This window comes from Mycobacterium sp. pW045, from assembly GCF_041287085.1.
In the GTDB taxonomy this organism is placed as follows: Bacteria; Actinomycetota; Actinomycetes; order Mycobacteriales; family Mycobacteriaceae; genus Mycobacterium; species Mycobacterium algericum_A.
The window spans coordinates 1-55037 of sequence record NZ_JBGGKU010000016.1; the positions used below are offsets into that span (position 1 = coordinate 1).

At 66.8% G+C, this 55037-nt stretch carries 55 protein-coding genes, 1 tRNA gene and 1 rRNA gene; 29 read left to right on the top strand and 28 right to left on the bottom strand.

The window, feature by feature from the left end; all coding sequences use genetic code 11:
• Positions 1–333 (top strand): hypothetical protein (locus ACAG20_RS20100; protein WP_370493849.1); only part of this gene is annotated, 333 nt, incomplete at its 5' end.
• A gap of 239 nt (positions 334–572) precedes the next feature.
• Here ACAG20_RS20100 and ACAG20_RS20105 read toward each other — a convergent pair.
• A complete protein-coding gene (locus tag ACAG20_RS20105) occupies positions 573–809 on the bottom strand; it encodes a hypothetical protein (RefSeq protein WP_370493850.1) in 237 nt (78 codons plus the stop codon).
• Between the two features lie 358 nt (positions 810–1167).
• On the opposite strand from ACAG20_RS20105, the gene ACAG20_RS20110 reads away from it, so the two are divergent.
• From ACAG20_RS20110 to ACAG20_RS20125, 4 genes are all read left to right on the top strand, one after another.
• The gene (locus ACAG20_RS20110; protein ID WP_370493851.1) at positions 1168–1335 is read left to right on the top strand and encodes a hypothetical protein; all 168 of its coding nucleotides are present in this window, start codon (positions 1168–1170) and stop codon (positions 1333–1335) included.
• Between the two features lie 665 nt (positions 1336–2000).
• A complete protein-coding gene (locus tag ACAG20_RS20115; RefSeq protein WP_370493852.1) occupies positions 2001–2459 on the top strand; it encodes a hypothetical protein in 459 nt (152 codons plus the stop codon).
• On the top strand, positions 2456–3055 hold the full coding sequence (locus ACAG20_RS20120; RefSeq protein WP_370493899.1) for a recombinase family protein: 600 nt from the start codon (positions 2456–2458) through the stop codon (positions 3053–3055). The genes ACAG20_RS20115 and ACAG20_RS20120 overlap by 4 nt, the downstream gene beginning before the upstream one ends.
• Positions 3052–3687: a uracil-DNA glycosylase family protein gene (locus tag ACAG20_RS20125; protein WP_370493853.1), complete on the top strand. Its 636-nt coding sequence runs from the start codon at positions 3052–3054 to the stop codon at positions 3685–3687. Before ACAG20_RS20120 ends, ACAG20_RS20125 begins: the two co-directional genes overlap by 4 nt.
• Here the strand turns inward: ACAG20_RS20125 and ACAG20_RS20130 are convergent.
• Positions 3684–4133, bottom strand: a complete 450-nt coding sequence (locus tag ACAG20_RS20130; protein WP_370493854.1) for a hypothetical protein — start codon at positions 4131–4133, stop codon at positions 3684–3686. The two genes, ACAG20_RS20125 and ACAG20_RS20130, sit on opposite strands and share 4 nt — an antisense overlap.
• 169 nt (positions 4134–4302) lie before the next feature.
• Here ACAG20_RS20130 and ACAG20_RS20135 point away from each other — a divergent pair, with 169 nt between their 5' ends.
• The 8 genes from ACAG20_RS20135 (at position 4303) to ACAG20_RS20170 (ending at position 15139) form a co-directional block, all read left to right on the top strand.
• Entirely contained in the window at positions 4303–6297 is a 1995-nt protein-coding gene (locus tag ACAG20_RS20135; RefSeq protein WP_370493855.1) for an N-6 DNA methylase, read from the top strand.
• Positions 6294–7610: a restriction endonuclease subunit S gene (locus tag ACAG20_RS20140; protein WP_370493856.1), complete on the top strand. Its 1317-nt coding sequence runs from the start codon at positions 6294–6296 to the stop codon at positions 7608–7610. The genes ACAG20_RS20135 and ACAG20_RS20140 overlap by 4 nt, the downstream gene beginning before the upstream one ends.
• Positions 7611–7672: 62 nt before the next feature.
• Entirely contained in the window at positions 7673–8512 is an 840-nt protein-coding gene (locus ACAG20_RS20145; RefSeq protein ID WP_370493857.1) for a GIY-YIG nuclease family protein, read from the top strand.
• Complete coding sequence (locus tag ACAG20_RS20150; RefSeq protein ID WP_370493858.1) at positions 8509–11619, top strand: type I restriction endonuclease subunit R; 3111 nt, start codon at positions 8509–8511, stop codon at positions 11617–11619. The genes ACAG20_RS20145 and ACAG20_RS20150 overlap by 4 nt, the downstream gene beginning before the upstream one ends.
• A 73-nt stretch (positions 11620–11692) precedes the next feature.
• Positions 11693–12214, top strand: coding sequence for a hypothetical protein (locus ACAG20_RS20155; protein ID WP_370493859.1), 522 nt, complete (start codon positions 11693–11695; stop codon positions 12212–12214).
• Between the two features lie 98 nt (positions 12215–12312).
• Positions 12313–13302, top strand: coding sequence for an HNH endonuclease (locus tag ACAG20_RS20160; protein WP_370493860.1), 990 nt, complete (start codon positions 12313–12315; stop codon positions 13300–13302).
• 764 nt (positions 13303–14066) lie between these two features.
• Positions 14067–14300 (top strand): XRE family transcriptional regulator, encoded by a 234-nt coding sequence (locus tag ACAG20_RS20165; protein ID WP_370493861.1) that lies wholly within the window; start codon positions 14067–14069, stop codon positions 14298–14300.
• Positions 14297–15139, top strand: coding sequence for a DUF2637 domain-containing protein (locus ACAG20_RS20170; RefSeq protein WP_370493862.1), 843 nt, complete (start codon positions 14297–14299; stop codon positions 15137–15139). The genes ACAG20_RS20165 and ACAG20_RS20170 overlap by 4 nt, the downstream gene beginning before the upstream one ends.
• On the opposite strand, the gene ACAG20_RS20175 is transcribed toward ACAG20_RS20170, so the two are convergent.
• On the bottom strand, positions 15096–16199 hold the full coding sequence (locus tag ACAG20_RS20175) for a helix-turn-helix domain-containing protein (RefSeq protein ID WP_370493863.1): 1104 nt from the start codon (positions 16197–16199) through the stop codon (positions 15096–15098). The genes ACAG20_RS20170 and ACAG20_RS20175 overlap by 44 nt on opposite strands.
• A 73-nt stretch (positions 16200–16272) precedes the next feature.
• On the opposite strand from ACAG20_RS20175, the gene ACAG20_RS20180 reads away from it, so the two are divergent.
• Entirely contained in the window at positions 16273–16428 is a 156-nt protein-coding gene (locus ACAG20_RS20180; protein WP_370493864.1) for a hypothetical protein, read from the top strand.
• Here the strand turns inward: ACAG20_RS20180 and ACAG20_RS20185 are convergent.
• From ACAG20_RS20185 to ACAG20_RS20210, 6 genes are all read right to left on the bottom strand, one after another.
• On the bottom strand, positions 16425–16700 hold the full coding sequence (locus tag ACAG20_RS20185; protein ID WP_370493865.1) for a hypothetical protein: 276 nt from the start codon (positions 16698–16700) through the stop codon (positions 16425–16427). The two genes, ACAG20_RS20180 and ACAG20_RS20185, sit on opposite strands and share 4 nt — an antisense overlap.
• Positions 16701–17372: 672 nt before the next feature.
• Positions 17373–17906, bottom strand: a complete 534-nt coding sequence (locus ACAG20_RS20190; protein ID WP_370493866.1) for a hypothetical protein — start codon at positions 17904–17906, stop codon at positions 17373–17375.
• Positions 17903–18220, bottom strand: coding sequence for a hypothetical protein (locus ACAG20_RS20195; RefSeq protein WP_370493867.1), 318 nt, complete (start codon positions 18218–18220; stop codon positions 17903–17905). The genes ACAG20_RS20190 and ACAG20_RS20195 overlap by 4 nt, the downstream gene beginning before the upstream one ends.
• Before the next feature lie 79 nt (positions 18221–18299).
• On the bottom strand, positions 18300–18569 hold the full coding sequence (locus ACAG20_RS20200; protein ID WP_370493868.1) for a helix-turn-helix transcriptional regulator: 270 nt from the start codon (positions 18567–18569) through the stop codon (positions 18300–18302).
• A 417-nt stretch (positions 18570–18986) separates the two neighbouring features.
• Positions 18987–20084 carry a tyrosine-type recombinase/integrase gene (locus tag ACAG20_RS20205; RefSeq protein ID WP_370493869.1) on the bottom strand — a complete coding sequence of 366 codons (1098 nt, stop codon included), beginning with the start codon at positions 20082–20084 and terminating at the stop codon, positions 18987–18989.
• A gap of 77 nt (positions 20085–20161) precedes the next feature.
• Positions 20162–20248: transfer RNA gene (locus ACAG20_RS20210), tRNA-Leu, on the bottom strand.
• Between the two features lie 64 nt (positions 20249–20312).
• On the opposite strand from ACAG20_RS20210, the gene ACAG20_RS20215 reads away from it, so the two are divergent.
• Both ACAG20_RS20215 and ACAG20_RS20220 read left to right on the top strand, forming a co-directional pair.
• A complete protein-coding gene (locus ACAG20_RS20215) occupies positions 20313–20687 on the top strand; it encodes a hypothetical protein (protein ID WP_370493870.1) in 375 nt (124 codons plus the stop codon).
• Complete coding sequence (locus tag ACAG20_RS20220) at positions 20684–21025, top strand: DUF3817 domain-containing protein (RefSeq protein WP_013828284.1); 342 nt, start codon at positions 20684–20686, stop codon at positions 21023–21025. Before ACAG20_RS20215 ends, ACAG20_RS20220 begins: the two co-directional genes overlap by 4 nt.
• A 9-nt stretch (positions 21026–21034) precedes the next feature.
• Here ACAG20_RS20220 and ACAG20_RS20225 read toward each other — a convergent pair whose 3' ends face one another.
• From ACAG20_RS20225 to clpS, 9 genes are all read right to left on the bottom strand, one after another.
• Positions 21035–22276, bottom strand: a complete 1242-nt coding sequence (locus tag ACAG20_RS20225) for a protein kinase (RefSeq protein WP_370493871.1) — start codon at positions 22274–22276, stop codon at positions 21035–21037.
• 3 nt (positions 22277–22279) lie between these two features.
• Positions 22280–22891 carry a non-canonical purine NTP pyrophosphatase gene (locus tag ACAG20_RS20230; protein ID WP_370493872.1) on the bottom strand — a complete coding sequence of 204 codons (612 nt, stop codon included), beginning with the start codon at positions 22889–22891 and terminating at the stop codon, positions 22280–22282.
• Between the two features lie 47 nt (positions 22892–22938).
• On the bottom strand, positions 22939–23721 hold the full coding sequence (gene rph / locus ACAG20_RS20235) for a ribonuclease PH (protein WP_370493873.1): 783 nt from the start codon (positions 23719–23721) through the stop codon (positions 22939–22941).
• Between the two features lie 43 nt (positions 23722–23764).
• Positions 23765–24541: a cyclic nucleotide-degrading phosphodiesterase gene (locus ACAG20_RS20240; protein WP_370493874.1), complete on the bottom strand. Its 777-nt coding sequence runs from the start codon at positions 24539–24541 to the stop codon at positions 23765–23767.
• A 79-nt stretch (positions 24542–24620) separates the two neighbouring features.
• Entirely contained in the window at positions 24621–25427 is an 807-nt protein-coding gene (gene murI / locus ACAG20_RS20245; protein ID WP_370493875.1) for a glutamate racemase, read from the bottom strand.
• Positions 25424–26077, bottom strand: a complete 654-nt coding sequence (locus ACAG20_RS20250; protein WP_112687871.1) for a rhomboid family intramembrane serine protease — start codon at positions 26075–26077, stop codon at positions 25424–25426. The genes murI and ACAG20_RS20250 overlap by 4 nt, the downstream gene beginning before the upstream one ends.
• Positions 26078–26084: 7 nt before the next feature.
• Positions 26085–27173, bottom strand: coding sequence for a P1 family peptidase (locus ACAG20_RS20255; RefSeq protein ID WP_370493876.1), 1089 nt, complete (start codon positions 27171–27173; stop codon positions 26085–26087).
• A complete protein-coding gene (locus ACAG20_RS20260; protein WP_370493877.1) occupies positions 27170–27766 on the bottom strand; it encodes a DUF2017 domain-containing protein in 597 nt (198 codons plus the stop codon). The genes ACAG20_RS20255 and ACAG20_RS20260 overlap by 4 nt, the downstream gene beginning before the upstream one ends.
• Positions 27767–27797: 31 nt before the next feature.
• Positions 27798–28112: an ATP-dependent Clp protease adapter ClpS gene (gene clpS / locus ACAG20_RS20265; RefSeq protein ID WP_370493878.1), complete on the bottom strand. Its 315-nt coding sequence runs from the start codon at positions 28110–28112 to the stop codon at positions 27798–27800.
• Positions 28113–28167: 55 nt separating this feature from the next.
• Between clpS and ACAG20_RS20270 the strand changes: the two genes are divergently transcribed.
• A complete protein-coding gene (locus ACAG20_RS20270) occupies positions 28168–29487 on the top strand; it encodes a nicotinate phosphoribosyltransferase (RefSeq protein ID WP_370493879.1) in 1320 nt (439 codons plus the stop codon).
• Between the two features lie 15 nt (positions 29488–29502).
• Here ACAG20_RS20270 and ACAG20_RS20275 read toward each other — a convergent pair whose 3' ends face one another.
• The gene (locus tag ACAG20_RS20275; protein ID WP_112687879.1) at positions 29503–29769 is read right to left on the bottom strand and encodes a YdeI/OmpD-associated family protein; all 267 of its coding nucleotides are present in this window, start codon (positions 29767–29769) and stop codon (positions 29503–29505) included.
• 60 nt (positions 29770–29829) lie between these two features.
• On the opposite strand from ACAG20_RS20275, the gene ACAG20_RS20280 reads away from it, so the two are divergent.
• Positions 29830–31812: an ATP-dependent DNA helicase gene (locus ACAG20_RS20280; protein ID WP_370493880.1), complete on the top strand. Its 1983-nt coding sequence runs from the start codon at positions 29830–29832 to the stop codon at positions 31810–31812.
• Positions 31813–31832: 20 nt separating this feature from the next.
• The gene (locus tag ACAG20_RS20285) at positions 31833–33272 is read left to right on the top strand and encodes a neutral zinc metallopeptidase (RefSeq protein ID WP_370493881.1); all 1440 of its coding nucleotides are present in this window, start codon (positions 31833–31835) and stop codon (positions 33270–33272) included.
• A 96-nt stretch (positions 33273–33368) separates the two neighbouring features.
• On the opposite strand, the gene glgP is transcribed toward ACAG20_RS20285, so the two are convergent.
• Complete coding sequence (gene glgP / locus ACAG20_RS20290) at positions 33369–35945, bottom strand: alpha-glucan family phosphorylase (protein ID WP_370493882.1); 2577 nt, start codon at positions 35943–35945, stop codon at positions 33369–33371.
• A 220-nt stretch (positions 35946–36165) separates the two neighbouring features.
• Here glgP and ACAG20_RS20295 point away from each other — a divergent pair, with 220 nt between their 5' ends.
• Together ACAG20_RS20295 and glgB are read left to right on the top strand one after the other, a co-directional pair.
• Complete coding sequence (locus ACAG20_RS20295; RefSeq protein WP_370493883.1) at positions 36166–38211, top strand: alpha-1,4-glucan--maltose-1-phosphate maltosyltransferase; 2046 nt, start codon at positions 36166–36168, stop codon at positions 38209–38211.
• 5 nt (positions 38212–38216) lie between these two features.
• Positions 38217–40424, top strand: a complete 2208-nt coding sequence (gene glgB / locus ACAG20_RS20300; RefSeq protein WP_370493884.1) for a 1,4-alpha-glucan branching protein GlgB — start codon at positions 38217–38219, stop codon at positions 40422–40424.
• 64 nt (positions 40425–40488) lie between these two features.
• On the opposite strand, the gene ACAG20_RS20305 is transcribed toward glgB, so the two are convergent.
• Complete coding sequence (locus tag ACAG20_RS20305; RefSeq protein ID WP_112686756.1) at positions 40489–41382, bottom strand: co-chaperone YbbN; 894 nt, start codon at positions 41380–41382, stop codon at positions 40489–40491.
• Positions 41383–41527: 145 nt separating this feature from the next.
• Positions 41528–42709 (bottom strand): acetyl-CoA C-acetyltransferase, encoded by a 1182-nt coding sequence (locus ACAG20_RS20310; RefSeq protein ID WP_370493885.1) that lies wholly within the window; start codon positions 42707–42709, stop codon positions 41528–41530.
• Positions 42710–42790: 81 nt separating this feature from the next.
• Between ACAG20_RS20310 and mce the strand changes: the two genes are divergently transcribed.
• Positions 42791–43276 (top strand): methylmalonyl-CoA epimerase, encoded by a 486-nt coding sequence (gene mce / locus ACAG20_RS20315; protein WP_370493886.1) that lies wholly within the window; start codon positions 42791–42793, stop codon positions 43274–43276.
• Between the two features lie 19 nt (positions 43277–43295).
• On the opposite strand, the gene ACAG20_RS20320 is transcribed toward mce, so the two are convergent.
• From ACAG20_RS20320 to nucS, 3 genes are read right to left on the bottom strand one after another with little or no spacing between them, the layout of a single operon-like run.
• Positions 43296–43592 (bottom strand): hypothetical protein, encoded by a 297-nt coding sequence (locus ACAG20_RS20320; protein ID WP_370493887.1) that lies wholly within the window; start codon positions 43590–43592, stop codon positions 43296–43298.
• A 24-nt stretch (positions 43593–43616) separates the two neighbouring features.
• Positions 43617–44711, bottom strand: coding sequence for an NADH:flavin oxidoreductase (locus ACAG20_RS20325; RefSeq protein ID WP_370493888.1), 1095 nt, complete (start codon positions 44709–44711; stop codon positions 43617–43619).
• Between the two features lie 54 nt (positions 44712–44765).
• Positions 44766–45437: an endonuclease NucS gene (gene nucS, locus ACAG20_RS20330; RefSeq protein WP_370493889.1), complete on the bottom strand. Its 672-nt coding sequence runs from the start codon at positions 45435–45437 to the stop codon at positions 44766–44768.
• Positions 45438–45483: 46 nt separating this feature from the next.
• On the opposite strand from nucS, the gene ACAG20_RS20335 reads away from it, so the two are divergent.
• A complete protein-coding gene (locus ACAG20_RS20335) occupies positions 45484–47088 on the top strand; it encodes an adenylate/guanylate cyclase domain-containing protein (protein ID WP_370493890.1) in 1605 nt (534 codons plus the stop codon).
• 6 nt (positions 47089–47094) lie between these two features.
• On the opposite strand, the gene glsA is transcribed toward ACAG20_RS20335, so the two are convergent.
• On the bottom strand, positions 47095–48369 hold the full coding sequence (glsA, locus tag ACAG20_RS20340; protein ID WP_370493891.1) for a glutaminase A: 1275 nt from the start codon (positions 48367–48369) through the stop codon (positions 47095–47097).
• 94 nt (positions 48370–48463) lie between these two features.
• On the opposite strand from glsA, the gene ACAG20_RS20345 reads away from it, so the two are divergent.
• From ACAG20_RS20345 to ACAG20_RS20370, 6 genes are all read left to right on the top strand, one after another.
• Positions 48464–49969 (top strand): AlkA N-terminal domain-containing protein, encoded by a 1506-nt coding sequence (locus ACAG20_RS20345; RefSeq protein WP_370493892.1) that lies wholly within the window; start codon positions 48464–48466, stop codon positions 49967–49969.
• Complete coding sequence (locus ACAG20_RS20350) at positions 49966–50457, top strand: methylated-DNA--[protein]-cysteine S-methyltransferase (RefSeq protein ID WP_370493893.1); 492 nt, start codon at positions 49966–49968, stop codon at positions 50455–50457. The genes ACAG20_RS20345 and ACAG20_RS20350 overlap by 4 nt, the downstream gene beginning before the upstream one ends.
• A 74-nt stretch (positions 50458–50531) precedes the next feature.
• Positions 50532–50876: a hypothetical protein gene (locus ACAG20_RS20355; protein WP_370493894.1), complete on the top strand. Its 345-nt coding sequence runs from the start codon at positions 50532–50534 to the stop codon at positions 50874–50876.
• 6 nt (positions 50877–50882) lie between these two features.
• Entirely contained in the window at positions 50883–52052 is a 1170-nt protein-coding gene (locus ACAG20_RS20360; RefSeq protein WP_370493895.1) for a hypothetical protein, read from the top strand.
• A gap of 9 nt (positions 52053–52061) precedes the next feature.
• Positions 52062–52619 carry a hypothetical protein gene (locus ACAG20_RS20365; RefSeq protein ID WP_370493896.1) on the top strand — a complete coding sequence of 186 codons (558 nt, stop codon included), beginning with the start codon at positions 52062–52064 and terminating at the stop codon, positions 52617–52619.
• 38 nt (positions 52620–52657) lie between these two features.
• Positions 52658–53341: a hypothetical protein gene (locus ACAG20_RS20370; protein WP_370493897.1), complete on the top strand. Its 684-nt coding sequence runs from the start codon at positions 52658–52660 to the stop codon at positions 53339–53341.
• A 53-nt stretch (positions 53342–53394) separates the two neighbouring features.
• Here ACAG20_RS20370 and ACAG20_RS20375 read toward each other — a convergent pair whose 3' ends face one another.
• Positions 53395–54411, bottom strand: a complete 1017-nt coding sequence (locus ACAG20_RS20375) for a PE-PPE domain-containing protein (protein WP_370493898.1) — start codon at positions 54409–54411, stop codon at positions 53395–53397.
• A 406-nt stretch (positions 54412–54817) separates the two neighbouring features.
• Positions 54818–54930, bottom strand: a 5S ribosomal RNA gene (gene rrf / locus ACAG20_RS20380).
• Positions 54931–55037 lie beyond the last annotated feature (107 nt).

Consider the following 55037-nt stretch of genomic DNA (forward strand, 5'->3'; position numbering starts at 1 on the left):
CCGATGGTGTTACCCGTGCTGCCCAAGGTGATGGTGGCAATGGTGGTGCCGGTGGCCAAGGCGGTGCCGGGTATGACGCAACCGCTAATTCCGACGCCGGTATTGGCGGACACGGTGGAGTCGGTGGTATCGGCGGCAACGGAGGCAACAGCGGCAACGGAGGCAACGGCGGTCTCGGCGGCAACGGCGGGGCCGGGTTCATCAGCGGAACTCAACACATCGATGGCGGAAAGGGTGGCAACGGCGGCCAGGCTGGAGCGGCTGGCGCGTCGACCGGAATGGGGCATCTTGGCACGGCTGGTATTGGCGGAAATGGCGGCTCTGGTGGTGTAGCAAGCGCCACTGGCGGTACAGGGGGTACCGGCGGCAACGGCGCAGACGCCATACTCGGTGGCGTCGCAGGCAATGGCGGCGTAGGCGGCGACGCCGCTGGTGGCTACGATTTCGCTGACGGCATCGTGGTATCCACTGCTGGCACCGGTGGCAACGGAGGCGCGGGATATGAAGGCGCAAATGGTGCCGATGGCGGAGCTGGCGGTGACGGAGGTTCTGGCGGCAAAGCCACCGGTTACCTAGGCTTCGGCGGCAACGGCGGCAACGGCGGTACGGGTGGGTCCAGCGACACCGGGAACGGCGGCCGAGGCGGTTCGGGTGGTTCGGGTGGTTCGGGTACGGGGGTTGGCGGCTCCGGCGGCACCGGAGGTAATGGTGGTGCCAGCAACACTGGTTCCGGTGGTTCCGGTGGTTCCGGTGGAACGGCTGGCGAATCCGCTGGCTACGTCGACTACGACGGCTACCGTGGCGGACACGGCGGTAACGGCGGTAATGGCGGCATCGGTGGTGCCAGCATCAGCGGCGACGGTGGCGCTGGTGGTAATGGCGGTAACGGAGCCAACGGTGCTACCGGCGCTAACTTCGCCAGCTATGGGACAATCGGCGGCAACGGCGGTAACGGGGGCGATGGCGGCGCCAGTGTGAATGGTAATGGCGGTGCCGCTGGCGCCGCTGGCAACGGTGGTACCGGCATTCGCGTGGGTGGCAACGGTGGTCGCGGCGGAGATGGCGGCTCCAGCGACACCGGAATCGCCGCCAATGGTGCAGGCGGTGGCAAAGCAGGCACCGCATCTGGGTGGACGAGCTCCTTTTTAGAACCCCCTTACAGCCCCAATGACTTTGCCCGAGGTGGCGATGGAGGCAGTGGCGGGCATGGTGGATCAACAATCAGCGGGACCGCAGGGACTGGCGGCGCTGGCGCTCACGGTGCCAGCGGCACAGCTGGCGGTACCGTCAACGGCGGCAACGGCGGCGACGGCGGCGACGGCGGCAACGGCGTAAACAGCAATGGAGGTGCGGCTGGCGCCGCTGGTAACGGAGGCAACGGCGGATTCCAGAGCGGTAACGGTGGTCGTGGCGGAGATGGCGGCTCCAGCGACACCGGAATCGCCGCCGATGGTGCAGTCGGCGGACAAGCAGGCACCGTATATGGGATGACCGCTGGCAGCACCATTAACAGCATGGCCGGTAGTGGAGGTTCTGGCGGCGACGGCGGTTCTACCATCAGTGGACACGCTGGTGACGGCGGTAGGGGTGCCAACGGTGGGAGCATTCCGAGCGGTAACAATTCCTACGGCGCCGGTGGCAGGGGCGGCAACGGCGGCAACGGCGGTTCGTCCGGGACCGGGCCCGGTAGCCCGGGTACACCGGGGACTTCTCAGTCTCAAGGGTATGGCGGAATTGGCGGCCCCGGAGGAGCTGGCGCCCCGTAGCCGGCCGCTTAAATTGCTCGCGCAAGTACTGTTGTTCTGCGTAAGTGACCCTCCCACCCTCGATGGGGAGGCCGGGCCGTTACCACCACCTTGGGTTCCATCGAGTCTCGATTCTTTAGTTTCGAGAGACCGTCCGGTGATGCCGTCTACCGCAGCGTTGTTCGAGGCTAGCAATCTCGAAAGTCATCTCGTATCTAAACGACGAATGTCAGCGTTTTGAGATAGTATGAACGCATGACAACACTGCCGCCGCTGATGGCAGAGATCGAGGCGATTCTGCTGGCCAATGTTGGGCGCACACGCTTCTCGCTGGTGCTCGAGGGGATGCGTCGCGGCCTCAGCAACGAGGAAATGTCCGCCGAGGCCGATCGCGACGGCATTCCGTGCTCGGCTGAAAGCATCGGCATGGTCCGGCGCACGCTTACGCTTACACTCGCCGACCAGCTTCACCCGGCACCCTCCGATGCCGAGAACCAGTCGTATCTGTACCGCGAGGTCCTCAACTACGACCACTCACCTGAGCTGCACCAGCTTGTGATGACCCGGCTGCACGAGCTTCAAGCCATCGATCCGAACGTCAAGCTCACTCCGCTGGGCAACGTTCACCTTGGAGCAGGAAACTGCCGATCAGCAGGCAAGCTGCCCGAGCTATGCACCAAATGCTGGACGCACCATGCGGGTGAGTGCCTATGATCACCGCCGCCCCGGTCACCGGCCAGCTGTTGGGCTACGCCCGGGTATCGACCGGCCACCAGTCCCTGGACGCCCAGTCCGACGCCCTCACCGCCGCCGGAGTCGACGGAGACCGGATCTACACCGACAAGCTGACCGGCACGTCCACCAAGGAGCAGCGGCCCGGGCTGGCCGGGCTGCTGGACTACGCCCGCCCGGGGGACGCCATCGTGGTCGTCGGCATCGACCGGCTGGGGCGTAGCGCCGCCGAGGTCATGCTGACCATCAAGGACCTCCTAGATCGCGAGGTCGTCATCCGATCACTTCGCGAGGGAGTGGACAGCTCCACCCCTACCGGCAGGGCTGTCCTGGGCATCATGGCGAGCCTGGCCGAGCTGGAGCTGGAGCTGGGCCGCGAGCGTCGGGACGCGGCCAAGGCGGCCCGCAAGGCCCGGAACCTGCCGATCGGGCGGCCCAGGGCGCTGTCCCCCGACCAGATCGCGTTGGCCGAGCGGATGCGGGCCGCCGGTGAGCCGGTGCCCGAGATCGCCAAGACCCTCGGCGTCAGCCGCCCGACGATGTATCGGTTGCTAGCGTCTCAAGGGGCGTCGGTATGACCACCCGCGCCCTGACCTCGCAGCAGGCCAAACGGATCAAAAAGCAGCTTGACGCGGACATCAAGGCGTGCCGCAAATGCCCAAAGCTGAACATCCCCGGAGTAACCGAGTCCGCCCCGGGCTACGGCAGCCTGACCTCCCCGGTGGTGCTTGTCGGCCAAAGCCTCTGCGAGCAGTGCATGGCCGTCCAGGAACCATTTTTCGAGAAGTCCGGGGACGTGCTGCAGGCCGCCATAGATCGGGCCGATGTCGACAAGTCCGATCTGTTCATCACCAATGCCGTGCACTGCCACCCACCCAAGAACCGTCCGTCGCGCACCTACGAGATCGAGAACTGCCGACCGTTTCTGCGGCGTGAGTTGGAGCTGGTGCAGCCCCGGCTCGTAATCGCGCTGGGCAACGACGCCCGCGATTCGGCCGAGGTCATCTACCCAAGAGCCCGGACGTTGTGGTGGAAGGATGAGGGCCTGCCCGCCCGGCGGCCACGCCGAGGCGTGCCGATCGTGTGGTGCACGCACCATCCGGGTTCCTTGTGGCGCAACCGCACTGCCGAGCAGCGGCGGGAAGTCACCGAGGCGTGGACCGAGGCGCTGGCGCGGGCGATTGCGTGGGGGTACGGCGCTCGACGTTAGGCCTGTCCGCTGAGCAGGTTGCCGCCTGCAGAACCCAGCGCACCGATCGCCACCTGGGAAGCGAACGACCCGAGGCTGCCCGCGAGCTGCTTGAACTTGCCCCTCTCTTCGACGCCATGGCCATCGTCGTCACCGGCCGTGTCCAGTGCGGTGATGAGCCGTTCGAGGAGTCGTTCCGCCGATGGCCAAGCACCGGCGACTTGAAGCGCATGCCTGGTCGGCGGCCCGACCGTAATGATCGTGCCGCCGAACGCCGCAGTCACTTTCTCGAAAAACGACGGCTCGGTGTTGAGTCGTCGCAGTGCACGTTGGATGGCACCGGCATCTAGTCCAGTCGCTGCCTCGATCGCCGTTGCCGGGATCAGGTGCTGTCCGGTCTTTTCGTAGATATCGACGACAGCCTTCAGCACCGGCAAGTCGCGATCGGTCCAGCTGTCCTGGGTCATGGCCATCAGTATTCCCGAGCAGACCGACAAACCGAGGCCGCCGCAACGTGGATGCTCCGGAAAGGAGGGCCACAGCAGGGGGCGCTGGCTAGAACATACGACATCGCCCCAGGCGTTCGGGGTAGCTTCGCTCTGACTGGAACTCGACTGTAGGGAGCGGATCGAAGACATGGTGCAGACCGCCGAGTCGGCCAAGAACCACGCCAACTTGATCTGGAAGATCGCCGACTTACTACGGGGGCCGTACCAGCCCAACCAGTACGGCGACGTGATCTTGCCGTTCACGATCCTGCGCCGTCTGGACTGCATCCTGGAACCCACCAAGGATCAGGTCCTCGCCGAGTACAAGAAGATCCGCTCGACCAAGGTTGACCCCGATGTGCTGCTGAAGGCGAAGTTCAAGCTGCCGTTCTACAACACCTCCCGGTGGAGCTTCGCCTCGCTGATCAGCGACCCCGAGGGGGTGGCCGACAACCTCATCGACTACATCGAGCACTTCTCGCCCAACGTACGCGACGTCTTCGAGGGCTTCGGCATGCTCGACGAGATCGCCAACCTGGCCAAGACCGACCGGCTCTACCTGATCGTCAAGGAGTTCGCCGCCGTCGACCTGCACCCCGATGTCGTCACCCAGCACGACATGGGCTACGTCTTTGAAGAGCTGATCCGAAAGTTCGCCGACTCCAACGCCACCCAGGCCGGTGATCACTTCACCCCCCGCGAAGTCATCGCCCTCATGGTCGACCTCTTGTTCCTGACCGAGGACGACGCCCTGACTAAGCCGGGCACGGTGCGCACCATCTACGACCCCGCAGCCGGAACCGGCGGCATGCTCTCGGTCGCCTACGACCACCTGGTCGCCATGAACCCCAAGGCCCGCCCGGTGCTCTACGGCCAGGACGTCAACCCACGCTCGTACGCGCTGTGTAAGTCCGACATGATCGTCAAAGGCCAAGACGTCGGCAACATCTACCTCGGCGACACCCTCACCGACGACGGCTTCCGCACCCGACACTTCGACTTCCTACTGTCCAACCCGCCGTTCGGGGTTTCCTGGAACACCCAGCAGAAGAAGGTCACCGACGAAAACGAGCAACGCGGCTTCGCCGGGCGCTTCGGCCCCGGCCTGCCCCGGGTGTCGGACGGGTCGATGCTGTTTCTGTTGCACCTGATCTCCAAGATGCAGCCCGTCAAGGGCGGCGAGGGCGGTAGTCGCCTGGCGATCGTGCTCAACGGCTCACCGCTATTCACCGGGGGCGCGGGGTCGGGTGAGTCCAACATTCGGCAGTGGATCATCGAAAACGATCTACTCGACGCGATTATCGCGCTGCCGACCGACATGTTCTATAACACTGGCATCGCCACCTACATCTGGGTCCTGGACAACAACAAGCCCACCAAGCGGCGGGGCAAAGTCCAGCTCATCAACGCCGTGGAGATGTACGGCAAGATGCGCAAGTCCCTCGGTTCCAAGCGCAAGGAGCTGCGGCCCAAGGACATCGAGCGGATCTGTCACCTCTACGAGGGGTTCCGCAACGAACACGGCACCGATGAGCGCCCACCCCACTCGAAGGTGTTCAAGGGCGAGGAGTTCGGCTACTCCACCATCACCGTGGAACGGCCCCTGCAGCTGCGGTTCACCCCGACTGCCGACAACGTCGAAGAGGTCCTGGCCCAGAAGAACATCGCGAGGCTCAAGACCGGTGAGCAGTCCGCCATCCGCAACGCCCTGACCGGCCTGATCGGGTGGGAGTGGAAGGACCGCGACGAGTTCGTCCGAGAACTGAAGGACGCCCTCCACAAAGCTGGGCTGACCAAACCCCCAGCGGCCCTGGTCAAGTCGATCTGGTCGACTGTCCGCGAGCACGACGAGACCGCCAGCATTGTCACCGACGCCAAGGGCAACCCCGAGCCCGACAGCGCCCTGCGCGACACCGAGAACGTGCCGCTGACCGAGGACATTGAGGAGTACTTCGCTCGTGAGGTCCTACCCCACGTCCCCGACGCCTGGATCGACCCCGACAAGACCAAGGTCGGCTACGAAATCCCGTTCACCCGCCACTTTTACCGCTACACCCCACCCCGGCCCCTCGAAGAGATCCAGAAAGACCTTCGAGTCCTCGTCGAGGAGATCCAGGTGATGCTCGCCGAGGTCGGAGCATGACCTGGCCGACGCATCGCGTCTGTCGCGATTCGGAGGTCAGCTGGCTGGGTAACGTGCCCAATGGCTGGCAGATTGATCGGCTGAAGTACGCCTTCAAGCGGATACAACGGTCGTACTCTGCAGACGCAGAAACCGTCACCGCGTTCAGGGACGGGGTGGTCACAGCCCGGTCCAATCGGCGGACAGACGGGTTCACTGAAGCGGACAAGTACATCGGCTACCAGGGAATCGAGCCGGGCGACTTAGCTATTCACGCGATGGATGGCTTCGCGGGTGCCATCGGCGTTTCTGACTCATCTGGGAAATGCTCACCAGTCGTCTCGGTCTGTCAACCGGAAGCCGGGATCGACCCGCACTACTACGCTCACATTCTCCGGCATGTCGCCAGATCCGGATACCTCACATCGATAGCGAAGGGAATTCGGGAACGCTCAACCGATTTTCGGTGGGCAGATGCGCGAGAACTCATGGTTCCCTTTCCATCCGAAGTTGAACAGCAGGCCATCGTTTCCTTCCTCGACCGTGAGACAGCGAAGATTGATGTGTTGGTCGCCAAGCAGGAGCAGCTCATCGCCACCCTGCGCGAGGACCGCACCGCCACCATCACCCACGCCGTCACCAAAGGCCTCGACCCCGACGTCGAGATGGCACCATCTGGTGATACGACACTGCCCGCGTCACCTTTGCACTGGAAACGTCGGGTACCGCTTAAGCATGTTGCATCCGTCCAGACCGGAATTACCCTGGGCAAGTCCGTAGATCCCTCCGAAGCCGTCAGCCTTCCTTACCTACGGGTGGCAAATGTCCAGGCTGGAGCCGTCAACCTCGACGAGGTCAAGGCCGTCGAGGTGCGACAGGCGGAAGTCGGTAACTATCTCCTCCGGGCTGGCGACGTTCTGATGACCGAGGGTGGCGACATCGACAAGCTCGGACGGGGATGTCTGTGGACCGGGGAGATTGCACCGTGCATCCATCAAAACCATGTGTTCGCCGTGCGCTGCACCGACGACCTTGACGGCAGTTTCCTGGTCTACCTGCTGGATACCGCCGTAGCCCGCAACTACTTCTTCATGACCGCCAAGAAGACGACCAACTTGGCGTCGACAAACAGCACGACTCTGGGCCGCTTCTACTTCTCCCTTCCACCACGCGGCGAGCAGCGCGAGATCGTGAACTTCCTCGACGAGCGGTGCGGGCGAATCGACGCCTTGATCGCGAAGGCCAACGAGATGATCAACACCCTGCGGGAATATCGGTCTGCGCTGATCACCGATGCGGTGACGGGGAAGATTGATGTGCGGGGGGCGGCGTAGATATGGCGCGGGCGCAGACAATCCAGATCTACTTGCCGTCTGGTGATCCTGCGGGGTTACGGGTGGCGAACTTGACGACGCGGACGGTACGGGTCTTTGAGGTGCCTCGCTCTCTTCTGGCGCAGTTCCTGCAGCGTCCCGAGGCGGGACAGGTTGGTGTGTATTACCTGTTCGGGTCGAGTGATGATGAGACCCCGCAGTGCTACATCGGGCAGTCCGGGAACGTCGGCGTGCGTCTGCAGCAGCACGCCGCCTCGAAGGACTTCTGGACCCGCGCCCTGGTCGCGGTGTCGTTGACCAACGAGTGGACCTCGACGCACGTGGCATACCTGGAGTGGCTGTCAATCGGCCGTGCGACGGCGGCGGGGCGCTATGTGCTGGTGAACGGCAATCAGGCATCGAATCCGTACACGCCGGAACCGCTGGAGGCCGACTGTCAGGAGTTCATCGACACGATTGCGGTGCTGATGGCCACCCTGGGTTCCCCAGTCCTGGAGGCAGTCCGGCCAGGCGCTACGGCAGCATCACCGGCCGATGGGGTTGCCGGGGCTGAACCGGAGTTGTTGTTCTTCCGGGAAGCCGGGTGCGATGCGAGTGGGTATCAGACTCCGGAGGGCTTGTTGGTGCTCGCCGGGGCGAAGGGGCGAGCGACATTGCGTCCGTCAGCCCTGCCGAGTCTGTCCCGGCAGCGCGACAGCCTAGAGGCGGAAGGGGTGATCAAGTTCGAGGGTGAGGAGTTGGTTTTCCTTCGAGATCACCTGTTCTCCAGTCCTTCTGCTGCGGGGTGTGTCCTCGTCGGCGGCAGCAACAACGGACGGACCAGCTGGCAAAACGAGCGGGGCCAGTCCATCAACGCCCTCGAGCAACTCGCACTGGGCAGCAGCGAGGGGCATGGCGAATGACCCAGCATCACGAGTCGGTATTCGAGGCCGAGATCTGCGAGCACCTGGCCGCCCACGGTTGGCTGTACTCGCCTACCGACGACGGGTACGACCGGGGGCTGGCGCTGTTCCCCGAGGATGTGTTCGGGTGGCTAGCCGACACCCAGCCGGATCAGTTGGCCAAGCGGGTCAAGCCGGATCTGACCGGTGAGGCGCTGGCGAAGGCGCGGGCGGGTGTGTTGGCGACCCTGGTGAAGGCGTTGGGGGCTGACCCGAAGGCCAACGGCGGCACGCTGTCGGTGTTGCGGCGGGGCTTTAAGGACCTCAACGCCCAGTTCCAGATGTGTCAGTTCCGACCCAACACCACCCTTAACGAGACCACCGCCAAGAAGTACGCGGCGGTTCGCCTGCGGGTGATGCGCCAGGTGCACTACTCGACGCAGAACCACAACAGCATCGATCTGGTGTTCTTCGTCAACGGCATCCCGGTGGCCACCGCCGAGTTGAAGACCGACCTGAGCGTGCAGAACATCACCGACGCTGTCCTCCAGTACAAAAATCACCGGCCCCCCAAGGGTGAGCCCCTGTTGGCGTTCGGGTCTCGGGCGTTGGTGCACTTCGCGGTCTCCAACAGCGAGGTGCAGATGACGACCAAGCTGGGGGGCAAGGACACCGTGTTCTTGCCGTTCAACCGGGGCGATCACGGCCACGCCGGTAACCCGCCGAACCCGCACGGATCTCGTACCGCCTATTGGTGGCAGCAGATCCTGGAACGCGACACCTGGCTGGACATCTTGGGCCGGTTCATGCACCTGCAGATCGACGAGACCATCGACCCGGTGACCAACAAGAAGGTCCGCAAGCAGACCATGCTGTTCCCGCGCTTCCATCAGTGGGAGGCCGTCACCCGGCTCGTGCAGGCCGCCCACGAGCAAGGGCCGGGACATCGCTACCTGATCCAGCACTCTGCCGGTAGCGGGAAGACAAACTCAATTTCCTGGCTGGCGCACCGCCTGTCGGTGCTGCACGACGAAGCGAACTCGGCGGTGTTCGACTCGGTCATCGTGATCACCGACCGCACCGTGCTCGATACCCAGTTGCAGGAAGCGATCCGCCAGATCGACCGCACCCCAGGGGTGGTCGCCCACATCGCCGGTCTGGGGGGCGCGAAGTCCCAGGAGCTGGCCGACGCGCTGAGGGGCGGGACGAAGATCATCATCGTCACCATCCAGACCTTCCCCTACGCCCTGAAGCTGATCCAGGAACAGGCCGACTTGGCGGGCAAGAGCTTCGCGATCATCGCCGACGAAGCCCACTCCTCGCAGGCCGGGGAAGCCTCCAAACGGCTGAAAGCGGCGCTGAGTGCCACCGAGCTCGATGAACTCGAAGACGGCGGCACCGTGGATGCCCAGGACGTGCTGGCGGCGGAGATGGCCGCCCGGGCCGAGTCGAAGAACCTGTCGTTCTTCGCGTTCACCGCCACCCCGAAAGCCAAGACCCTAGAGCTGTTCGGGCACAAGGGCATCGACGGCACACCGCACCCGTTTCACCTGTACTCGATGCAGCAGGCCATCGATGAGGGGTTCATCCTCGACGTGCTGCGCAACTACACCCCGTACAAGACGGCGTTTCGGCTGACCCACAACGGCCAGACCTACGAAAGCGAAGACACCGCCAACGCCGGAACCATCGCCGTCACCGACAGCACGGATGGGGAGTTGGTCGACAAGAGCGCGGCGATCAAGTCGCTGATGAACTGGGTGCGCCTACACCCGACCAACATCGCCCAGAAGGTCGCGATCATCGTCGAGCACTTCCGCGCCAACGTCCAACCTCGACTCGACGGTAGAGCGAAGGCGATGGTGGTGACCTCATCACGTAAAGCGGCGGTGCGCTACAAGATCGCCATCGACAAGTACGTGACCGAACAGGGCTACACCGATGTCCAGGCGCTGGTGGCGTTCTCCGGTGAAGTCTCCGACCCTGAGTCCGGGATTGAGAAAGTCAGCGAGACTTCGACACTGATGAACCCGGGGCTTAAAGGCCGTGACTTGCGGGATGCGTTTGCCACCGATGAGTACAACGTGATGTTGGTGGCCAACAAATTCCAGACCGGGTTCGACCAACCCTTGCTGGTGGCCATGTATGTCGACAAGCGCCTGTCCGGGGTCGCAGCCGTGCAGACCCTGTCACGGCTGAATCGAACCGCGCCGGGCAAGGACCAGACGTTCGTGCTGGACTTCGCCAACACCGCCGAGGACATCGTCGAGGCGTTCGAGCCCTACTACGAGGCCACCACGCTGGCCGATGTCACCGACCCGAACATCGTGCACCAGACGATGAACAAGCTGGACTCGGCGGGGATCTACCAAGAGTCGGAGATCGAGGGCCTGGTCGGTGACTACCTCAAGGGCAAGGGACACGAGGCGCTGAACAAGTGGGTTGGCCCGGCGCGGGATCGGTTTCGGGATCGGGAACGCACCGCCCGCGACCACAACGACCAGCACGGCCTCGATGAGCTGGAGCTGTTCCGCAAGGACGTCGGCACCTTCTTGCGGCAGTACGACTTCCTGTCGCAGATCATCAACTACGAGGACGTCTCGCTGGAGAAGTTGTCGATCTATCTGCGCCATCTGGCCCCGGTGATCAGCAGTGAGCAGCTGCACCACGAGATTGACCTGTCCGGGGTGGATTTCGACTACATCGCCCAGCATCAGCAGGCCACCACTTCGGCAAAGCTCACCGGTGATGTGCCGCTGGAACCTCCCAAGGAGGCGGGCACCGGTGTTGTTCGTGATCCCGAGATGGTGGCTCTGGATGAGGTGATCGCCCAGATCAACGACCTGTTCTCCGGTGACCACCCGGACTCGAGTGTTCGCAATGTGGTCACCCATATCCGGGATCGGCTGGAGGAGAGCGAGACGCTGCAGCAGCAGGCGCAGAACAACACCTTGGCGCAGTTCTCGGCCAGCCCCGACCTGCAGAACGAGTTTGTCGGCGCAGTGATCGGGGCCATGGCCTCCTCAGAAGACCTGTCCGCCCAGATCCTCAACAACCCCGAGCTGTCCCAGAAACTACTCGGCGAGTTGGTGCCGTTGATCTACCAGGGACTGAAGGTGACGGCATGACCCCCATTTTCGGCGGGGAGCCCGGAACACTGCAGCAGCTCATCGATACGGCGATCGACAGGAAGGTGGAGCCGTGACGATAGCGGACCTCACGGCGTGGCAGCCGATCATTGGGGTGGCTGCCACGTGCACAGCTGCTCTGGTGGCTCTCGGCGGAGTGATCTGGGCCAACCGCCGCGCGGATGCCCGCGAACGAGAGAGGCACCGGCGGGAGCAGCTAGTGGCGGCGATTGGAGAGCTGTTAGGTGTCGCCGAGGAAGCGATGCGGACGGCGGTCCTGCTCCACGACGCAGCGTTGGACTACCAGCATGCGACCGGCAAATCCGCGCTGCACACAGGACGGATCGCCGCCGAGGTGGAGCCAGTGTTCAATGACTTCACCGCGCTGACGATCAAGGCCAGCGCCGCACGGTTTCGAATCGAGCTGTTTGAGCCCCGGCTGCAAGTTCCAGCCAACAAGGTGGTCGCTCGGTGTGTGCAGATGGGTGAGGCGGCGTCTCACAACCGCAGCCAGGGCGTTCTTACGCTGCGGGACACGCAGCTGGCCGAAGTCCGCGAACTGATCGAGGCATACCGGCATCTTCAAAGGGACTGAGGCAAGCGGCCGTAGCCAAGGCTCACCACCAGCAGGGAGCGAGTGCCCGACCTGCAGAACCAGGATGCCTGTCGGCGCGAAACATTATCGTCTGCGGCATGGGGCTCATGGACCTGACTGCAGACGCTGTTAACGCGGCACTCGATGAGTACGACCAGCTCGGCGGTGATGCGTTTCGGGCCAAGTACGGGTACGGCTCGGCCAAGGACTACTTCGTGGTGCGCGACGGCAAATCCTACGACTCGAAGGCGATCGCAGGTGCTGCGCACGGTTACCTGCCCGGCCGCACCCCGCTGCTCGCCGACACCTTCACTGGCGGGAAGGCCACGGTCGTTCGTCGACTGCGACTGCTGGGCTTTCATGTGCCTCCCAAGCGGTCCCCGCCGTGGGTTCGCGACGAGGTCATCCTGGCCTGCGATCTGGTCGCACAGAACGGCTGGCAGTACCTGACTGCCGAAGACCCGCGCGTCGTCGAACTGTCGGCCCTGCTGCAGCAGTTGCCGTTCCATCCGATGGAGCTGCGCAGCGATACGTTCCGCAACCCCAACGGGGTGGCCCGCAAGACGGTGGACATCGCGACCCACCACCCCGACTACACCGGTGCAGGCACGAAAGGCGGCGCGGTCGACAAGGAAGTGCTCCTGGAGTTCCTCGAAGACCCCGCTGGCATGCACGAGATCGCCGAGATACTACGACGCGCCATCGCCGACGACACCCTCACGGAGCAGCTGACCGTGCCCGTCGACGAGGAAGATGACCACGCTAAAGAGGGACGACTGCTACAGCGGCACCACTTCGTTCGGGAGCGCGACAAGAAGCTGCGCGCCAAGAAGATCGCCGCCTTCCTCACGGCGCACCCTAGGGTGCACTGCGAGATCTGCGGGTTCGACTTCGAGGCCACCTACGGTGAACGGGGCCGTGAGTACACCGAGGTCCACCACGTGGTGCCGCTGCACGCCTCCGGCGAGACGAAGACCAAGCTCGGCGACTTGATACTGCTGTGCGCAAACTGCCACCGCATGATCCACCGGAGTACACCCTGGCTGACCCCCGACGAACTGCGGGAGCTGCTGACAGATCAGCTCTGATGCCATCAACGAGACGTTCGGGAGAAATCTGGAGCCGAGCACGAAACCCGTCATCTACCCAGCGAAGGAAGGGCGTGCGCTACTCCGACCGAGCAAAACCGTGCAGGTTGGTGAAGCATTCGTTGCATAGGCCGGGCCGGGGATGCGGGGCCGGTTGGGCGCATTCGACACAGCGGGCTGGTGCGGGGACGTATTGCTGGGTGCCAGTGCTGAACAGTTGCGCTATGGCGGCGCGCTGCTGGTGCGATAGCGGCGGCGCCTCGGCTGCAAACTCCTCGACGGATAGGCCGCGGTGCTTCCCACAGTCGCGGCAGTGGGTGCTGCCGCGCGCGTACGCCCCGCAGTACGGGCAGGAGCGTTCACACTTGGGGCAGTAGTCGCGCGGGCGACCCTGCCAGGTGAACCTGATGCCGCAGACAACACAGTCGCCGGGTCCGTCGCGGTTTGGCCAAGCGGCCCGGTACCCGGCGCAGTCGCAGTCCCGGCCCTGCCAGTTCGGTTTCTTGCCCTTCGGCATCTGCTCAAGGCTGTAGCAACCCTCCGGGCCATCAGATGACGCGAACCTGGTCGCATGAACGGAACGCACATGTCCGCAACGACATACCGGCGGCAGGTTGGCTGACAATCGACACCTCCAGCTTATTGGCCAGTTAACCCGTTCGGCGCGAAGACCGCGAGACCTGGCGGCCGACCAAGTTGAAGTGGATGCGACCTTCATGCGCAATAGCTTGACCTATTTAATAGCTGGAGCTATTATCAATAGCATGGTTGACCTGGCGGCGATCCGCAAGGACGCCGGTGTCACGCAGGCCGAGATGGCGCAGCGCATGCAGGCCACGCAGGGGGCGGTCTCACAGACCGAGCGGCGCGACTCCTTGAGCTTGAGGCTGGGAACGTTGGCCGAGTACGTCGCGGCCCTTGGTGGCCGCGTGCAGCTGACCATCACCGTCGGCGAGAACACCCACGACTACGACCTGAGCAAGAGGGAGCGTCGTTGAGCAGACTGACCGCGATCGAACTCGAAGCCGAGACCGACCGGGCCAAGGCGCGTCGGTTCTTCATGGGCTGGCTGATTGCCGCCACCGTGGTGTCAGTCAGCGGTAACGCCGCCCATGCCGTGCTGGAGTGGCTGCCTGTCGTCGGGGTCAAGATTGCCGTCGCCTGCCTGCCGCCGGTCGTCGCCTTGGTGGGCATCCACGGCGTGGCCGTGCTGGCCCGCAGCGGCCACACTCCCCGCGCCCGCGCCTCGGCCACCGGCGGGTGGGTTTACGGGCTGTCAGTAGCCGTCACCGGCCTGCTGGCGCTCGGTGCCGCGGTGCTCAGCTTCGCCGGGCTGCATGGACTGGCTGTCGCCGGGGGCATCGACCCGCACCTGGCCGCGCTGTGGCCGATCACAGTCGACGCGGGGATCGCGGTTTCGACCGTCGCGCTGGTGGTGCTGCGCCCGACATCCGCTGCCGACCTGCGTGCCGCACGTGCAGTTGCTGCGCCCGCAGCGGTGCAGGCCAGTGCCTCCGCAGAGTGCGCTGCACCCACAGTCGCTGCTGCACCTACGCCCCGCACTGCACCTGCGGCACGCACCGAGGCCGCACACCCGCGTGCACTGCAGGCCGTACCTACCGCCGGTGCGGGTCTGGACACGAGTGCGGTGGCGCGCGCACTGGTCGATGGCGGTGCGACCACAAAGAGTCTGGAGCAGGTCCAGCGGGTGCTGGCTGCACATGCAGCCGGTGCCGCGATCACTCGCATCGCCACCGACACCGGGGTGCACCACGCCACCGTGCGCAAGATCATCAACGCGGCCGCCGAGCACCGGCAGCTGGCCACGGTCGGGTGAGCGCCTCGGTCTCTGACGATCGCTCCGCACCGCTGCCTCCATGGATGACGGTCGTGCAGGTAGCTGAGTACTGCGGCGTCGACCTCGCGGTGGTGTCCTCCGGCTTGGTCTCGGGCTCCGGCTCGGGCACGACCTGGAGGTGAGATCCGGAGCGCTCGTTCGGCTTTGCTCCCTTGAAGATGGCCCCCTGGCCCGCGAACCTGTATTTATCCTCTAGTGGGTCTGCAGTGATTTTTTCGGCGCGGGGAAAACTGTTGGGGCCGTCCAGGAGCGTCGGGGCCCCGTTTGGAGCGGCCAGGGAGTCAGGGGAGGCCTCGGCGCTCTCCTGCTTCCCTGGCTCCTTGTCCAGCACCTTCCTGGGTGCGGGTTCGCTCTGCGCCCGCCAGGGCGCAGCACTGTTCATCTTCTTCGACTTCATCTGATTCTGACCTCGTCTGGTTCCGGCTTGGTCTCCTTCTAATTGGTCTTCTTCGTCACCGGCTCGCGGACCCCCGATGTCCGTCAGGCGGACCCCCTTAGTCCGTTTCCCGGACCCCGTATGTCCGTCTGGCGGATCCCCTGTGTCCGTCTCGCGAAAATAGGCAGGTAGAGACGTTGAGCTTTCGCTCTGACCTGCGGTTTCGCCCCGCTGGACCGACGCCTTGGCCAGCTTCCGGACCTCCGCCTTGGGCAACGAAACGATCCGGTCGTGAAGCTCCTGGTCCACCTCGATGAAGTGGTACTTGTTCGAGATCCGCAGGCCGCCTTCGAGGTACCGCCGCTCGGTCCTGATCAGACCAAGCCCCTCCAAGATGTTCAGGGACTCCTGGACCGCCGTCCGGCCCGCCATGGACTTCTCCATCAGCGTCTCGATACTGGGCCAAGCCGAGCCGTTCTTATCGCTGAAGTCGAACGACTTCAGCGCGGCATAGACCATCACGTTGGTCATGCTGAGGTTGGTCCCGGTGAGCCAGTCCGGCACCTTAATGAAGGTATTCAACTTGGAGGAAACGCCCAAAGACTTTGGGTTCTGATTGTGCCTTGCTACCATAGTGATGCCTTCTACGTTGTCCAGTTCCATGGGTGCCTTGCCCCGGATGTTCCGACTGCTGATCGAGCACCTTCTGCGGTGGGAGGTTCGAGGACCTCGGGTTATGGCCTGGGGTCCTCATCCGTTCGGGGGTAACTCCCGGCGCACATCGGCCCCCTCCTCGGCTCCCGGCGGGTCGTTGGCGGTGGCCATCCAGACCTCCCGGGCCGGTGTTCCGGAGGCCATCGCGGGCCGCCAGTTCTGCGAGACATTCAGCTAGATCTCGCTTTGGCCGAGCATCTCTCCGAGGATCTGAACACCGCGCGTGGTGATCCGCACCTGATCTTCGGCCCTGCGATCGGGGTCGAAGTCGGCGACCGACTTCAGTACAGCGACGCCCAGCAGTTTCAGGTCGGCTATATCGACCGAGGCGATGATGGCCTGGCCGTCGAGCCCTCCCTTGAAGGTGACGTACGCACCTTCTGCGCAGGGCTCCCAAGCGACTATGGTGCCGTCGATCAGGTTGGGTTGTTCGAAATCATTGCGGATCACGGAATACCTCCAGGATTCTGTTGGTCGAAGCGCGCTGCGGCACTTCGCGGTTCGTCGGTCGACTGTCATTCGTTGCGGGACTACTCAGGTGCTCGCAGCTGGCGGCTGCCCAACCGCTCTGGCGCGCCGGGGCTTTCCGTGCCTCAGGATCTCCGGGGCCCATCCCCTACTGCGGGCGCAGTTCGCCGCCCAGCGTGCCGCTGAGCGCCTACGGCCACGATCTCGTGGGCCTTGAACCATGTCGGGCTACCCGAAAATGCGAGGCCCGAGTGACGGTGCTCGGTCTGCCGAACACTGCCGAAGATCACGCCGTACTCGGTCGGCCCCGACCGCATCCCCCGGTTGATCTCGACGACAGTCCCGCTCTTGCCCCGGAATTGCGGCCATGTACCCCTGCTCGGGTACCGGCCCTCATCACGTTCAATGCGGATCCGATCGCCGACTTTGATACCACTGCCGTTACTCACTGCGACCGGCCCCGGGCCTCGATCCGAACCGCCGCGTCAGCAGGCCGTGGTGACGCCCCGCCCATCCGCCGGAAGCGCGGCGCGCGCCGTGAGCGCCTCACGGCTCGGCGTCCTCCTACTACAAGCGCAATCGTGTCGGTGACGTTTCGAGCACATAGCGCCAGCACACCACCGGTCAACACACCCGTCAGCACATCCGGCAGGCTCATGGCTCCACCCCGGCGCGCTCGTCCATCCTCGTTGCCCAGGCGTTAAGCGCCGCGTCGGCCAGGCGCACACGGGATTCGTAGTCACCACCGTGACATTCGAGGCTGTCCAGCATGACCGGCACGGCGTAGCTCGCTATGACCTTCAGGGCCGTGAAGGCGACCAGGAAGGCGTGTTCAGGTTCCCGGATCATCGCGAAGTACTCGACCAGCATTCTGCGGACCTGGTCCTCACCATCGCAGCAGCCGAGCAAGTCGTAGGCGAGCCGCCCTCCGAACAACTCCTTCGCGTCGACGACCGGCATGGACAAAATCCCGGTCAGCTCGCCGCCGGTACCTACAGTCGGGACGGCGGTCACCACCGCAGACCAGGGTTCAGCAGCGAGGGTCTTCCGCTTCTCCGCCTCGGCCCGCGCTCGGGCCTCGGCGAGCCGCTCAGACTGAAGCTGCTGGGCACGCCGAAGATCGGCTGACATGCGCTCCAACGCGGTAATCCGATCCAGATCACCGACCGCCTTGCAGTTCTGGCTCACGAGGCAGCACCTCCATCCAGGCCGACATAGACAAGCTCCAGTCGCGCATCGTGTTCCTTTAATGCCCAGTACTCCAAGGCAGATACCATGTCGTCGCTGCCGGTGTGCGCCATCGCCTCCTTGGCCCGACGCCTCCCCCGCAGGATCCAGTCCTCCGGGATGTTCGACTTGCCGGTCAACGGGTTGACCTCGAGATCGGCAACTGGGACACCCAGTAGCAGGCTCACGCCCTCCATCGAGATACCAAAGTCGTCGACTTCTGGCAGATCCGTGAAGACCTTGACCCGGTAGACGTTCCCCTTCCCCGGACTCATCGCGCCACCGCCCAGTCAGCCCACTCCGCCAGCGCGGACGTATGAGTACCGGGGACCTCCGCCAGCTCCGCCGTCACGCTCATCGGGCACCACCGGGGACGACCAGGCTGCCGTCCAGCCACTTGAGGACGTCGGAGCCCAGATACACCACTCGACGAGGGCCGACCCGGCGATAGGGCGGCCCGATGTTCTGGTGGCGCCAGCCGTCCAGCGTCTGACGGTCCGCCAGCTTGATCAGCGGTGCCAGCTCCGCCGAGGTGTAAAGCCTGTCCCGATCGATATTCAGGTTCTCCACCGCGATCCGAACCGAGTTGAAAAACTCGTCAGGACCAGTATGTTTGCCCTCCATTGCCGCATACCTCCCTAGTTATCACACGCCTCGTACGTGTTTGCCATTGATTCCAAGATGAACCAGTAGCACCAGGCAGGTCAAACCGTGAAAGTCGCCCTATAGTAGGTATTTACAAGATCTACTCCGAGCGGATTGAAGGCACTGTAGGACGACTATATGTAATTTGCTGTTGACTATAGGATGACGTCATTATGTTGACGACGAGGTCAGCGGCAGAATCGCCAAATAATCGCCATAAACGGCGATACCATTTCACACATAAGCCGACGGACCGGCGGTCAATTCACTCGTGACCAGAATCACAGTTATGTGGCCCATTCCACCCGCCCTGTTCGATCCAAGGGGCCCGCTTGGAGATGGGCCTGGGAGCTACGAATCCGCGACCCGTCATGTGCCCCAGGGGAACAGCGGCGCTTACTGATCCGGCCCCAGGCCTCGGCCGAGGGTGTCCATCGCCGCACCGACGGCGTCGAGGTCCGAGTCGAACAGGTCGCTGTACTGGTCCAGCGTCATGGCAGCACTCTTGTGCCCCATAGACCGGCTCACCGCCAGGACACTGGCCCGGCTCGAGTGCGCCAACGAGGCGAAAGTGTGCCGCAGGCCGTACAACGTCACCCGCTCTACCTCGGCGCGTTTCACGGCGGCTTCCAGCCACCCGCTGCCGGTCTTCGGCTGGCGGAGGTATCCACCGTCCGGCCCGGGGAACACCAAGTCCTCGCGCCCCTTGTCGGAGGACTCGGCCTTGATCCGGTCCAGGACAAACTCCGGCACCGGCACAGAGCGGCGTTGGTAGGTCTTGGTCGGCCCGACGTCGAAGGCGCTGCCCACTTCCACCGCGTTGGAGTGGATCTGCATCCGCCTGCGCTCGAAGTCGACGTCACCCACCGTCAGAGCCACCGCTTCGCCGGGTCGGATGCCGGTGTAGGCCAGGGTCAGGATCAGTGTCTCGTGCTCGCCGCACTCAGCGGCGAGCCGCGCCACGTCCTCGGCAGTTAGGTACACCCGTCGGCGGCCAGTCTTGCGCGGCAGCGTCCCCCGGTCCAGGCCCCGAGCCGGATTGACCGAGATCCGCCCGGCCTTCACCGCATCGTCGAGGATGCCGCACAGAACGCCGTGAGCGCGTTTGACGACCGTCGCGCTCAGCTCGGCACTACGCATACCGGCGACCCATTCCTCGACGCCGAGCCGGTCCACCTTGGCCACCGCCACCCGCTCCCAGGTCGGGGCGACATGGTTCTTCCAGGCCGACGGCAGCGTTCGGTAGTAGCTGGTGCGGGTGGTGGCCTCCTTGCGCTCAAGCCAGGTCGTAACCAGCTCCCCGACGGTGACCTTGCCCAGCGACGGGGCAACGTATTCACCCTTGAGCTTCGATACCTCGACGGTGGCCGCGAACGCCTGAGCCTCACGCTTGGTCCGGAATCCCCACTTGTCGGTCTGACGTCCGTCCGGCTTGCGGTAGCGGACTCGGTACCGCTTGCCGCCCTTGGTTTCGTACGGCGAGATTGAAGCCACGGGCACCAGACTAGCCCCCACATCCCCCACAATGTGGGGGAAATGTGGGGGAATCGCCCCGAAAACACGCTCTGAACTGGTGCGGGCGGAGGGACTCGAACCCTCACGCTCTTTCGAGCAATGGCACCTAAAACCATCGTGTATGCCAATTCCACCACGCCCGCGCGGCGTAGCGATGGTACCGCCGGCCTCGGGATGCGCGGCAAAGTGGCGCGGTACCGTCAAGGGGTGTCCACTACACGGCGTCGGAGACCGGCACTGATCGTGCTGGTGATCGTCGCCGCCTGCGCGTGTCTGGCGCTGGGGTGGTGGCAGTGGACCCGATTCCAGGAACTCAACGGCAACTTCCAGAACCTCGGCTACGCCCTGCAGTGGCCGCTGTTCGCCTGGTTCTGCGTATACGCCTACCGCAAATTCGTCCGCTACGAAGAGGCGCCGCCCGAGCCGCACCGACCCGATACGGTGACCGAGATACCGGCCGGGCTGCTGCCGGAACGGCCCGAGCCCGCCGCCACCCCGACCGACGACGCCGCACTGCGCGACTACAACGCCTACTTGGCCGAACTCACCGAGACCGACCGGAAGAACAGGAACTCCGCATGACCGAGACACCCGCCCAGGCCGCTCCCGCCGAGAAGATCCGCAGCGCGCTGCTGCCCTACCGGGTGCTGGCGTGGGCAACAGGTGTCTGGCTGATCGCGCTGTGCTACGAGATCGTGGTGCGCTACGTGGTCAAGGTGGACAACCCGCCCACCTGGATCGGCGTGGTTCACGGCTGGGTGTACTTCGCCTACCTGTTGGCCACGTTCAACCTGGCGGTCAAGGTGCGCTGGCCGCTCGGCAAGACCATCGGGGTATTGCTGGCGGGCACCATTCCACTGCTCGGCATCATCGTCGAGCATTTCCAGTCGCGAAACATCAAGGCCCAGTTCAACCTCTGACACACCGGCTCAGTTTGCGGGCGGATTCACCCAACGCTCCACCCCACCGTGGCGCGAGCAGGAACCGCTGCGTCGCTTACTGAACGAATAGGTGCCGTCGCGGCAGACGGCGCTGGCCCCGGCCGGCGGGGCCACGACCTCGATCGACGTCGCCGGTGGCGGCACAGTCGTCTGGGAAGGCACCGGCGCGGGCGGGGACATCAGCGGGGCCGGCGGCGAGGGCGACTCCGTCACGGTGACGGTCTGTGTCGGATGCACGGTGCTGGTCGGCGGGGGTGAGACCACCCCGGTGTGCTCATCGCCGCTGCCGCCGACCCCGAGCACCCCGGCCATCCCCGCCAGCACCGCGGCCCCGCCCGCCACCCACGGCCAGCGGCGCCGGGCGGTACCGGCCGTGGCCATCGCCGACTCACCGGCGCCGGCCTCGGCCAGCGCCCGGGCAAACGCGCGGCAGCCACTGAACCGCGCGACCGGGTCCTTGGCCAGCCCGGTCGCCAGCACCGCGTCGAGCTGAGCCAAGTCCGGCCGCCGCTCGCTCAGCCGTGGCGGCGCGGCCGTCAGGTGCCGGCTGATGACCGTCACGGGGTTGCCGTCACCGAACGGCGGTACCCCGGTTAGCAGATGGAATGCGGTGGCCGCCAGCGCATACTGATCGGCTCGACCGTCCAGATCGTCGCCCCGCAACTGCTCGGGTGCCGCGTAGGACACCGTGCCGACGGTGAAGTTGGTGGCGGTCAGCCCGCCGACGGTCCCCAATTGCCGAACGATTCCGAAGTCCGCCAACAAGATCCGCTGCGAGCCGCCTTCGGGATCGGCGATCAGGATATTCGCCGGTTTGACGTCGCGATGCAGCAGCCCACGCTGGTGCGCATGATCCAGTGCCTCGGCGATCGCGCTGACGATCGGCAGGGCCTCGTCGGCCGGCATCCCGTTGGGATACCGGTCGGCGACGAACCGTGCCGCGTCGGTCCCGGCCACGTAGTCCATCGCGATCCAAAGCTGGCCATCGTATTCGCCGCGGTCATGGACGCCGACGATGTTGGGGTGAAACAGCGTCGCCGCGAGGTCGGCCTCCAGTTGGAACCGCTGGCGGAATTCGGCGTCGGTGGTCAGGCCGACGGGCAGGACCTTGAGCGCGTCGCGACGCGGCAGCCTCGGATGCCGGGCCAGGTATACCTCGCCCATCGCCCCGGAGCCGAGCAGGCGTTCGATGCGGTAACCGGCGAACTCGGCGCCGAGCGCTAACGGCACGGTTCACCCCGCGAGTTGTCGCAGCGCCGGTAGCAGCAGCGCCAGCGCACGACCGCGGTGCGACTCGGCGTCTTTTTCTGCCGGGCTCAGTTGGGCCGCGGTGCGTACCGCACCGGCGGGTACGAAGACCGGGTCGTAGCCGAATCCGCCGTCGCCACGCGGTTCCCTGGTGATGCTGCCCGGCCATTCGCCGCGCACCACCACCTCGTGGTCGGCTCCGGTACCCCAGACCAGCGCGCAGGCGGACACGAACGCCGCGCCGCGTCGTTCGTCGGGAACGTCGCGAAGTTGGTCCAGCAACAGGGCGGTGTTGGCGCCGTCGTCGCCGTGATTGCCCGACCAGCGCGCCGACAGCACCCCCGGCATACCGTTGAGCGCATCCACGGTCAGACCGGAATCGTCGGCGACACAAGGCAACCCGGTCGCCATATAGCCGCTGCGCGCCTTAGCCAGGGCGTTGTCCTCGAAGGTCGCCCCGGTTTCGGGCGCCTCGTCGTACGACGGCACCTCATCCAGCGAGACGGGACGCAGGCCGGAGACACCGGCGTGCTCGAGCACCCGATTGAGTTCAGCCAGTTTCTTGCGGTTACGACTGGCCACCAGCAGCTGCGTCAATGGCGCCGCTCCTCCTCGTTCCTGACGCTCCGCATCGTCGCCGACGCTTAGTCAGAGCCGAACGCCTTCTTCGGTGCCGGGCCTTCCGGCAGCACCCCCGGGTAGGGCAACGCCAACGCTTCGCGCTGCACCACGAACAGCTTCTCGCACGCGCCCAGCGCCGCGTCGAGCATCTTGTCCAGGGTCGAGCGCGGGAAGGTCGCCCCCTCCCCGGTGCCCTGGATCTCCACCAGGGTTCCGGTATCGGTGGCCACGACGTTCATGTCGACCTCCGCACGGGAGTCCTCTTCGTAGGGCAGGTCGACGCGGACCCGGCCGTCGACCACACCGACACTGACGGCCGAGATCGCGCATGACAGCGGGCGGGGGTCGGACAGCTTGCCTGCGGCGGACAGGTAGGTGACCGCGTCGGCCAGCGCCACATAGGCACCGGTGATCGCCGCGGTGCGGGTACCGCCGTCGGCCTGCAACACGTCACAGTCGATCGCGATGGTGTTCTCCCCCAACGCGGCGAGGTCGATACAGGCGCGCAGCGAGCGCCCGACCAGCCGGCTGATCTCCTGGGTGCGTCCACCCACCCGGCCCTTGACCGACTCGCGGTCGGAGCGGGTGTGCGTGGCAGCCGGCAACATGGCGTATTCGGCGGTCAGCCAGCCGCGGCCGGAGCCCTTCCGCCAGCGCGGCACACCCTCAGTGACGCTGGCCGTGCACATGACTCGGGTGTCACCGAACTCCACCAGCACCGACCCAGCCGGGTTCGAGGTGAATCCGCGGGTGATGGCGACCGGGCGCAGCTCGTCGTCGAGGCGACCGTCTTCTCGTTTGGACACACCGCTAACCCTAATGGAGGGGTGTGTCAAGGCCGGTGGTGCGTCATGACCGCCGGATATCGAAACGCTCGTCGCAGACCACCGCGTGCACCGGTCCACCGAACTCGGCTTTGGCCTCGCCGATCACGTCCTCGCGCGACGTCCACGGCGGGATATGGGTGAGCAGCAGTTGCCCCACCCCGGCCGCGGCGGCGATACGCCCGGCCTCGGTGCCCGACAGATGCAGGTTCGGGGGGCGATTGGCCTCGTGGGTCCACGACGCCTCGCACAAGAACACGTCGGCGCCGCGTGCCAGTTCGATCACCTGGTCGCAGTAGCCGGTGTCGCCGCTGTAAACCAGGGTCGCGCCGGCGGCATCGGTGATCCGCATGCCGAACGACTCGGTCGGGTGAGACACCAGGTTGGGGCGCACGCTGACGCTTCCGAACTCGACGGCTTCACCGTCGACCCAGGTGTGGACGTCGAAGATGTCGGTGATGTCGTCGATCTCGCCGCCGTACGGGGAGGATGCGGCGCCCATTCGCGACCAGGTGTCACTGGGCCCGTATATAAGGCCCTTGGGGAACGGCGAGGTCGCCACCGCCGGGTGGTAGCGGCGCCAGACGAACAATCCCGGAAGATCCAGGCAGTGATCGGCGTGCAGGTGCGACAACAACACGTGCACCGAGCCGGGATCGACATAGCGCTGCAGCGCCCCCAGCACGCCGCCCCCGAAGTCGATGACCAGCGGTGGGGTACCCGGAGCCTGCAACAGGTAGCCCGATGCCGGCGAGTCCGGACCCACCACGCTGCCGGAGCAGCCGAGCACGGTCAGTCGCACGTTCCCTACTGTGCCATGTTCGCTGCGGCCATGACCAAGACACCATCGCTTTGCCCGCTATTCGTCGTCGAAATCACGGTCACGACGGGCTCAACGGAGCGTGCCGCCGGACGGCGCCGACACCGGTGATCGCCGGCCCCAGGAAGCGGGTGGCCAATGCGGCGAACGCCTCCGGGTCGCCGGTGGCCTCGAAGAGTCGGGTGGCCGGCGGGGCCCGGTGGGGACGCAGCAGATCCAGTTCGGTCAGCACCCGCAGCAACTCCTTGGCGGTCTCCTCGGCGCTGGACACCAGCGTCACCTGCTCGCCCATCGCCAGCTGGATCAACCCCGACAGCAGTGGGTAGTGGGTGCAGCCCAGCACCAAGGTGTCGACCCCGGCGCGCTGCAGCGGCTCCAGGTATCCCTCGGCCAGCCCCAACACCTGCCGGCCGCTGGTGATACCGCGCTCGACGAAGTCCACGAAGCGCGGGCACGCCACCGCGGTGATCTCGGTGTCGCGGGCGGCGGCGAACGCGTCCTGGTAGGCGTGGCTGGTGATGGTCGCCTGCGTTCCGATGACCCCGATGCGGCCGTTGCGGGTGGTGGCCACCGCTCGGCGCACCGCCGGCAGGATCACCTCGACGACCGGCACGTCGTAGCGCTCCCGGGCATCGCGCAGGCATGCCGCCGACGCGGTGTTGCAGGCGATAACCAGTGCCTTGACGCCGCGCTCAACCAGATCATCGCCGATGGCCAACGCGTGTGCGCGGACCTCGGGGATGGTCAGCGGCCCGTACGGGCCGTTGGCGGTGTCGCCGACGTAGACGATGTCCTCGTCGGGCAGCTGGTCGATGATCGAGCGTGCGACGGTCAGCCCACCGACGCCGGAGTCGAAGATCCCGATCACGCCGATACCGCCCGCCGCCGTTCGCGGGCGTTGCGCTCGGGGCCCGAGAGCAGGTAGGCGGCCAGTATCCCGGCGATGGCGCCGCACAGGTGCCCCTGCCAGGAGACGCCGCCGCACACGTTCAGCACCGGCACCGCCCCCCAGAGGATCCCGCCGTAGAGCACCAGCACCACCAGCCCGACCACGATCTGCCAGAGTCTGCGGGTGAACCACCCGAACACCACCAGGAAGGCCAACCAGCCGAAGATCAGCCCCGAGGCGCCGATGTGGTCGGTGGGCCCGCACGCCGACCCGACGTTGCCGATCAGCCAGGTGCCCAGCCCACCGACCAGCCACACGATCGCGGTGGCGAGCAGGAACCGGGTCTGTCCGGCCAACGTCATCAAGAAACCCAGCACCAGCGCGGGACCGGTGTTGGCCAGCAGATGTGCCCAGTTCGCGTGCAGCAACGGCGCGAACAACACCCCCCACAGCCCGTCGCTCTGCAACGGCCGGATGCCATTGCGGTCCAGCCCGTGGCCGCCGAGCTGATCGACCGCCTCGATGAGGTAGAGCAGGGCGACGAAGCCCACGACGGTGGCCCCACCGGTGCGCCAGAGCGGCTTCTTGTCGGAACGCGGCGCGGGCGACGCGCCTGATCGGGAGCTCATGCCCGCATCACGACCTTCCCGTCAATCCGGCCGCCTTGCTGCCGAACGCACCCGGCAACGTGCCGCCGTAGGTCGGTATTCCGGCCACCGGATCGGCTGCCAGCAACCCCACCAGCACCGCGCGGGCCAAACAGTCCGCCGCGGCGGCACCCACCTCCGCGACCAAACCGGTCTCCGGAGACATCGCCGCGGGGGTGTCGGCCAGCGCCGGAACCTCGACGGCTCCGGTCGCCAGTGCGAAGACGGTATCGCCGTCCACGGGGGTGTGGGAGGGCCGGATGGTGCGCGACAGCCCGTCCTGAGCGGCGATCGCCATCCGGCGGCAGCCGGCCGGGCTGAGCGCGGCGTCGGTGGCCACCACCGCGATGGTGGTGTTGAGCGAGCGGGATTTGGGTTCCAGTCCGGCGAGCACCGCCAGTTCCTCCGACGGCGGCGCCGTCAATCCGAATTCTTCGACGAGGGAGGCCGACCACGGCAGGCCGGTGGTGGCGTCGATGACCTCACCGCTCGGGTTCACCACCACCAGTGCCCCCACCGTGACCGAGTGCTCGCCGTGCTCCCCGAGTTCCAGCGTGACCGAGGCGGTGCCCACCCCGCCTTTGAACACCCCGGCCCGTGCGCCCACCCCGGCGCCGACGCAGCCGGTCGCCGGCCTTGCTCCGGCGGGCCCGGCGGCAGCCGCCGCGGCGGCATAGCCGAACTCCGCGGTGGGCCGTTTGTCCCAGCCTCCCACCGGCAGGTCGAAGATGACCGCCGCCGGAACGATCGGGACCACGCCGCCATCCAGCGCCACCCCGCGACCCTGCTCCTCGAGCCAGGTCATCACGCCGTCAGCGGTCGCCAGCCCGTAGGCGCTCCCGCCGGAGAGCACCACCGCGTCCACCCAGCGCACACTGTTGGCCGGATCCAGCAGATCGGTCTCCCGACTGCCGGGCGCACCCCCCCGGCTGTCGACGGCACCGACCGTGCCGGGCGGCGCCAGCACGACGGTGACCCCACTGGCCCAGCCGGATCCCAGCGTCGCGTCCTGGTCCAGCCGGTGGTGATGGCCCACCCGGATCCCGGCGACATCGGTGATCGAACCCGTATCGGTCATCGGCCGGGCCGCCCCATCAGCGCGACCACCAGGTATTCCTGCAGCATGGTGAGCCACTGGTAGACGTTGAGCTGACCGGCCCTCGGATCGCCGGGCGGTAGCCGATCCGGGCCGTTGGGACCGATCTGCAGCATGGTGCCCAGCGCCAGTCGGATGTCGTTGACGGCCGCGATCCAGGCATTGGCCTGTTCCTCGGTCAGTTCAAATCGACCGCCCCGTTCCGGCAGTGTGTCCAAGACCTGTTGTGCCGCACCGCGTTTCGCATCGATGATCTCCGGCTCGTGCAGGCTGCGCAGCGCCGCGTTGAGGCCTTCCGCGTCGAGCACGCAGTCGCCGGCCGCGGCGCGGTCGCCGTCGGCGCGGTAGAAATCCGGCAGCAGCCGGCGCGTGGTGGCGTCCTCCGGCGGCCGGGTGTTACCCGTCTTCATCCCGGTAATCTGTTCGAGTTCGTCGGGCGGGGAGGCGGATTCACGGGCCTCGAGCATCCCGACGATCGAGCCGACGAGGTTGCGGAGCAGTGCGGCCTCGTGCAGTGCCAACGCGGAGCGGAAGCGGGGGCCGCCGTCGGTTTCAACCCGCTTCCACTTGTGCACGGTGAGGTTCGGTTCCCTTCGAGTCGACGTCTCAGCGGTCCTGCTGCATGGTCGCCCACAACCCGGCGGCATGCAGTTTGGACACGTCCACCTCCATCGACTCCCGACTTCCGGCAGATACCACCGCCTTGCCCTCATGGTGCACCTGCAGCATCAGTTTGGTCGCGTGCGGCTCGCTGTAACCGAACAACTTCTGAAAGACGTAGGTCACATAGGTCATCAGGTTGACCGGATCGTCCCAGACGATGGTCACCCAGGGGGAAGCGGTGTCCTCGACCGGGTCAGCGTGCCGCTGGCCGGTGCCCTGCGGTTTCACCGGGGTGGGCGTCGCTGCTGACGTGGCCATGACGCTCAGGATACCGAGCCGGGGTGGGGCCAAGTCCAGCCGATACGGTTGGCTGGTGACCACCTCGGCCCGCTGCGGCGGGTTGCTCACCGACAAGTACGAGCTGACCATGCTGGCCGCGGCGCTGCGCGACGGCACGGCCGGTCGGCGCACCGGCTTCGAGTTGTTCGCCCGTCGACTCCCCGAGGGACGCCGCTACGGGGTGGTGGCCGGCACCGACCGGTTCCTCGCCGCCCTCACCTCGTTCGGCTTCGATGACGTCGCACTGGGTCTGCTCTCGGAGTTCCTGGACCCGGATACCGTGAGCTACCTGCGTGATTTCCGCTTCCGCGGCGACATCGACGGCTATGCCGAGGGCGAGTTGTACTTCGCGGGATCGCCGGTGCTGAGCGTGCGCGCCAGCTTCGCCGAGTGCATCGTGCTGGAGACGCTGCTGCTGTCGATCTTCAACCATGACACGGCGGTCGCCTCGGCGGCCGCCCGGATGGTCAGCGCGGCCGATGGCCGGCCGCTGATCGAGATGGGCTCCCGCCGCACCCACGAGCAGGCCGCTATCGCGGCGGCCCGGGCCGCCTACCTGGCGGGATTCGCCGGGACGTCGAATCTCGAAGCGCACCGCAGCTTCGGTGTGCCGGTGCTGGGCACCAGCGCACACGCCTTCACCCTGCTGCACGCCGGCTCCGACGTTGCCGACGCCGACGGCGAATTGGCGGCATTCCGCGCTCAGGTCGCTGCGCTGGGTGTCGGCACCACGCTGCTGGTGGACACCTACGACGTCACCACCGGAGTGGCCAACGCCGTCGAGGCGGCCGGCCCGCGGCTGGGCGCGGTCCGTATCGACTCCGGCGAACTGGCGGTGTTGGCGCATCAGGTCCGCGAGCAACTGGACCGGCTGGGGGCCACTGCCACCAGGATCGTGGTCTCCGGCGATCTCGACGAATTCGCCATCGCGGCGCTGCGTGCGGCGCCGGTGGACAGTTACGGCGTCGGCACCGCGGTGGTGACCGGTTCGGGAGCACCGGCGGCCGGCTTCGTCTACAAGCTGGTCGAGGTGGACGAAGTGGCGGTGCACAAGCGCAGCGCGGACAAGACGTCGGCGGGCGGGCGCAAGCAGGCACTGCGGACTTTTCGGCCCAGCGGCACCCTCGTTGAGGAGGTGGTCCACCCCGCGGGCCGACCGCCCGACGTGAGCGAGCCGCACCGGGTAGTGACCGTTCCGCTGGTCCGTGGCGGCGACGTGGTGACCGATACCGGGGCGACGGCACTGGCCGCGGCGCGCGACCGCGTCGCCTCCGGGCTGCTCAGCTTGCCGTGGGAGGGCTTGAAGCTGGCTCACGGCGAGTCGGCGATCCCGACCCGGGTGATCCCGCGGTGATGGCGGGCCGGTCGGTTAGCGGCCGTTGCGTTCCCGGTGCTTGCACCCGGGCCAGCAGCACGGCCGGCGCTTACCTTCCTCCAGCTCCTCACGGGTCCGGCGGATTCGGCGCTCCCGGGTGGCCTGCTGCTTGGCGTCTTCGACCCAGCAGATGAACTCGTTGCGCGCCAACGGCGTAATGTCCTGCCAGGCCGCCAGCGCGGTCGGACTGACGAGCAGACCGTCGCGCAGGTCCGCGGGTAGCTCATGCACCGCCCCGCCGGGCAATCGCTGACTTGTCATCGCCTCAGGATACGGGGACGGACACGATGAATCGGGGACGCGAGCTACCGTGTGCACACCATGGCTGACGCGTCCGTCCCCGAGCTGCTCGCCACCGCGGTAGCCGCCCTGGGCGGTAGCGAACGCGACGGCCAGGTGCGCATGGCCGAGGCGGTGGCGCATGCCTTCGACACCGGCGAGCACCTGGCGGTGCAGGCCGGCACCGGCACCGGCAAATCGCTGGCCTATCTGGTTCCGGCGATCGCGCGGGCGGTGGCCGACGATCACCCGGTGGTGGTGTCCACCGCGACCATCGCGCTGCAGCGCCAACTCGTCGACCGCGACCTGCCGCGGCTGGCCGACGCGCTGGAAGGCGTACTGCCCCGGCGGCCCACCTTCGCGCTGCTCAAAGGGCGCCGAAATTACCTGTGCCTGAACAAGATCCATAGCGGAACCAGTGACGACTCAGGCGAAGCGCCGCAGGAGGAGCTGTTCGAACCGTTCGCCGCCAGCGCCTTGGGCCGGGACGTGCAGCGGCTCACCGCCTGGGCGGACGACACCGCGACGGGGGATCGTGATGACCTCAAACCCGGTGTGCCGGAGCGATCCTGGGCTCAGGTCAGCGTGTCGGCACGGGAGTGCCTGGGCGCCACCCGCTGCCAGTTCGGCACCGACTGCTTCGCCGAGCGGGCCCGCGCCGTCGCCGGCGCGGCCGATATCGTCGTCACCAACCACGCCCTGTTGGCCATCGACGCCATCTCGGATACCACCGTGCTGCCCGAGCACGAGCTGTTGGTGGTCGACGAGGCGCACGAACTGGTGGACCGGGTGACATCGGTGGCCACCGCCGAGTTGACCGCCGCGGCACTGAGTGTCGCGGTGCGCCGCGTCACCCGGCTGGTCTCCCCCGAACTGGTCCAGCGCCTTGATGCCGCGTCGCTGACGTTCGGCTCGGCGATTCACGACGGCACGCCCGGCCGGATGGATTACCTCGACGACGAGCTGGCGACGTATCTGGCGGCGCTGCGGGATGCTGCCGGCGCGGTCCGCTCGGCGATCGACACTGCACCGGCTGATCCCAAGGCCGCGTCCGCACGCAAGGAGGCGGTCGCCGCACTCTCCGAGATCGCCGACACCGCCGCGCGGATTCTGACCTCGTTCGAACCGCCCATCCCGGAGCGCTCCGACGTGGTGTGGCTCAGCCACGAGGACAACCGTGGCTCGATGCGGGCGGTGCTGCGGGTCGCACCGTTGTCGGTGGCCGGCCTGCTGCATGATCGGCTGTTCGGCCGGGCCACGACGGTGCTGACCTCAGCGACGTTGACCGTGGGCGGCTCCTTCGACGCGATGGCCGGCGCCTGGGGCTTGACCGGCGGCTCGGAACCTCACGAAGAGAGCTGGCGCGGCTTGGATGTCGGCTCGCCGTTTGCGCACGCCAAGGCCGGCATCCTCTACGTGGCCGCGCACCTGCCGCCGCCCGGGCGCGACGGCACCGGCACCGACGCACAACTCGACGAGATCACCGAGCTGATCACGGCCGCCGGCGGGCGCACCCTGGGGCTGTTCTCCTCGATGCGGGCGGCACGCGCCGCAGCCGACGCGATGCGGGAGCGGTTGGACACCCCGGTGCTGTGTCAGGGCGAGGACACTACCGGCGCGCTGGTCGAGCAGTTCGCCGCCGACGCCGACACATCGTTGTTCGGCACGCTGTCGCTGTGGCAGGGCGTCGACGTCCCGGGACCGTCGCTGTCGCTGGTGCTCATCGACCGCATCCCATTCCCGCGGCCCGACGACCCGCTGTTGACCGCACGGCAGCGCGCGATCAGCGCCCGCGGCGGCAACGGCTTCATGGCGGTCGCCGCCAATCACGCCGCGCTGCTGTTGGCCCAGGGCGCGGGCCGGTTGCTGCGCGGCGTCGACGACCGAGGCGTGGTGGCGGTACTGGACTCGCGGATGGCGACCGCCCGCTACGCCGGTTATCTTCGGGCGTCGCTGCCGCCGTTCTGGGCGACGACCGACACCGACAAGGTCCGTCTGGCGCTGCGGCGGCTCCGCGGCGGTTGAGCGCACTATCGTGATGTCCCATGCGCCGCCGCCACCGTGCTCTCGCGACCGCCTGCACCCTGGTGCTGCTGTTGAGCGGGTGCGCCCGGATGCTGGAGGGAACACCGGTGTCGATCTTCGCCGACCCGTTCCGGGTGGGCGGCCTGCAGGCGGTGGACGGGCCCACCGGGTTGCGCCCCGACGCCCCGCCGCCGAGCCGCGAGGTCGAGGGCACCGACGGCGGGCGGATCGACCAGCTCGCCGCCCAGTCCGTCAGTGACCTCGAGGCGTTCTGGACGACCAGTTATCCCAACACCTTCGACGGCGACTTCGAGCCGGTGCGATCGCTGCTCTCCTGGGATCCCGGCCAACTACGTGGAACATTCTGCAAGAGTAGGACTTTCCTGCTGATCAATGCGGCCTACTGCTATCTGGACGACACCATCGGGTGGGATCGCCGGCTGCTGTTGCCGGCGCTGCGCAGCATCTACGGCGACATGGCGATCACCATGGTGCTCGCCCATGAGTACGGCCACGCGATCGCCCGCGCCGCCGGGATCACCAAGCGGCGCCAGACCCCGACGCTGGTGGCCGAGCAGCAGGCGGACTGTCTGGCGGGGGTCTACCTGCGCTGGGTGGCCCAGGGCGACTCGCCTCGCTTCACGCTCAGCACCGGTGACGGGTTGAACGGTGTGCTGGCCGCGATGCTGGCGCTGCGCGATCCGCTGCTCAATCCCGGCGAGACCGTCGGCGACAACGAGCACGGCTCGGCGTTCGAACGGATCTCGGCGTTCCAGTTCGGGTTCACCGACGGCGCCGGATCGTGCCAGGCCATCGACGCCCAGGAGATCGAGCAGCGGCGCGGCGAACTCCCCGTCCAATTGCAGCAGAACGAGACCGGCGAGGTGCCGGTCAGCGAGGATTCGGTGCGGGTCATCGTCGACGCGATGAACATCGCGTTCGAGCCGAACAAACCCCCGCAGCTCACGTTCGACGCCGCGGTCGCCTCGTCGTGCACCGACGCCCGGCCCAGCCCCCCGGCGTCGTACTGTCCCGCGACCAACACCATTGCGGTCGATCTGCCGGCTCTGCAGGCGATGGGCACCCCCAGCAAGGACCAGAAGTTGGCGACGCTGTCCGGCGACAACACCGCCTATTCGGTCCTGGTGTCGCGCTACCTGCAGGCGGTGCAGGTCGAGCACGGCGGGCTGGTGCTCGACAACGCCGCTGCCGCGCTGCGCACCGCATGCCTGACCGGGGTGGCCACCACCCGGCTGTCGCAGGGGGTCACCACCTCCAATGGCAGCATCATCGTGTTGACCGCCGGCGATCTGGACGAGGCGGTCGCCGGACTGCTCACCAACGGCCTGGCCGCCGGTGACGTCAACGGTGAATCGGTGCCGGCGGGCTTCTCCCGTATCGACGCCTACCGCACCGGGGTGCTCGGCGACTTCGACCGCTGCCTCCAGCGCTTCCCCTGACCCCCGTCCCCTCTTCCCGCGAGCGAGCGTGTCTGCACGCCGACACGCCGTCGGGCGTGACATGCTGCGCACGCTCGCCCAGCCGACCGGCGAGCCTCAGGCCAGTGTGACCAGTCCCAGCTCGGCATAGCCGGACAGCAGCGGGTGACTCGGCAACACCCGCACCGTGTAGCCGACCGCGCCGGCGACCGGTAGCGGGGTGGTCGTCGCGAACACTTCGGTTCCATCGGCGCCGGTGCGCTGATGTGCCATCACCACGGTGGCCGGATCCAGCAGGGTGTCATCGGAGTCCAGCCGGCCCAGCACCGCCTGCACCGTCACCTCGTCGGGCGCCAGGCCGGCCAACCGGACCGTGGCGGTCAGCGTCAGCTCCGACCCCAGTTGCGGGGTGTCGGGCAGACCCGTGCTGTCGACGTCGGTGATCTCGATGCGCTGCCAGGAGCGCTCCGCCCGGGTGCGGTAGTCGGCCAGCTGTCGAGCCGCACCATAGGGCACCCCGTCCACCGGTTCCCGGGTACGCCGCAGCGACTGCGCCGCGGGGGCGTAGCACTGCTCGACGTAGTCGCGCACCATCCGCGAGGCAAGCACCTTCGGCCCCAACGTCTGCAGTGTGTGGTGCACCATCTCGATCCAGCGCGGCGGGACGCCACGTTCGTCGCGGTCGTAGAACTTCGGGACGACTGACTGCGCCAGCAGGTCATAGAGCGCCGCGGCTTCCAGATCGTCGCGGCGGTTCTCATCTGCCACCCCGTCGGCGGTGGGTATCGCCCAGCCGTTCTCCCCGTCGAACCACTCGTCCCACCAGCCGTCGCGGATGGACAGGTTCAGCCCGCCGTTGAGCGCACTCTTCATCCCCGATGTGCCGCATGCCTCCAGCGGGCGCAGCGGATTGTTCAGCCACACATCGCATCCGGCGTAGAGCCGCCGTGCCATCGACATGTCGTAGTCGGGCAGGAAGGCGATGCGATGACGCACTTCCGGGCGGTCCGCGAACCGCACCACCTGCTGGATCAGCGCCTTGCCGCCGTCGTCGGCCGGATGGGATTTGCCGGCGACGATCAGCTGAACCGGCCGCTGCTCGTCGAGCAGCAGTTGCTCCAACCGGTCGGGGTCACGCAGCATCAGCGTCAACCGCTTGTAGGTGGGCACTCGGCGGGCGAAGCCGATGGTCAGCACGTCGGGGTCGAAAGCCGTTGCGATCCAGCCTAACTCGGCCTCGGAGGCGCCCCGGTCCAGCCCGGACCTCAACAACCGGAATCGGACCTCGTCGACCAGCACCGACCGCAGCTGCGATCGGATCGACCACAGCGCAACGGGATCGATCTGCTGCAGCCGCTCCCAGGCGGCCGGCTCGCTGAACGAATCCGCCGTCGCCAGGTCGCGGCCCAGCTGCAGCCATGGCGCCGCCGCCCAACTGGGCGCGTGCACACCGTTGGTGATCGAGCCGATCGGCACCTCATCGCGGTCGAAGCCCGGCCACAACCCGTTGAACATGGCACGGCTGACCCTGCCGTGCAGTCGGGACACCCCGTTGGCGCGCTGGGCCAACCGCAGCCCCATGTGGGCCATATTGAAAGTGTCGGGGTCGGGTTCAGCGCCCAGTTCGAGGATCCGCTCGATGGGCACCCCGCTGGCCAGTGCGTTGCCGTCGAAGTAGCGGCGCACCATATCGATGCCGAACCGGTCGATGCCGGCCGGGACCGGGGTGTGGGTGGTGAACACCGTCGACGAACGCACCACTGCCAGCGCAGTGTCGAAATCGAGGCGTTGGTCGGAGATCAGCTCACGGATGCGTTCGATGCCGAGGAAACCGGCATGGCCCTCGTTCATGTGGAACACCTCGGGGGCGGGGGTGCCGCTGAGCTCGGTGAACGCCCTGATTGCCCGAACCCCGCCGATCCCGGCCAAGATCTCCTGGCGGATCCGGTGCTCCTGGTCGCCGCCGTACAGCCGGTCGGTGACGCCGCGTAGCTGATGCTCGTTCTCACCGATGTCGGAGTCCAACAGCAGCAGCGGCACCCGCCCGACCTGCGCCACCCAGATCCGGGCGCGCAACCGGCCTGCGCCGGGCAGTGCCACCTCGATCAGCGCCGGGTTGCCGGCGGCATCGGCCAGCAGCCGCAACGGCAGCCCCTGCGGGTCCAGCGACGGATAGGTCTCCCGCTGCCAGCCGTCGGCCGTCAGCGATTGACGGAAGTATCCCGACCGGTAGTACAGCCCGACCGCGATCAGCGGCACCCCCAGGTCCGATGCCGATTTCAGGTGGTCACCGGCCAGAATCCCCAGGCCTCCGGAATAGTTGGGCAGCGCCTCGGCGACGCCGAACTCCATCGAGAAGTAGGCGATCGCGGCCGGCAGCGTCGCGCCGGCCTCCTGCTGCTGCTGGTACCACCTGGGCTGGGTCAGATATTCGTCGAGATCGGCCGACAGGGTCTCGAGCCGGCCGGTGAACGCCTCGTCGGCGGCCAATTCGTCAAGCCGTGCCGGACTCACGGCGCCCAGCAGTGCGACCGGATCCCGCCCGCAACCGGCCCACAGCTCAGGGTCGATGGTGGCGAACAACTCCTGCGTCGGCTGATCCCACGACCAGCGCAAGTTCATCGACAGTTGCTCGAGTGCCCGCAGCCGGTCGGGAAGGTGCGCACGAACGGTGAACCGGCGGAGTGCTTTCACACGTCGTCACCTTACCGCCGGTTCAGCGAGGCTCGCCGGAGTTGGCCCGAAGGGCCGGCGCAGGCGAGGCGAAGCTGGGACCGCCGCACAGCCACGCCGGTTCAGCGAGGCTCGCGCCGGACGGACGTGGCGATTCGGTTGCGAACCGGCCGCTTCGTGTCGGTCGAGATCCCCCGCCCATTACCGTGGGCGTCAAGAGCCCGCGGCGAACGGAGTGTGAGTGCCTGGTCGTGTCGAGATCGACGACGTCGAACCGGTCATCTCGTGCGGACGCTATCCGGCCAAGGCCGTGGTCGGCGAGACGGTGCCGGTCAAGGCCACCGTGTGGCGCGAGGGCCACGACGCGGTCGCCGCGACGCTGGTGGTGAGTTATCTCGGACGCCGCTACCCACATCCCGGGGAGTCGCCGGCCGCACCGCCGGTTGCCGGCGCCGCGCCGCTGCACATCCCCATGCACATCGGGTTCGACGACTACGTGTTCCACGGCGCCTTCACGCCTGATTCGGTCGGGTTGTGGACCTTCCGCGTCGAGGGTTGGGGCGACCCACTGCAGAGCTGGCGAAACGCCGTGACCGCCAAGCTCGAGGCGGGCCAGGGCGAGACCGAGTTGTCCAACGACCTGTTGGTCGGCGCCGACTTGTTCGACCGCGCTGCGGCCGAGATACCGCCCGCGCAGCGCCGGCCGGTGCAGGAAGCGGCCGCCGCCCTACGCGCCCCCGGTGACCCGGTGGACCGGGCCGCGCCCGCCCTCTCGACAGCGGTCGAAGAACTGCTGGCCCGCCACCCGTTGCGCGAGCTGGTCACCCGCGGCGAGAACCACCAGGTGTGGGTGGATCGGCCGCTGGCCCGCCGCGGCGCCTGGTATGAGATGTTTCCGCGCTCGACTGGCGGCTGGGATAGCGACGGCAACCCCGTGCACGGCACCTTCGCCACCGCATCAGCAGCGCTCCCACGCATCGCGGCGATGGGCTTCGACGTGGTGTATCTGCCGCCCATCCATCCCATCGGGCACGTCCATCGCAAGGGCCGCAACAACTCCACGACCGCCGAGCCGGGTGACGTCGGTTCGCCGTGGGCGATCGGCAGCGCCGAGGGCGGCCACGACGCGGTTCACCCGGGGCTCGGCACCATCGACGATTTCGACGACTTCGTGGCGGCCGCCCATCGCCTGGACCTGGAGGTCGCGTTGGATCTGGCGCTGCAGTGCGCACCGGATCACCCCTGGGCCAGTCAGCACCGGGAATGGTTCACCGAACTGCCCGACGGCACGATCGCCTATGCCGAGAATCCGCCGAAGAAGTATCAGGACATCTACCCGCTGAACTTCGACAACGATCCGGCCGGCTTGTACGCCGAGGTGCTGCGCGTGGTCCGGTTCTGGATCGACCACGGGGTGAAGGTCTTTCGGGTCGACAATCCCCACACCAAGCCGCCGGACTTCTGGATCTGGCTGATCGCCGCAGTGAAGAACATCGATCCCGACGTGTTGTTCTTGTCCGAAGCCTTCACTCCGCCGGCACGCCAGTACGGTCTGGCCAAACTCGGCTTCACCCAGTCCTACACCTACTTCACCTGGCGGACATCGAAATCCGAGCTCACCGAATTCGGACAGCAGATCGCCGAGCTCGCCGACTACCGGCGGCCGAACCTGTTCGTCAACACCCCCGACATCCTGCACGCCAGCCTGCAGTCAGGCGGTCCGGGTATGTTCGCCATCCGCGCGGTGCTGGCGGCGACACTGGGCCCGACGTGGGGGGTGTACTCCGGCTTCGAATTGTTCGAGGACCGGGCGTTGCGTGAGGGCAGCGAAGAGTACCTCGACTCCGAGAAGTACCAGCTGCGTCCGCGCGACTTCGCCGCCGCCGTCGCCGAGGGCAGGTCTTTGGAACCGTTCATCGCCCGGCTCAACGAGATCCGCCGGATGCATCCGGCGCTGAGCCAGCTGCGTACCGTGCACTTCCACCCGATCGACAACGATGCGTTGCTGGCCTACAGCAAGTTCGATCCGGACAGCGGCGACACCGTGCTGATGGTGGTCAATCTCAACCCGTTCGTCCCCGAGCACGCGACGCTGCGGCTGGATATGTGGGCGCTGGGAATGGAGGACTACCAACGATTCTGGGTGCGAGACCAGATCAGCGGCGAGGATTACCACTGGGGCCGGGAGAACTGGGTGCGGCTCGACCCGGCACGGGCGGTGGCCCACATCGTCAACATGCCGCCGGTCAACGCGCAGGCCCGCACCGCCCTGCTGCGTCGCAGGTGAGGTCGATGGCCCGACAGTTGGCGCCCGCCGCGGCGGACCTGACCCGACTCCTCGCCGGCGAACACCATGATCCGCACGCGATCCTGGGCGCCCACGAGTACGGCGAGGTCACGGTGGTCCGGGTATTGCGGCCCCGCGCGCGCCGCGCGGTCGTGGTGGCCGGCACCGACCGATTCCCGATGCGGCATCTCGGCTCCGGGTTGTTCGCGGTTGCGCTGCCGTTGACCAGGCTGGCCGACTATCGACTCGAGCTGCACTACCCCGACGCGGCGAAGTTCGCTGAGCCGACCGGGATTCACACAGTCGCCGACGGTTACCGGTTCGCGCCGACACTCGGCGAGGTTGACCAGCACCTGTTCGCCGAGGGCCGCCACGAACGGCTGTGGGAGGTGCTGGGCGCCCATCGCCGCACATTCACCACGGCCGGCGGTGACGTGTCCGGGGTGTCGTTCGCGGTGTGGGCGCCCAACGCCACCGGAGTCGGCCTGATCGGTGACTTCAACGGCTGGGACAGCAACGACGCCCCGCTGCGCGCGTTGGGCTCCTCCGGGGTCTGGGAGGTGTTCTGGCCCGACTTTCCGCCCGATGGTCTCTACAAGTTCCGTATCCACGGCGCCGACGGCAGCGTCAGCGATCGTGCCGACCCGTTCGCCTTCGCTACCGAGGTGCCGCCACGAACCGCGTCGCGGGTGACGCACAGCGACTACCGCTGGGGTGACGGCGACTGGATGACCCAGCGCGCCGGCCGAGACCCGGTGGCGGAGCCGATGAGCACCTACGAGGTGCACCTGGGGTCGTGGCGGCCGGGCCTGAGCTATCGCCAGCTCGCGGTGGAGCTGACCGACTACGTTGTGCAGCACGGCTTCACCCATGTCGAGCTGCTGCCGGTCGCCGAGCATCCGTTCGGCGGGTCCTGGGGTTATCAGGTCACGTCGTACTACACGCCGACCGCGCGCTTTGGCACACCCGACGATTTCCGGGCGTTGGTCGACGCGCTGCACCGCGCCGGCATCGGCGTCATCGTGGACTGGGTGCCGGCGCACTTCCCCAAAGACGCGTGGGCGCTGGGCCGTTTCGACGGCACCCCGCTCTATGAGCACGCCGACCCGCGCCGTGGTGAACAGCTCGACTGGGGCACCTACGTGTTCGACTTCGGTCGTCCGGAGGTGCGCAACTTCCTGGTGGCCAATGCGCTGTACTGGCTGACCGAGTTCCACGTCGACGGACTGCGCGTGGATGCCGTGGCGTCGATGCTGTATCTGGATTACTCCCGTCCCGCCGGCGGCTGGACACCCAACATCTACGGTGGCCGGGAGAACCTCGAGGCGGTGCAGTTCCTGCAGGAGCTGAACGCGACCGCGCACCGGGTGGCGCCGGGAATCGTGACCATCGCCGAGGAATCCACGTCCTGGCCGGGCGTGACCCGCGATACCGGCCTGGGCGGCCTGGGCTTTTCGATGAAGTGGAACATGGGCTGGATGCACGACACGCTGTCCTATCTCGGTCACGACCCGGTGCACCGCTCCTATCACCACCATGAGATGACGTTCTCGATGCTGTACGCCTACAGCGAGAACTTCGTACTGCCGATCAGCCACGACGAAGTGGTGCACGGCAAGGGCACGCTGTGGAGCCGAATGCCCGGCGACGATCACGCCAAGGCCGCCGGGGTGCGCTCGCTGCTGGCCTACCAGTGGGCGCATCCGGGCAAGCAGTTGCTGTTCATGGGCCAGGAATTCGGCCAACGCGCCGAGTGGTGCAACGAGCGTGGCGTCGACTGGTTCCAGCTTGATCCCGGCACCGAGCCCGACGGCTACTCCCCCGGCATCCTGCGGCTGGTCGGCGACATCAACGCCCACTACCGGGCGCTGCCCGCGTTGTGGAGTCAGGACGGCGACCCGCGGGGCTACTCGTGGATCGACGCCAACGACTCGACCAACAACGTGCTGAGCTTTCTGCGCTACGGCGCGGACGGTTCGATGCTGGCCTGCGTGTTCAACTTCTCCGGGATCGAGCACGCCGACTACCACCTGGGCCTGCCTCGCGCCGGCCGGTGGCGCGAGGTGCTCAACACCGACGCGATCGGCTACCGCGGTTCGGGGGCGGGCAACCTGGGCGGCGTGGAGGCCACCGATGATCCGTGGCACGGCCGGCCGGCCTCGGCGGTGCTGCTGCTGCCTGCCCTGTCGGCGCTATGGCTGGCGCCCGCGTAGCGGCGAGCGCCAGCGCGGCGGAGCCGGGCCCCGCGGATCGGCCCCATCGGATCAGCGCGCCAGGTCAGTACAGCGCGTTGGCCAGGTTGCGCCGACCGGCGATGACCTCGGGATCGGCCGGGTCGAAGAGCTCGAACAGCTCCACCAGCCGGGTCCGCACCGTACTGCGTTCGTCACCGGAGGTTCGCCGCACCAGCGCGATCAGCCGGTCGAACGCCGCGGTGACGTCCTGATTGAGAATCTGCACATCGGCCGCGGCGAAGGCGGCCTCGATGTCGTCGGGGGAAGCATCGGCGCGTGCCGGCGCATCCGGCTGCCGGCCGGTTGCGCGCTCCAGGAACGTCAACTGGCGCAGCGCCGCCTTGGCTTCGACATGGTCGGGGTCGGCGTCGAGCAGCGCCTGATAGGAGTCGCGAGCCGCGGCGAAGTCACCGGCGTCGAGTTGATCGCGGGCCCGGGCGAGTACCGGGTCCACCTGCTCGGGCTGCTCGGTTTCGCCGCCGCCGGAGAGCTTGCCCGCGGTGGCCGACAGCAGCGAATCCACCCAGCGGCGCAGCTGGTCGGGTGGCTGCACCCCCTGAAAGCTGGTGATCGGTTGGCCGGCGGCAAGCGCCACCACGGTGGGTACCGCTTCCACGCCGAACACCTGCGCCACCCGTGGAGCGACGTCGACGTTGACGGTGGCCAGCGACCACGTGCCGCCATCACTGGTGGCCAGCGCGCCCAGCGTGTCGGCCAGCTTGATGCAGGCCTCGCTGCGAGGCGACCACAGCAACACCACCACCGGCACCTGGTTGGAGCGGACCAGCACCTCGTCTTCGAAGTTGGCCTCGGTGATCTCGGTGGCGCCCGGCGGGGCGGAGCCGTCACCGCCGGCACCACCGGGCGGTTGCTTGAGTCCGGACAGATCTACTGCTCCGGCCAATGCCGGACCGATCGGGGGTCGAGGACGCGTCACGTCTCCAAGTCTGTCACGCCGCCCCAGCGCCGGCGCCGATGGCTGATTTCGGGGCCGACGAGCCCGCCTATGACCAAAATCACACCCCGAATCCAACGACACGAAACCGGCGAATCCAGCAACCTACGCGACCGAAGGACAGCGGCTATCCGGTCCGCAGAATCAGCGCGTCGCCCTGCCCACCGGCACCGCACAGCGCGGCCACCGCGTAGCCCGAACCGCGGCGTTTGAGCTCGAGGGCGGCGTGCAGCGTGATACGCGCCCCGGACATGCCGATCGGGTGCCCGACGGCGATCGCGCCGCCGTGGATGTTGACGACGTCAGGGTTCACCCCGAGTTCCCGGGTCGAGGCCAGCGACACCGCCGCGAACGCCTCGTTGATCTCCACCACGCCGAGCTGGTCGACCGATATGCCCTCCCGGGCGATGGCCCTTTTGATGGCATTGGCCGGCTGCGACTGCAAGGTCGAGTCCGGCCCGGCGACCACGCCGTGCGCTCCGATCTCACACAGCCAGTCCAGTCCGAGCTGCTGAGCCTTGGCCTTGCTCATCACCACCACGGCGGCCGCGCCGTCGGAAATCTGCGACGACGAGCCTGCGGTAATGGTGCCGTCCTTGCGGAACGCCGGCTTGAGCCCGGCCAGTGATTCGGCGGTGGTGTTGGCCCGGATGCCCTCGTCCTCGGTGAACTCCAGCGGATCTCCCTTGCGCTGCGGGATCTTCACCGGCACCACCTCGTCAGCAAACACCCCGTCCTTCCATGCCGCGGCAGCCCTGCGGTGCGATTCGGCCGCGAACTCGTCCTGCTCGGCGCGGGTGAACTTGTCGGCCTCGTTGCGTTGCTCGGTGAGTGCACCCATCGGCTGGTCGGTGAACACGTCGTGCAGGCCGTCGTAGGCGAGGTGGTCCAGCACGGTCACATCGCCGTACTTGTAGCCGGACCGGCTGTCCATCAGCAGGTGCGGTGCCTTCGTCATGGACTCCTGGCCGCCGGCCACCACCACGTCGAACTCGCCGGCGCGAATCAGCTGGTCAGCCAGCGCGATGGCGTCGATTCCGGACAGGCACATCTTGTTGATGCTCAGCGCCGGAACGTCCCAGCCGATGCCGGCGCCCACCGACGCCTGCCGCGCCGGCATCTGGCCCGCGCCGGCGGTGAGCACCTGGCCCATGATCACGTACTCCACCAGCGAGGCCGGGACGCCCGCCTTCTCCAGGGCCCCGGCGATGGCGATCGCGCCCAGGTCACTGCCGGAGAAATCCTTCAGCGAACCCATTAGCTTGCCGATCGGGGTCCGGGCCCCAGCAACGATCACCGATGTGGTCATGACTACCTCCAAGCCGGATGTGGGCGCCCGATCTGCCGGATCGCCGCAGCGCGATGTTTCTGCTCAGGTTACCGTTGCGTTATGACGACCGAATCCGTCGCTGGCCCGGTAGACGTACTCCCCACCCTGGCCTCCGCCCTGGTGACGGCGATCGACCACGTCGGCATCGCGGTGCCGGACCTGGAAGCGGCCAAGAAGTGGTATCACGACCAGCTCGGCATGATCGTGCTGCACGAAGAGGTCAATGACGAGCAGGGCATCGTCGAAGCGATGCTCGCGGTGCGCGGCGCCCCGGTGGGCAGTGCCCAGCTGCAGCTGATGGCCCCGATCGACGAGTCGTCGACGATCGCGAAGTTCCTGGACAAACGCGGCCCGGGGCTGCAGCAGCTCGCCTACCGGACCAGCGACATCGACGCGCTCTCGCAGCGACTGCGCGACGAAGGTGTCCGGTTGATCTACGACGCGCCGCGGCGCGGCACCTCGAACTCGCGGATCAACTTCATCCACCCCAAGGACGCCGGCGGGGTGCTGATCGAGTTGGTCGAGCCCGCCGCCGCGGCCCACTGACACACTGCGCCCACGGCGGTCACGACCATTTGCGGGTCGGACCGCGGGTTGCGCGGTTGGCCCAACACGGTGTGTGCCAATGCCGGCGATCATCGAGCGCTGCCTCACCCACATCGGCCCGCCACACCACCACGTGCGCGATACCACCGCGAATCTCGTGATCGCATCCCGGGCATCGATAGGTCTTGACGGCCCGCGCGCCGGCAATCGGCCGCACCGCGTACTCGTACCCATCGGGGCCAGTCTCCAGACGCTCCTGGGCCGGCACCGGTAGGGACGTCTGTCGCCGGCGCGACGGGCTGCGGCGGCGAACCATGCCGGACAGCCTAACGACGATCCCTTAGGCCAACGCGGCGAGCGCTGCCGCCGCATCGTAGCCCCCGAACCCGTCCAGCGCGCCGCGGCGCAACCGGTCCACCCAGGTCGGGTCGGCGAGCAGCGCCCGGCCTACCGCCACCACGTCGAACTCGCCGGCATCGAACTGCTCGACCAGTCGGTCGATGGGCGCGGGCTGGATCACCTCGCCCCGCTTTTCGCTGCGGAACTGCGTCTCCAACCCCACCGATCCCACTGCGATGACCGGCGCCCCCGTGACCTTCTTCGTCCATCCGGCCAAGCTCAGTTCGGGGTCGTCGTCGGGGAACGCCGGCAGGTAGTGTCTGCGCGTCGAGGGGTGCAGCACATCCACACCGGCCGCGACGAGGGGCGCCAACAGTTCCTGCAACTGCGCCGGGTCGTCGGCGATCGACGCGGTGTAATCGGTGCCCTTCCACTGCGAGAAGCGGAAGATGATCGGGTAGTCCGGGCCCACCGCGGCACGTACCGCGGCTACCACTTCGGCCGGGAACCGCGTCCGCTCGGCCAACGATCCGCCGTAGCCGTCGGTGCGCCGATTCGTTCGCTCCCAAAGGAATTCGTCCAGCAGGTAGCCGTGGGCGCCGTGGAGCTCGACCGCATCAAAGCCGACGTCGCGCGCGCTGGCGGCGCTGGTCGCGTACAGCTGCGAGAGCTCTTGGAGTTCATCGGTTCGCAACGCCCGGCCCCGCGGGTTGCCGTGGCCGTCGATACCCGACGGACCGACCGGCACCACACCGTCGGTGTCCTCGCGTTGCACGCCCTGGTGCCACAACTGGGCGGCGATCGTCGCGCCCTCGCCGTGCACGCCATCGACAACCCGAGTCCAGCCTGCGAGCACCTCGTCACCCGCGATCGTCGGCACGCTGAAGGGGTAACCCGCGGCCGGATCGGGCAGCCGGATGCCTTCGGTGATGATCAGCCCGACACCGCCGGCGGCACGCCGTCGGTAGTACTCGGCGACATCGGTGCCCGGGACCCCGCCCGGCGACGCCTGCCGCGTCATCGGCGCCATCGCGAAGCGATTCGGCACGGTCAGCGAGCGGACGGTCAACGGTTGGAAGAGATCTTGGACTGCCATGCAGCGATGCAACGCTCCGCCGCCGTCTGCTATTCCGCCGCCGACGCCCAGCGGTCAGAACAACCGGTATTCATCGCTGTTCATGCCGCGCATTGCGTCGTAATCCAATGTCACACAGCGAATACCACGATCGGTCGCCAGCGTTCGGGCCTGCGGCTTGATCTGCTGGGCGGCGAACACCCCGCTCACCGGTGCGAGCCGACTGTCACGGTTGAGCAGTTCCAGATACCGGGTCAGCTGCTCGACACCGTCAATCTCGCCGCGCCGCTTGATCTCCACGGCGACCGAGCGTCCCTGCTCGTCGCGACACAGCAGGTCCACCGGTCCGATCGCGGTCATGTACTCCCGGCGCACCAGGCTGTAGCCCTCGCCGAGCAGCTCGACATGCTCGGCCAGCAGCGCCTGCAACTGGGCCTCCACGCCGTCTTTGACCAGACCCGGGTCGACACCGAGTTCATGGCTGGAGTCGTGCTCGATCTCCTCGATGGTGATCCGCAGCTGGTCGCCGGTCTTGTTCGTCACCACCCACACCGGGAACTCGCCGCCGGTTTCCTCGGTGAGCCGGCACGGCGGACTCATCCAGTTCAGCGGCTTATAGGCACGGTCGTCAGCGTGCACACTGACCGAACCATCGGCCTTCAGCAGCAGCAGTCGCCGGGCCGACGGCAGGTGCGCGGTGAGCCGGCCCACGTAGTCGACGGTGCACTGGGCGATGACGAGTCGCATCCGAACCACCTTAGGGGCAGCGTCGAGCAATTATTCTTACGCCACGATGAAAGCGCCGAAGACGACCGCCCAACGGATGAGCCGGGTTCTGGAGCTGTTGACCCGCCAGACCGACCAACTGCCCGAAACCCCGGAATACGGCTCCTGGTTGCTCGGCCGAGTGTCAGAAAGCCAGTATCTGCGGCGGATTCGCATTCAGTTCATCATGACGGTGGTCATCGTGGGCACGAACCTGGTCGGGATCGGCGTGGTGGTGATCCTGGTGACGGTGGCCTTTCCTTCGCCCAGCGTGTTCGCCGACGCCCCGAGATGGCTGACGTATGGCGTCGTGCCCGGCTATGTGGCGCTGGCATTGATCTTCGGTACCTACTGGATCACCCGGCGCACCATCAAGAAGTTGCGCTGGGCGATCAGAGAGCAGCAACCCACCCCGGTGGACGAGCGCAATGCGTTCCTGGCGCCGTGGCGGGTAGCCCAGGTGGTGCTCGCGTTGTGGGGCGTGGCGGCGATGCTGTTCACGGTGCTGTACGGGATGGCCGACCATTACTTCATCCCGATCATCGCGTTCACCGTCGGCGTATGTGGCATCCAGGTGACCACCGCCTGCTACCTGTGCACCGAATTCGCGTTACGGCCGGTGGCCGCCCAGGCGCTCGCCGCCGGACCGCCGCCACGACGGTTCTTCTCGGGCATCATGGGCCGGACCATGATGGTCTGGCTGCTCAGCTCGGGCGTACCGGTTTTGGGCATCGCGCTGACGGCCATCTTCGCCTTGGTGTTGAAGAACCTGACCATGACCCAGTTCGGCATCGCCGTGCTGATAGTGGCGCTCGCCACCGCCATCTTCGGCTTCCTGTTGATGTGGATCCTGTCCTGGCTCACCGCAGCTCCGGTGCGGGTGGTGCGCGCCGCGCTCAGGCGAGTCGAGCAGGGCAACCTGGGAGCCGATCTGGTGGTGTTCGACGGAACCGAACTCGGCGAACTGCAGAGCGGTTTCAACGCGATGGTGCACGGGCTGCGGGAGCGGGAACGGGTGCGTGACTTGTTCGGTCGTCACGTCGGTCGCGAAGTCGCCGCGGCCGCAGAACGCGATCGGATCCAGCTCGGCGGCGAAGAACGCCATGTCGCAGTGCTTTTCGTCGATATCATCGGCTCAACTCAGATTGTGACCTCCAAGCCCGCCACCGAGGTCGTCACCCTGCTCAACCGGTTCTTCGCGGTGGTCGTCGACGAGGTCGACCGCCACCGGGGGCTGATCAACAAGTTCGAGGGCGATGCGACCCTGGCAATCTTCGGCGCGCCCAACCATCTGCCCCAACCCGAAGATGAAGCGCTGGCCGCCGGTCGCGGCATCCTCGGCCGGCTGGCCGACGAAGTGCCGGAGATCCGCGCCGGCATCGGGGTGGCGGCAGGCCAGGTCGTCGCCGGAAATGTCGGCGCCAAAGAACGTTTCGAGTACACCGTGATCGGCGAACCGGTCAACGAGGCAGCCCGGTTGTCCGAGCTGGCCAAAACCCGCCAGCTCCCGCTGTTGACCACGGCGCAGACGCTGCGCGCCGCCTGCATCAGCGAGCAAGCCCATTGGGTGCTGGGCGATTCGGTGGTACTGCGCGGGTATGACCAGCCCACCGTGCTGGCCGGACCGCTCTAGCCGTCGCTAGGTCACCCAGGTCTCGCTCGCGGCGAGTGCGTCGTCGACCGTGGCGAACACCCGCGTCCCCCGGGTCGCCGGGTCGGAGGTCAGCGCGCCGCCCGGATCGACGAGAAGGCCCCGTTTGCCCAGGCTCTGCAGTTCGTCGGCCAGCCCTGCGAGCAGGGCTCGCGCCGGGTCGCTGATGGCGTGCAGCCGCGACACGTCGAGGATCGCGACGCCGAAGTCGCCGCAGTCGCCGGTGGCGGTGCGAGCCACCTGTTCGGCGCCGGCGAAGAGCAGATCTCCGTGCACCTCGTAAACCCGAACGCCCGGGCGGGGCGTGTAGACGCCGCGAATAGCCGAGTGAGCTTCGCTGCTCACAGTCAGGAAATGCAGTCCGAGCTGTTGAGAAAGGCTGCGGCACACCAGCACTCCGCGCACACTGTTGCCCTTGGCGTCGATCCGCGGCGAATAGACGCCGATGCCGAGCTGGCCGGGCAGCACCGCGACGATGCCGCCACCCACTCCGCTCTTGGCCGGCATGCCGACCGCGCTGACCCACTCGCCGGCGGCGTCGTACATACCGCAGGTGACCATCACCGACAGCGTGCGCCGGACCACCGCCGCGTCGGTCACCTGCCGCCCGGTCAACGGGTTGTAGCCACCCCGCGCAAGCGTCGCCGCCATCCGGGCCAGGTCGGTGCTGGTGACCTTCAACGAGCACTGCCGGATGTAGACGTCGAGAGCGTCATCGGGGTCAGCGCCCAGAGCACCGAAACTGTCCAGCAGGTACGCGATCCCGCGATTACGACTGCCGCTGGCCTGCTCTGATCGGTAGACGTCCTCGTCGAAGTCCAGACCGCGTCCCGCACAGGCACTGTAGAACTCCCGGATCAAGGCGAATCGGTCGTCGGCCGTCGCGCCCGGGATCAACGAGCACGCCACTATCGCGCCGGCGTTGATCATCGGATTCTTCGGCACCTGGGTGACCTGGTCGACGCTGATCCTGTTGAATCCCTCGCCGGAGGGTTCCACCCCGATCCTCGCGTCGACGTCCGCATGCCCCAACTGGTCGAGCGCTAGCGCGTAGGTGAACGGTTTGGAGATCGATTGCATGGTGAACTGCGCCTGGGCGTCGCCCGATTCATAGACATAGCCATCCGATGACGACAACGACAGACCGAAGCCGGTCGGATCGACCCGCGCCAACTCCGGAATGTAGCTGGCCAGGGCACCGATGTTGACCTCGGCATGCTCGGCCAGTATCCCGTCCAAGTACCGCTGCACCAGTGCCGTCACGTCCAGATGGTAGCCCCGGCGAGCGGCGTCGGACCGGCACTATCATGTCGTATTCCCGCTAGTGTCGGCGGTCGCCGCATGCGATGGTTACAACGTGCACGACGACTTCGACCGCTGCTATCGTGCCGTGCAGTCCAGCGACGCCCGCTTCGACGGCTGGTTCTACACCGCCGTGCTGACCACCCGGATCTACTGCCGGCCCAGTTGCCCGGTACGGCCCCCGCTGCCGCGGAACGTGCGGTTCTACCCCACCGCTGCCGCCGCTCAGCGGGCGGGCTTCCGGGCCTGTAAACGCTGCCGGCCAGACGCGGCCCCGGGATCGCCGGAATGGAACATCCGCGGCGATATTGTGGGCCGGGCGATGCGGTTGGTCGCCGACGGCACGGTCGACCGCGAAGGGGTGACGGGCCTTGCCGGCCACCTCGGCTACTCCACCCGCCAGTTGCAGCGCCTGCTCTACAACGAGGTCGGAGCCGGCCCGCTGGCACTGGCCCGCGCCCAGCGCGCGCAGACGGCCCGGATTTTGATCGAGACCACGGATCTTCCGTTGAGCGACATCGCTTTTGCGGCCGGCTTCGCCAGCATCCGGCAGTTCAACGACACCGTCCGCGCGGTGTGGGCCACCACGCCGACTGCATTGCGGCATCACGCGGCCGCGCGGTCCAAGGCCGAATCCGACCGGCACGCCCCGAGCCCCGGGGGACTGTCGCTGCGTCTGCCGGTGCGTACCCCGTTCGCGTTCGAGGGGGTCTTCGGCCATCTGGCGGCCTGCGCGGTTGCCGGTTGTGAGGAGGTACGCGACGGTGCGTACCGCCGCACCCTGCGACTGCCGCACGGCAACGGCATCGTCAGCCTGACTCCGGCCCCCGACCACGTCCGGTGCGGCCTGGTACTCGACGATTTCCGGGACCTCACCGCCGCGATCACCCGCTGCCGGCGGCTGCTGGACCTCGACGCCGATCCGGAGGCCGTCGTCGAGGCTCTCACGGACGACCCCGAACTGGCGCCGCTGGTGGCCAAGGCGCCGGGCCAGCGGATCCCCCGCACCGTCGACGAAGCCGAACTGGCGGTTCGGGTGGTGCTCAGCCAGCAGGTGTCGGTCAAGGCGGCCCGCACCCATACGCGGCGGTTGCTGCTGGCCCACGGTGAACCCATTGCCGACCCGGCCGGCGGGCTGACTCACGTCTTCCCATCGGTCGAACGGCTGGCCGATATCGACGCCGACCAGCTGGCGCTGCCCCGGGCACGTCGGAGAACGCTGCTGGCCCTGGTGGCCGGCCTCGCTGACGGCAGCATCAGCCTGGGCGCAGGCTGCGATTGGGGCCGGGCCCGGCAGTCGTTACTGGAGCTTCCCGGCGTCGGCGCGTGGACTGCCGAACTCATCGCCATGCGCGGCCTGGGCGACCCCGATGCGTTCCCGGCGACCGATCTGGGGGTGCGGGTTGCCGTGCGCCGGCTGGGTTTACCCGAGCAGCCGCGGGCCCTGACCGAACGCAGTCTCCGCTGGCGCCCGTGGCGGTCGTATGCCACCCAGCATTTGTGGACTGCCCTTGATCACGCCGTGAACGACTGGCCCCGGACTTCCAAGGAGATCGCATGACCTATCAGCGCACCATCGACAGCCCGATCGGCCCGCTGACCCTGGCCGGCGGGGACGGCAAGCTCAGCCATCTGCTGATGCTCGACCACTCCCATGCCCCCGACCGCACCGGATGGCGCCGCGACGACTCCGCTTTCCCCGACGTCGTCGAACAACTCGAGGCGTACTTCGCCGGGGATCTCACTGAATTCGAGTTGAGCTATGAGATGGCCGGCACCGAGTTTCAGCGCCGGGTGTGGACCGCGTTACTGACGATCCCCTACGGCCAGACCCGCTCCTATGGCGAGTTGGCAACACAGATCGGGACACCGACAGCCTCGCGCGCCGTGGGGCTGGCCAACGGCCGCAACCCGATCTCGATCATCGTGCCCTGCCACCGGGTCATCGGCAGCAACGGCAGCCTGACCGGCTACGGCGGCGGTATCGACCGCAAGCGGACCTTGTTGGACCTGGAGCGGCGGCACAGCCACGCCACGCTGTTCGACTGACTTCGCGTTCGACTGACTTGGCGGACACGGCCGGGTGAATTGGCCGTCTCCGCCGATGCCGATAACCTGCTCGCGTGACCACACCGGGACTTAGCGTCGTGCCGGCGGGACTGCGCACGCTGGCGCAACGCTGCGACATTCTCGCTGGTCAGGTCGGTGTGCCGTTGCCACTGGTAACCGCAGCCGGCTGGCAAACCAGCGGGGGCGCGGCGCGGGCAGCCAGTGCCGCCGCGAACTGGGTCAGCGGCGTCCTCGCCGGCCGGATGCAGGCGACAGCGGCCAAACTCAGCGACGCTGCGCGTGACTACGAGAAGATGGACGACGGTGGCGCAGCGGCGTTGGCCGCAGTGGGCTCGGGCCTCCCGGGCAGCTACCCGGGCGGAGACGGCGGCGCCGGTGGACGCGGGCTGCCGAGGTAGCCATCAGTGACGCTGAGCAATGGTTGGCCGTCGCTCTCCGAGGTGACGGCGGCGAGCTGGGAACACCTCAAGACCGCGGGCGAGAGCTGGTCGCATCTGGCCGACACGTGGGAGAACTCCTTCGATGAAGTCCGCAACGCGTCGGTGCGCCCTGGCGGCACCGCCTGGGAAGGCAGCGGCGCCCACGGCATACAGGAGCGGACTGCCGCCGACGCCGTCACGGTGCGGGCGCCGGCCGACCAGCTCCGCGTCGCCGCCGAGATCGCCCGCCGATGCTGCGGTCAACAGGACACGAACAAGCAGTCAGTACTCAGCGCAGTAGAGGCCGCCGTGCGCGACGGGTTCACCGTCGACGACGACTACACCCTCGCCGACACGCTGCCCTACTACAGCTCTACCGCCGAACGTGACGCGCGAGAACGGGCCGCAGACGGGCACGTCAGCGCGATTCGCACCCGCCTCAACAACCTGGTCAACGCCGAGGCCGACATCGCCCACGACCTCGGCACCGCCACCGCCGGGTTCGAGCACCTGCGCTTCGCTGAAGAAGGCGCCGACGGCGGAGCGGGCGCAGCTGGCCTGCCCCACACGACGCCGCCAAGTGAAAAGACTTCACCGGGCACGGAACCGCAGCGCAGCGCTGCAGACGATGCCGCCGGCTTCGTCCCGCAACTGAACGACGTGCTGATCGCTGGTCAGGGTGCGATCGCTGGCGGCACTGCAGACGGCGTGCGTCAGACAGTGCTCGACGTAGTCGCCAAAGGGCCCGGCACCGGCCCCGGTGCGGCTGACCCCGGTTTGTTGAAATGGTTCGAAGATCCGAAGATCGGCGGCGTCGAGCTAAAGGGATTCTCCCGGGTGGCCCGGGTGACCGGTGTTGCCGCCGCGGCACCCGCCGTGATGTCCGACATTCATGATGGAAACACAGTTGCCGAAGCCGTCACTCGTGAAGGCGTGGGGGTGGTAGCGGGACTCTGGGCAGGCGCTCAAGCTGGCGGACTGCTGGGCTCGGTAGTTCCAGGGGCAGGAACGCTGGCGGGCGTCGTCGTCGGCGCCACTGTCGGAGCCGGCGCCGCGTTTGGCGCTTCCAAGCTTGTCGAAGCGGGTTGGGATCCAGCCGCGGACGCGATGGGCAGCGTCGCGCGTGGCGCACGATCACTGTTCGGTTTCGGTTAGGCGTGGGCCATGCGATTCGATGAATTCCTAGCCCAGAACGGCATCGCCGCATTCCCGGTCGATCGATTCGACGGTTTTACGGTGGACGTCGGCGTCGCACCGGACTGGGAACCCTTCGATTCCGCCGTCGGTATCGGGGTGTGGGTGTGCCGCAGCGATCCATACAGCGACAAATTCTGTGCCAACGCGGTGTTGACGCTGCACCACGTCGACGACTCGCTCGACGCTGGCGACGTATTCGCCATGTTGTCCGAGCAGCAGGTCCACTTGATCCCGGGTTGCCGTGAACTGAACCGAGAACTCGCTGCCGCCACGGAGGGCCCTGGCATAGCGGGGATACTCACAATGCAGATCAACCATCAGCTCGGCACCATCGACAGCATCTCCCGGTCCCGGATCATCACTACCGAAAGGGCGACGCTAATCGCACAACTGACGTTGACCGTGTTACATGATTCACCGGTGGACCGCGAGAACATCTGGCTATCCGTCCGACTGGGTGCGACTAGCCGACCCATCGCCAACAAGGGCGGCGTCCCGGTGAGCAGAATGCAAGAGCACCCTTGATAACAGAAAGCGCGAGGAGAATTCGCTGGGGTCGGGCGGTGCGCTACGCCTTCGCCGCCGTCCTGTGCCTCTTGATTCCGGTGGCGGTACAGGCAGGACTCCAGTGGTATTGGGTTGTCGGGAACCTCTGCACCGCAGTAATCATCGCCGCTGATCAGCGTTGGATTTTCCGACCGGGTGTCAGCCGCACAGAGAGTGGGATCACCTGCCGTTACATTCCGTGGTCCGAGGGAAATGTCTACCTCGCCGGCGGCGTGATCCCGCTGATGGGTTTCGCCATGACTGCGGCCGGGCGCGAGCCGACCAATCCGGCATGGCTCCAGTTCGGCGGCATCCTCTTGATGGTCATGATGCCGGTGGTGTTGTTCAGCGTCCTACGTATGTGGCGCCGATGCCCGCTCTGCATCTCCCCGTCGGCACTGACCCTACGACTAGCCACGCCCGGTTCTAAGTTGACCGAAATCCGCCGCGAGCACGTCGAGTCGATCACCTCCAGGATGGTCCGGAACCCGGTCAACGGCCAGTCATTACAGACCGAGATCGCCTACCGCGCCGCGGATTCGAACAACGCCGACATCCAGACTGTCCTGCTCGGCCTGCATCTGAGCGTCCAACCGATCAACCTCGCTCACGCACTCGTCGCCTGGAACGACGGCGCCGAGGAAGACCCGGACGAGTTGCTGGATCGGATCGAACAGACTCTTCGAGGCCAGTCAAACTGACGTGACGCAGTTTGCCTAGGTCCGAGCCACGGCTACCGTCAGTGCAAGCGTGCTTAGCCCAGCAGGTCTACCGGGTCAGGCATGGCGTAGGTGGTCGTGTCGGTGAACGCCTGCAGGAAGTTCCAGAGGCCGGTCAGGGCTTCCTCGAGCGACGGGGTCGGCGAGTCCAGGTAACCCGCCAGGTAGCCCTCGTTGATGATCCCGAGCAGCGACGGGTGGTCGTTGAGCCCATAGATGTGATAGGTCTCCGGATCGAACCAGCTGGAGAAGAAGTTGCCGATGCCGTCGAACGTGGCCTTGCCCAGTGCCTCCAGCAGGTCACCCAACTCGATGTTGGGCGGCAGGAAACCTTCACCGGCGGGCAGGTTGTCGATGTCTCCCGGCGGCCAGCCGTGCTCAAGGCTGCCGTAGCCCAGGTTCACCAGGATCCGAGTCACCGGCTCCAGCAGTTCGTAGAGCGGCATACCCAGAATCGGGATCAGCTGCAGCGGGGCCAGCAGCGGCAGCAGGTCATTCGGGATCATGTAGAAACTGGTCAGTGAGTCCGGGTCGCCCACCGGCAGTTCGATGGCGTTCGCGATCTGCTCCGGGGTCGCGCTCAGATACACCGAGTGCCCGTAGATGAAGCCCAGCGCAGAGTTGAGTTCCGAAAGCGGGTTGGCGTAGATCGGCTTGATCCCGACCGGGTCATATTCGTAGTTGTAGACGTCGGTGTAGTAGCCGTCGAGGTCGACTCGGGCGGCGGCCATAGAACCGATCGTCACAATCCGGACGAGCTCGTTGGAGATGTCGTTGTCTTGCAACCACTCCACCAGATTGGCCGCGATCCCGCCGCTCTGCGAATAACCGAACACCACGATCGGGTTGTCAGCACTCACTTCGCCGGCGTTGAGCCGCTCAGCGATCGAGTTCTGCAGTTCCGCCAGGCCGACCGCGCTCGACGTCGGACTGACGTTCTCCGGTCCCCATTGGGACACCAGTTCGCCGGTGAAGCCGTGCGGCTTGAGAAAAAGTTCGTTGACGGCATCCAAGTAAGCCTGCGGTGGCTGGGGAATACCCGTGCCCCCCATGATCAGCGCGACACCGCCTCCGAGGTCTGTGCCGTTGCCGGTAAGGGCATACGCCGGCGACTGGGCGTGGACCGATGGTGCAACGATCGGGGCACCCGCGAAAACACTGCCAGCAACAACAGCGGCAACAAGCGGTAAGCAAGCGGTGACTCGCACGCGGTTCCTCCTGTCAAATTCCTTAATAGAAACTAAAAGGTACCGTGTAGTGATGCATCCCGCAACAGCACTCGCGCAGTGCCCAGAACCGGAGCCGATGGCGCCTTTGCCACGTTGGCCGCATCCCGCCGAAACCGGCCCCGTGGCTCCGTTTTGGACACCGTCGGCGGTCTCATTTTCGAAAAACTACGAAAGACCACAAATGCCTGTGGCCCCCAATTGTTTTGGGGGCCACAGGGCTTGATGTTGTGTTCGGCGGTGTCCTACTTTTCCACCCGGTTGGGCAGTATCATCGGCGCTGACAGGCTTAGCTTCCGGGTTCGGGATGGGACCGGGCGTTTCCCTGTCGCTATGTCCGCCGTAACTCTATTTTTTTGTTGGGGTGCGGGTTGGGGCCGGCACCGTGTTCACCAATGTTTGTTTTGGTGGTGGGGTGTGGGTTATGTGTTGTGTGGTGTGGTTGCGGGCAA

Excerpts from the sequence above, each read along its gene's own strand:
- ACAG20_RS20375 (WP_370493898.1), bottom strand. The coding sequence starts at position 54,411 with ATGGGGGGCACGGGTATTCCCCAGCCACCGCAGGCTTACTTGGATGCC.
- ACAG20_RS20140 (WP_370493856.1), top strand. The coding sequence starts at position 6,294 with ATGACCTGGCCGACGCATCGCGTCTGTCGCGATTCGGAGGTCAGCTGG.
- ACAG20_RS20110 (WP_370493851.1), top strand. The coding sequence starts at position 1,168 with ATGACTTTGCCCGAGGTGGCGATGGAGGCAGTGGCGGGCATGGTGGAT.
- ACAG20_RS20280 (WP_370493880.1), top strand. The coding sequence starts at position 29,830 with ATGGCTGACGCGTCCGTCCCCGAGCTGCTCGCCACCGCGGTAGCCGCC.
- ACAG20_RS20195 (WP_370493867.1), bottom strand. The coding sequence starts at position 18,220 with ATGAGTCCGGGGAAGGGGAACGTCTACCGGGTCAAGGTCTTCACGGAT.
- ACAG20_RS20165 (WP_370493861.1), top strand. The coding sequence starts at position 14,067 with ATGGTTGACCTGGCGGCGATCCGCAAGGACGCCGGTGTCACGCAGGCC.
- ACAG20_RS20150 (WP_370493858.1), top strand. The coding sequence starts at position 8,509 with ATGACCCAGCATCACGAGTCGGTATTCGAGGCCGAGATCTGCGAGCAC.
- clpS (WP_370493878.1), bottom strand. The coding sequence starts at position 28,112 with ATGGCCACGTCAGCAGCGACGCCCACCCCGGTGAAACCGCAGGGCACC.
- ACAG20_RS20200 (WP_370493868.1), bottom strand. The coding sequence starts at position 18,569 with ATGGAGGGCAAACATACTGGTCCTGACGAGTTTTTCAACTCGGTTCGG.
- ACAG20_RS20250 (WP_112687871.1), bottom strand. The coding sequence starts at position 26,077 with ATGAGCTCCCGATCAGGCGCGTCGCCCGCGCCGCGTTCCGACAAGAAG.
- ACAG20_RS20130 (WP_370493854.1), bottom strand. The coding sequence starts at position 4,133 with ATGACCCAGGACAGCTGGACCGATCGCGACTTGCCGGTGCTGAAGGCT.
- nucS (WP_370493889.1), bottom strand. The coding sequence starts at position 45,437 with ATGCGACTCGTCATCGCCCAGTGCACCGTCGACTACGTGGGCCGGCTC.
- glgB (WP_370493884.1), top strand. The coding sequence starts at position 38,217 with ATGGCCCGACAGTTGGCGCCCGCCGCGGCGGACCTGACCCGACTCCTC.
- ACAG20_RS20320 (WP_370493887.1), bottom strand. The coding sequence starts at position 43,592 with ATGGTTCGCCGCCGCAGCCCGTCGCGCCGGCGACAGACGTCCCTACCG.
- ACAG20_RS20125 (WP_370493853.1), top strand. The coding sequence starts at position 3,052 with ATGACCACCCGCGCCCTGACCTCGCAGCAGGCCAAACGGATCAAAAAG.
- ACAG20_RS20180 (WP_370493864.1), top strand. The coding sequence starts at position 16,273 with ATGGCCTGGGGTCCTCATCCGTTCGGGGGTAACTCCCGGCGCACATCG.
- ACAG20_RS20350 (WP_370493893.1), top strand. The coding sequence starts at position 49,966 with ATGACCTATCAGCGCACCATCGACAGCCCGATCGGCCCGCTGACCCTG.
- ACAG20_RS20335 (WP_370493890.1), top strand. The coding sequence starts at position 45,484 with ATGAAAGCGCCGAAGACGACCGCCCAACGGATGAGCCGGGTTCTGGAG.
- ACAG20_RS20285 (WP_370493881.1), top strand. The coding sequence starts at position 31,833 with ATGCGCCGCCGCCACCGTGCTCTCGCGACCGCCTGCACCCTGGTGCTG.
- ACAG20_RS20115 (WP_370493852.1), top strand. The coding sequence starts at position 2,001 with ATGACAACACTGCCGCCGCTGATGGCAGAGATCGAGGCGATTCTGCTG.
- ACAG20_RS20135 (WP_370493855.1), top strand. The coding sequence starts at position 4,303 with ATGGTGCAGACCGCCGAGTCGGCCAAGAACCACGCCAACTTGATCTGG.
- ACAG20_RS20365 (WP_370493896.1), top strand. The coding sequence starts at position 52,062 with ATGCGATTCGATGAATTCCTAGCCCAGAACGGCATCGCCGCATTCCCG.
- ACAG20_RS20325 (WP_370493888.1), bottom strand. The coding sequence starts at position 44,711 with ATGGCAGTCCAAGATCTCTTCCAACCGTTGACCGTCCGCTCGCTGACC.
- ACAG20_RS20120 (WP_370493899.1), top strand. The coding sequence starts at position 2,456 with ATGATCACCGCCGCCCCGGTCACCGGCCAGCTGTTGGGCTACGCCCGG.
- mce (WP_370493886.1), top strand. The coding sequence starts at position 42,791 with ATGACGACCGAATCCGTCGCTGGCCCGGTAGACGTACTCCCCACCCTG.
- ACAG20_RS20175 (WP_370493863.1), bottom strand. The coding sequence starts at position 16,199 with ATGGAACTGGACAACGTAGAAGGCATCACTATGGTAGCAAGGCACAAT.
- ACAG20_RS20160 (WP_370493860.1), top strand. The coding sequence starts at position 12,313 with ATGGGGCTCATGGACCTGACTGCAGACGCTGTTAACGCGGCACTCGAT.
- ACAG20_RS20220 (WP_013828284.1), top strand. The coding sequence starts at position 20,684 with ATGACCGAGACACCCGCCCAGGCCGCTCCCGCCGAGAAGATCCGCAGC.
- ACAG20_RS20310 (WP_370493885.1), bottom strand. The coding sequence starts at position 42,709 with ATGACCACATCGGTGATCGTTGCTGGGGCCCGGACCCCGATCGGCAAG.
- ACAG20_RS20255 (WP_370493876.1), bottom strand. The coding sequence starts at position 27,173 with ATGACCGATACGGGTTCGATCACCGATGTCGCCGGGATCCGGGTGGGC.
- ACAG20_RS20275 (WP_112687879.1), bottom strand. The coding sequence starts at position 29,769 with ATGACAAGTCAGCGATTGCCCGGCGGGGCGGTGCATGAGCTACCCGCG.